Consider the following 46,003-nt stretch of genomic DNA (forward strand, 5'->3'; position numbering starts at 1 on the left):
ACCGTCAAGTGCAGAAACTATCTCACTGCATTTTGCCTCAAAGGTTTTTATGTCGGGAGTATCGTCCTTTATTACCACCTCGTAGCTGAGCTTCGGCAATACAAGGGCATAGTCTCCGCCAAGGTCGAAAAGCTTGCGGTCAAGCTTTTCTTCAAACGGCAGATTATCCGCCGCGAAGGATATAGTGCTTCCCGAATCGCGTACCGCCTGCATCATAAGCCCTGCACCGATTTCAAACATGGCATTTTTGGCATACAGGAAATATCCGTCGTAGTTGTTTTCAAGCACCATTGTTTCTTCGCCGTAATAGCTTCGTTTGGGCTCTTTAAAGGTTATGGCGGTTTCGTAGTAGTGGGTTTTGAAGTTAAAGGCGGTTGACATGGATTCTATTTTCTGAAGCGGATAGTTTTCCTCAAGATATTTTGCCGTTTCGTTATGCCACTTCACCGCGCCGAAAATGTTTCCGCACACCGCGTTGAAGCACAGAAGGTATACAATAACGGCAATTACGGTTTTGACAATACCGCTTTTTGTCTTTTGCAAAATCAGACCTGCAACAAAATATGCCAGAGCTGCCGTCAGTACAAAAAACAGTACCTTGATAAAGGCGTAATTCATGGTGGGATTGTTCTGCGCCACCGAATTGTATCCGGTAGAGTCGGCAAGCGATACCGTCAGCGACAGAAGCACCGTCATGAGAAGCGAATTTTTAAGCTTGCGATAGAAAAGAAACACAGCAACGGCTGTTATGAAGAATATGGGGAAGGTGGATATAAATCCGCGTGACGCGCCGCCGGCATACAGTGCAAGGGTGAAAAGAACGGTCATGGCGGCAAAAAGCAGTGTGTCACGCTTTTTTTCGTCCGCCCACAGTTTTTTGAGCATATTTAGTGCTCCTTTCGTATCAGTATCCAAGCTTTTGGTTGACGAGGACTATTTCGTAATCGCATCCGCCGGGCTTTTTAAGCATAATATTCAGGCTTCTGCAGATGCGTTCGGGACTGTTGCAATCGTGGCATTTGAGTTCCCCGGAAGCACAGGGAGTTTTCTTTCCCAGTCGTCGTGCATTGAGAGGGGAGGCAATGTTACGCGCGCGCCAAACGGCTTTTTCGAGAGTGGGCTCGATTTTGTTTTCGCCGATTATGAAATACACTTTTTTGTGTCCGTAAAGCGTTGCGGAAATGCGGTTGCAGGTGCCGTCGATGTTCACTATCTCGCCCGTCTCGGCAATACCGTTGACGGAGGAAATGTATATTTCGGCATCCCGTGCCTCACTCAGTGCCTCGGCAGGGGTATTTCCGTTTTCGGGAAACCAGTGCCATATAACCTTATTGCTCTGAGAAAGCTCGGGCAGAATATCAAGCTCCTTTACGGTTACCGTACCGCCGATGCCTACGGTTTTGCCCGAAATGCGGGATAAAAGATATTGCTTTGCATCCTCGCGTGTTTCAAAACAGCTCACAGAATAGCCCATTTTTTCAAGATTTTGTTTTATTAGAGTGAAATCCATAAACGCTCCTTAATAAGAGATATGATAAATTGTAAAACCGCATGGCGGTTTTACCGAAATTGCGAATTGTGTATTCAGCATAATATCTGCTGTGCAATAAATACCGCTACAACCGCGCCCAGCGATACCGCTGTAAGACCTCGCTTTAAAAGAGACAGTATTACGGCAACCGCCGCACCGCACAGCGCACATATAAACTGCGGTACAGAAAATGAAGAGCCTGTCTGGGTGAAAAGGAAAATATCAGGGAAAATAAGTGCCGCCAAAACTCCATATGGAGTGTATGTAAGAAAGGAAAAGATGAATTTTCCCGTCAGCTTTTTGCGGAAGAGTACCATGGAAACCGCTCTTAACGAGTAGGTCACAACAATCATGACCGCTATGGCAGTTATAAGGTAGCCGAGTGATATTTCACGCATTTTCACTCACCTCCATGGGGAACAGCACAGCACCCAGAACGGAAGCCGCCACTCCGCTTATGATAACCGACCAACCGCTCGACAAAAATGAGAAAAAGGGCACGAATTTTATTATCGAGCTGAATACCACCGCAAAGGCTATAACGCAGGATACGGATTTTGATTTTGCGGCAGGGGGCAGTATTATAGCCACATACATGGCGTAAAGCGCAATACCCATTGCACTTGTGACAGAGGCGGGGATTATGTCGCCCAGTACGCTTCCGATTATCGTTCCGCCTACCCAGCCTGAGTATGACGAGAAAATCAGCCCCGCAAAATAGCTGAAGGTGATTTTCTTTTCCGGGGACATGGCTATGGCAAAGTTTTCGTCTGTGTTTCCGAAGGCTATTATAAGCCTTTGCCATAATTTTATGTCCGGCGGGAGCTTTTGGGAAAGCGAAATGCTCATGAGAAAATAACGGGCGTTTATAACCAAAAGCGCACTGAATATTTCCGCATAGGAAGCCAGCACCGAAATAAGGTCAACACCCACAAACTGACCCGTGCCGGTAAGACAGGTCATGGATATAAAGGTGGGTGCCCACAGGGGAAGCCCCTTGCCTACGGCAATTACACCGAAGGTGACAGAAACCGAAAGATACCCCAGAAATACAGGCAGGGCATCCTTTGCACCCATAAGAAATTGTTGTTTTTTGTTTTGCATTTTGACACCTGAAAATATAAACGGCATTTATCAGTTTACAATAATATATTATTTGCGGTTTTACTTGGGTCATTATAACATAAAAGATAACAAATGTAAATACAAAAAACCAAAAAAGCAAAACTTTGATATTTCTGCGCATTTTTTTGATGTAAGCGAAAAATCTTACATGACACAAATAGCGGATCGCCGTGCGCTAGCACTTGACAAAGAGCTTTGTTTATGGTAAAATACCGCTCGTGCAAAAATTTACTTAAAAGGAGCTTTTTAATGATGACACCGAGCAGTATAAAAAGATTGAAATACGCCTGTTATACCACTAATGTGGGAATGTCGGTGGTTTCCAATATATCCCCTGTGCTGTTTATCACTTTCCGACATATGTATGGAATATCCTATTCGCTTTTGGGTGCGCTGGTGCTGATAAACTTCTTCACCCAGATGACAATAGACCTGATTCTTTCGTTCTTTTCGCATAAATTCAATATCCCCAAGGTGGTAAAATCCATCCCCGTGCTGACCGCGCTGGGACTTGCGGTATATGCCGTGTGGCCGTTCTTTTTCCCCGAAAATGTGTATTTGGGACTTGTTCTGGGCACATTGATATTTTCGGCATCCGGCGGTTTTACCGAGGTGCTGATAAGCCCCGTTATAGCCGCACTGCCTGCCGATGACCCCGACCGCGAAATGAGTAAATTGCACTCTGTGTATGCCTGGGGCGTTGTGGGTGTCATTACATTCAGCACACTGTTTCTGGGCATTTTGGGTCAGGATAAATGGCAATGGCTGGTGCTTATACTGGCGATAATCCCTGTTTTGTCCATTTTCCTTTTTTCGGGCGCAAGCGTGCCCCATATGGATACACCCGAAAAGGCTTCGGGTGCTCTCAAACTGCTTAAAAACAAGGGCGTGTGGCTGTGCTTTGTAGCCATCTTTTTGGGCGGTGCTTCCGAATTGACTATGGGACAATGGGCATCGGGCTATCTTGAGCAGGCAATGAAAATTCCCAAGGTGTGGGGCGATATTCTGGGCGTTGCACTGTTCTCGCTGTTTCTGGGAATGGGACGTACCATGTATGCAAAATTCGGCAGAAATATGGAAAAAGTATTGCTCCTGGGCGGAATAAGCGCCACGGTGTGCTATTTTACCGCGGCAGTGTCAAATATGGTGTGGCTGGGTCTTGCCGCCTGTGCGCTTACCGGCTTTTGTGTTTCCATGATGTGGCCCGGCATGCTGGTTGTTGCCTCTGAACGTTTCCCGCAGGGCGGTGTGTTTATTTACGCGCTTATGGCGGCAGGCGGAGATATGGGTGCATCGGTGGGACCTCAGCTTGTGGGTATTATCACCGACGCGGTGATAGCAAATCCCGCCTCGGTTGCATTCTCTCAAAGCCTTGCACTTACCCCCGAACAGTTGGGTATGAAGCTGGGTATGCTGGTGGGCATGCTGTTCCCGCTGGTGGCGACGGCGCTGTACATAATAATATATAAAACAAAAAAGCGGTCTTAGACCGCTTTTTTGAGTGATATTGCCTTCGACTTCAAGCCCTATCGTACCTTTATCGATACGCTAAAAAAGCACTTCTTACGAAGTGCTTTTTTCTATTTCGTTTGCTGTTTTGTTCAGCTTGTCGCCCAGTGTATGCATGGCACTGCCTGCCTTGTGGCGCAAGCATTTTTTCAACTTGTGTGCCGCACAATTGCAGTCGCTGTTGCTGATTACCATATCCGCCGCGATGCCTGTTGCCAGTGCTGTCATTGCCGCAATAACGCCGACGGCTGTTGCAGAACATATTTTCATGTTTTTCCCTCCTCAAATAACGGTGCTGTACATATTGTGCCGTTTGAGAAGCGAAAAATTCATGGAAAAATTTAAATTTTCATAAGACCCATGCCTTCCAGAACGGAAGAAATGAGTATGAATAATATGCAGATGGGAGCTATGTACTTTATGATGACGACAAAAAGCGTTTTTGAACGGAATTTTCCGTCGGTAAGCTCCACCTCGTCGGTTATTGCCTTGGGCTTGATGACAAAGCCGATGAAGATGCAGGTGAGTATTGCGACTATCGGCATGATGACGCTGTTGGATAAGAAGTCGAAGAAGGTGAGAAAATCCATGCCAATAAGCTTTATGTGAGCCCATATTCCGTTGCCCAGCGAGGAGGGGATACCCAGAAGCACAGATATCAAAAGGGTTATGAGGCAAGCGGAAACTCTGCCGATTTTAAAGCGGTCGCGTATAATCGAAACCACTGCTTCCATAAGCGAAATGGAGGAGGTGAGTGCCGCAAAAAGCACCAGCACGAAAAATACCGTGCCCAAAAATCCACCGCCGGGCATACTGTCAAACACCTTGGGCAGTGTTACGAACATAAGTCCGGGACCTTTGCCCAGTGCCGCCTGGTCTCCGCCGGAAAATACGAATACTGCGGGGATTATCATAAGTCCCGCAAGAAAGGCTATTCCGGTATCGAAAAGCTCGATGTGACGTACCGAGGACTCCAGATTAACGTCTTTTTTCATATATGAACCGTAGGTTATCATAATGCCCATTGCAAGTGACATGGAGTAGAAAAGCTGACCCATTGCCGCAAGTACGGTTTTGAATGAAAAATGAGAAAAGTCGGGCAGGAGATAGTATTTGATACCATCCATGGCACCCGGCAGGAACATGCAGTAAACCGCTATAAACAGCGACAGCACTATAAGCACGGGCATCATTATCTTGCTGACTTTTTCAATACCTTTTTCGACACCGAGAAGCACGACAACCGCCGTTACACCGAGATAAATCGCAAACCACAAAAGGGGCTCGGCGGGCTTGCCGATGAAAGCGTTGAAAAATCCGTCATTTGCCGAAGCTGTACTTCCGCCTGTAATGAAGGTTACGAAATATTTTGTCACCCAACCGCCGATAACACTGTAATAAGGAAGTATGATAACGGGCACTATGGATTCAAGGTAGCCCAGAAAGGTGAACTTTTTGTTCAATGACCTGAAAGCGCCTATGGCGCTGAGACCTGTTTTGCGTCCCAGTGCTATTTCCGCTACCAGAAGTGCAAAGCCGAAGGTGACTGTAAGTATGAGGTAAGTCAGAAGAAATATACCGCCGCCGTACTGCGCCGCAAGGTAAGGGAAGCGCCAGATGTTGCCCAGACCTACCGCCGAGCCTGCCGCCGCCAGTACAAAGCCCAGCTTACCCGTAAAACTGCTTCGTTGTTTGTTTTCCATAAGTCAAATTCTCCATTAAAATGTATTATCCCCAACAGTATAACATATTTTTCGGAAAAAGTAAATACAAAAGCGGTATTTTATTCATAATATATCCGATATTATGTTTTTTGCTTGACTTTGAATGCAAAAAAAGGTATAATGAAAAATCGGGGGTGTATGAAATGACGACATCAAAAAGAACGGCATTGTGTGCCGTATTGGCGATACTGCTGACGGCATGGACGCTTTTTATATTTTCAAATTCCATGAAAACCAAAGCGGAGTCCGCGTCCTCCAGCAAAAAGGTGTCCCAGGCGGTAAAGAGCGTTGTAGACCCGAAAAATAAAATACCAGAAGAAAAATTCCATAAATCCGTGAGAAAAACTGCCCACGTACTGGAATTCTGTGCTCAGGGCATAATTGCCTCGGCGCTTGCATGGATACTGTACGGCAAAAAAAGAAAGCTGCTTTTGCTTTTTATGCCTGCGGTGGTGTGCATATTTACCGCCGCGGGTGACGAATACCTTCAAAGCCACACCGGCAGAGGGGCCGCCTTTACCGATGTGCTTATCGATACAGGCGGTGCGGTTATCGGAATATTACTGCTTTACGGTGTGTTTTTTGCAGTACAGAAATGGCAAATTGTAAAACAAATGTGAATTTTTTTGTGCGCTATTGACAAAATAGTATTTATATTGTATAATAACAAGGCTGTAAAGAAAAAAACTTTACAGCATGACCCCCAATTCCGGAGGCAACCGTGAAAGATTTGGCGATTACACAGCTTTACGACTGTTACTGGGCTCTTTTGAGCGAAAAACAGCGTACGGTGTTTGAATTTTATTATGACGATGACCTTTCGCTCAGCGAGATTGCAGAGCATACACACACCACACGTCAGGGTGTGCGCGATCTTATCAAACGAAGCGAGGAACAGCTCAGATTTTTTGAGGATAATCTGGGATTGAGCGAAAAAAACGAGAAATTACGTGAAATTGCCGCAAACTGCGGTGATGCAAAAGTAAAAGAAGAAATCGAAAAGCTTCTCTCGAAATAGCTTTCGGGCTTGCAGTTCTTATAAGAAAGGGCGTGTGCTGTTGGGATTTCAGAGTCTTACCGAAAAAATGGCGGAAGCCTTTAAAAAATTCAAGAATAAGGGCAAGCTGACCGAGGCTGATGTCAAGGTCGGCATGCGTGAAATAAAGCTGGCACTGCTTGAAGCGGACGTAAACTTCAAGGTCGTAAAGGACTTTGTGGCAAAGGTGTCCGAAAGGGCGGTGGGTGCGGATGTGCTGGAAAGCCTGATGCCCGCCCAGCAGATAGTTAAAATAGTAAACGAAGAGCTTTGCGAGATAATGGGCAAGGAAAATGAAAAGCTTACTATCTCCCCCAAGCCCCCCACGGTAATTATGATGTGCGGTCTGCAGGGCGCAGGTAAAACCACACACTGTGCAAAGCTTGCGGCTCTTTTTAAAAAGCAGGGTAAAAATCCTTTGCTGGTTGCCTGCGACGTATACCGCCCCGCGGCTATAAAACAGCTTGAGGTGGTGGGCGAAAAGGTGGGTGTCCCCGTGTTTAGCATGGGAGATAAGCTCAGCCCCGTGGATATCGCGGCGGCGGGTGTTGCCCACGCCGAGAAAAACGGCAACGACATGGTGTTTATTGATACCGCGGGACGTCTTCACATCGATGAAGTGCTCATGGACGAGCTTAAAAACATCCGCGAAAAGGTACAGCCTACCGAAATTCTGCTTGTTGTGGATGCCATGACGGGTCAGGACGCGGTTAATGTTGCGGACAGCTTCAACGGTCTTTTGGACATCACGGGTGTTATACTCACCAAAATGGACGGTGATACCCGAGGCGGTGCGGCGCTTTCCGTGCGCCACGTTACGGGCAAGCCCATAAAGTTTATCGGAACGGGCGAAAAGCTTGATAATATCGAGCCCTTCTACCCCGACAGAATGGCTTCCAGAATACTGGGTATGGGCGATGTACTGTCACTTATCGAAAAGGCTCAGGAAAGCTTTGACGAGAAAAAGGCGGCAGAGCTTGAAAAGAAGATGAGGGAATCCACCTTCACTCTGGACGACTACATGGAGCAGTTTGACCAGATAAGAAAAATGGGTCCCATCGACCAGCTGGCAGGCATGATTCCGGGTATGAAGCCGGGCGCACTCAAGGACGCTCAGATAGACGAAAAGAAAATCGACCGTATGCAGGCGATAATCAAGTCTATGACTCCCAAGGAGAGAGCAAAGCCGGATATTATAAACTCCTCCCGTAAAAAGCGCATTGCCGCAGGAAGCGGAAACAGCGTTGAGGAAGTGAATAAGCTCCTCAAGCAATTTGACCAGACCTGCAAGCTCATGAAACAGCTTACGGGCAACGCAGGAAAAATGAAGCTGGGCAAAAAGTTCAAATTACCCTTTTAAATCCGTATATAAATAAAAATTTATATAAATCAAAATTTTTAATTCAGAAAGGTGAATTTATCATGGCAGTTAAAATCAGACTCAGAAGACTGGGCGCAAAGAAAGCTCCCTTTTACCGTGTAGTAGTAGCAGATTCCCGTTATCCCCGCGACGGTCGCTTCATCGAAGAGATCGGTACTTACAATCCTATGAAGAACCCCGCTGAAATCATCATCGACGGCGAAAAGGCTAAGGAATGGATCGCTAAGGGTGCACAGCCTACCGAAACCGTAAGAGCCATCCTCAAAAAGAGCGGAGTTACCGAATAATCATGAAGGATATGCTCGTAGACATCGCCAAGGCTATCGTTGACCACCCCGATGAGGTTGTGGTTGAGGTACGTGACGACGGCGAAATGACTCATCTTGAGCTGTCTGTCGCTCCCTCCGACATGGGTAAGGTAATCGGCAAACAGGGCAAGATAGCCAAGGCTATCCGTACGCTCATTAAGGCGGCTTCCGCCAAGGATACCGACAAGAAGTACGTGGTGGACATAATCGACAAGTAAAAAAAGGGGCTGTCAGCCCCTTTTTCACATGTCAAAAATTATCTCAAAAAACTTTAAACAATGTTAAAAAATGTTACTAACCAATTCATTAATATGGCAGTATAATAATCAAGTCGGGATGTTATCCCTATCATTTATTTACGGAGAGTGACAAAATGAAACTTATTATCAAAGACAATTACGACGGAATGTGTGCATGGGCTGCTCAGCATATAGCCGATGCCATCAATAACCATAAGGAAAACCGCCCCTTTATACTGGGTCTGCCCACCGGTTCTTCTCCTCTGGGTGTATATAAGAGACTCATCGAAATGAATAAGGCGGGCAAGGTTACCTTCAAGAACGTTGTTACCTTCAATATGGACGAATATGTAGGTCTGCCCAGAGAGCACGACCAGAGCTACTGGTACTTCATGCATGACAATTTCTTCAACCATATCGACATTCCTGCAGAGAATGTGAACATACTCAACGGTATGGCTCCCGATCTTGAGGCTGAGTGCCAGAGATATGAGGATAAAATCGCATCTTACGGCGGAATCGACCTGTTCCTGGGCGGAAGCGGTGTTGACGGACATATCGCATTCAACGAACCCTTCACCTCTCTTACCTCCCGCACAGGTGTACGCGCTCTTACTCAGGATACCCTTATCGTAAACTCCCGTTTCTTCGGAAACGACCCCGAAAAGGTACCGAAAACCGCTCTTTCCGTTGGTGTCGGCACTGTTTGCGACTCCAAAGAGGTTCTCCTGCTCATCAGCGGTCACAACAAGGCACGCGCTCTGCGTCACTGCGTTGAGGGCGGCGTTGACCATGCATGGACTATCAGTGCACTTCAGCTCCACAAGAACGGCATTGTTGCCTGCGATGAGGATGCTTGCGGCGAACTGAAGGTTGATACCTACAAGTACTTCAAGGAAATCTATAAGAACGAGAAATAATAATTGCAAATAAGACAAAAAATCACGGACTTTGCCCAAGTGTTCTCAAGGACACTTGGGCAGTTTTATTCGCCTTACGGCGAGTTTTATTGCTTCGCAGTGATGATATTGCCTCCGGCAGTTTATGGCGAATAAAATAACACTGAAATCGCAAGATTTCAATATCACTTCCCGAATGGGAAATATCACTCTGTGCGAAAGGCACAGAATATCACGATATAAAAAAATACTACCCGGAAAAGAGCTTTGTTTTCTCTTCTTCGGGTAGTTTTGTCGTATACTGTTGCAAGCAGGAAATTTGTGTGCCAAATTTCGTTTATATTAAAGATAACTGTCCTTAGCAACCCTGCTCTTTGTCCGTGATTTTTTTAGCAGTGGCGGATGAGGGCATCCGCCCGTTATTTTTCGGGTCGGTGGAGGCAAAGACCCCTGCAATTTGTAATTATACAAAAAATCTGTTTATTGAGACCGCCCTTTTTATTCGTCTGCCTCCAGAACCTCCCAGTCAGACGGAGGGTTTCCGAGGTCGGGAATATCTATGGGTGCGCCGCCGTTTAAAGCTGACCTGTGGGCTAGAAGCCCGGGAATGTTGAAGCGCGCCACCTGCCATATGTTGGTGGGGGACAGCTTTCCGCTGTCGTAGGCACGGCAGAAATCGTCAACCAAAAACTGATGTGTGCCGTTGTGACCGTTTTTCATGCCGTCAAATTCCGCAGGCATTTTGCGTTTAAGCTGAATCGGTGAGGACAGCGTAAATCCCGCCGTATCGGCAAGCTGCTGGATTGCGGTTTTGTAGTCGGAATTTATAAGTTCATATATTTCCCCAGGCTGAAGCTCCTCGGTCACATCCTTCATTTCAGCACAGCCCGGTCGGTCGGGATCCCACACACTCAGACTGTGACGCGCCACGGAAAATTCGTAGCATCCGTCGGTGCCGTAAAACTGGGAAATGTAGGTCTCGGGCGACTTCCAGCCTACACAGCGGTTTTCGCTGATGCGGGCGATACCGCCGTTTGAAAGCTCCAGAAGCATGGCGGTGTTAGAAAAGGGATTATCGTAAAGATTCTGACCCTTTGTGCCGTAAATATCGGTGCGGGGGCTTTCTTTATACCCCATTGCCACAACCCTTTTCGCATAAACACCCGGCATTGAGCCCAGAATCATGGCTGTGGAATGGGTGGGGTAGAACATCGGCGGAATACCTGCGTATTTCTTCCATTCATCGCCTGCGGAGCTTTTGAAGCTTTCCTCCATGTTGCGTATGTCATGGTTGTATTGCGCTTCGCCGTAGGTGAATTTACCGAAGGTGCCCGATTTGAATTCCCGACGGCAGAATATTGTGGGCGCACGGTAAAACCCCGTCTCGCCCATGGAGTAGGTAAGGCGCGTTTTGCGCACAAGACTTTCGATTTCCATTATGTCCTCAACATCGATGGCACAGGGCACAGCACTGTAAACATGCTTTCCCGCCTTGAGTGCCTCGATTACCATGGGGCCGTGCTTGAAGCGCTGGGTGAAAATTGCAATGCAGTTTATGTTGTCACTTGCCACCGCCTTTTCAAAGCTGTCGATGATTTCAACGCCGAACATTGAGGCGTAATTCTCGGCGCGCTCTCTTATCAGGTCACACACATATACCTTTTCAACCGAAGGGTGTGCCTTGAAAAGCGGAACGAAGTTTATGCAGAAGCGTCCGCAGCCGATTATGGCTATTTTTATTTTTTCTTTCATGTTATTTTCCTCCCTCGGGCTTTTTTCCGAATTCCCATTCTTTTTCGCGTTTGCCTGTTTCAAACTGGGTCAGCGACAGCTTCCAGTCTGGTTTTTCGCGGAATTTGTACTTGAATTTTTTGTTCAGCACACCTTTTTCCTCAAGATGTATGTAGCAGGCGCGGTCACATGCTCTTCCGCAGATGCAGGTGCGGTAAAAATGCTTTGCGGGAGGATAAAAGTAGGTTGCATCCATTATTCTTTTCGCCTTTTCGGTGTCTATCTTTGCAATGCCCTTTATAATGTCCGTTCTGTCCTCAAAATCGGGATAGGCATCGGGCGGCATAAAGGGATTTTTTTCACCGCTTGCACCGTTGTAGTAAACCGCACAGCGCCACTCGTCCACTTTGCCGTTGTCCGCTATGGCATTGCCTGCACAGGCTTTGATGCACTCGCCGCAACCGTCGCACAGACCATCAACACAAAGAGGGGTTTCTTCAATTTCGGCATCCGTCAGAATGAAGCAGTAACGTATAAACGGCCCGTAGTCCCTGTTTAAAACCGTGCCTCTTATGCTCATCTCGCCAAGTCCGCATTTGACGGCACAATCTTCAAAATCAAGCTGATTTTCCGCCGTTATTCCGCGATATATGTCGGTGTAGTCCATTTCTGGATTTGTGCCGTCGTAACGGTTCATAATAAGCTGATTTTTGCGCTGGGGGATAGCTTCAAACCCCTCGTCCTCTATTAGATTTGACACATTGATAAGAGCCAGAGGCATGACGGTTTCTTCGAGGTTTTCGACCCCCATTGTGGTGTACTGGTAGTAGGTGCTGCCCTCCTCCACACCGCGGTAAATTCCGCGCAAAACACGAAATCCCAGACCAATTACCGTTTTTACCTGCGGAAAAATCCTGAAAATCGCATCATTTTCGTCAAAACGCTTTGCGCAAGCAAACCCTATAATGTCCGCATCAAAACGCTTTGCACACTGTATTATGCTTTCTCTCACAGCTTTCCCTCCTCCTTAAGATGCTCATAGCACACCGTTTCACAGCTTTTCCCGCACAGACAGGGCACATAGCCGAAGTGGGTGTTGGGCAGAAATCTGAGCTTGGGATAAATATCGTTGGCACTCCCGCTGTCAAAGCGCTTTTCACCGTTTATTATAGCTTCTTTTTCGGGATTGTCTGCCAGAAAATCCTCTGCCATAAAGGGGTTTGATTTGTGTGCACCGCGGTAATATACACTGCACTGCCAGCTGTCAACACCATTTTCGCCGATGGCGTTTCCCGGGCAGGCTGTTTTGCATTTTCCGCAACCGTCGCACAGGCTTTTCCCGAAGGGCTTGTCGTATTCCAGCGGCATATCCGTAATAATGTACACAAACCGCATAAAGGTTCCGTATTTCGGGACTATCACCTTGCCGTGAAGCCCTGCCTTGCCCAGTCCGCACACCTCGGCAGCTTTGTTATAGTCAATTATAACATCAGGCGCGGGCTTACCGGGTGCTACGGGCGAGGAAAACTGTAACTCGTATATGCGCGCAACCTCGGGATTTGTGGATTTGTCGCCCTTAACGCGAAAACCGGGTATACTGCGTTGCAAACAGGCATCATAGCCCTCGTTTTCGATGACAGCGCCCATTTTTAAGAGAAAAATTTCCGCAAAGGTCTCGTCTATGTACTTTACACCAAGGTTTGTGTAGTTGTAAAACTGGCTTTTATGCTTCATGGCATTAAAAAGCCCGCGCGGAATTTTTATTCCGAAGCCTATAATACATTTGGCATTCGGAAGTATCTGAAAGGGGTCGTGACGCAGGTCGGGATTTTTCATCAGAGAAATATCACCTATACCGCACACCGCCGCGCCCAGCTCCTTTGCCTTTTGCTTTATAAATTCAGCAGTCATTTTTTCACTCCTATCTGTCCATTTTCCAGGGCTTTGAGGTTCTCAGCGGTTGCTTGAAGCGGTCTGCCATGCATCCGCCCTTCTTTTCCAGCATACTCACACAGCCTCGTATGCATCCGCCGCATTTAGCCATGTTGTAGCCTACCCAGCTTGGGAAATACTTTTCAAGTGTGCCGTAAACCTTCATTATTTCTTTTTCGTCGGCAACGTCGGTGGCACCCTCCAGTAAATCCAACATACCGTTTTCGTTTTTGTCAAATACCTCTTTGGGCACAAAGGGGTTGTAATATCTTCCGCCGTGGGTGTAAAAAGCGTAACAGCGCCACATGTCGATGTCGCCCCATTCGCATTTTTTGCCCGCAAGGTTCACTGTTACGGTTTTACCCGATTTTATGTCGGGAATACATCCCCCCGGGCACTCGCGCACACACGCTCCGCATTTACGGCAAAGAGGCTCTCCGCTGTACATTTCGTCGTATTCCAGCTCTGCGTCGGTGAAGATGAACGCCACCCGCTGTAACGGACCGAATTCGGGAGTGAGAAGCATCTTGCTCCAGCCGATTTCACCCAGTCCGCATGCCACAGCCGCCAGCCTGAACTGAAACTGCAGGTCGGGCGGAACTTTTCCTTCGCCTGTCTCTCGGGTGAACTGAACACTTCTGTGATGTGCGGTTTTTCCTTTGGCGTGCTTGCTGACCTCTATTTGCTCCTCGGGCGAGAGGGTGTTTCCCGGACTTCCGTCCATGTCGGAAACGATTCCGCGCGCGCCGGTGTTGCGGTATACCACCGCTTCATAGCCCTCGTCCTCGATAACCTTTCCTACGTGGTACAACACTGCGGGAGCAAAAATTTCATTTATTCCGCCGTATGCCATGGAGGGGTACTGGTAAAACTGGGTGCCCTCCTCAATTCCGCGCTGAACTCCGCGGGGTATGCGGAATGCAAAGGCTATACAGCTTTTTGCCCTTGGGAACAGGTATCTCGGGTCCATTTCGGGCGGTGCACCCTCAAAACGCGACATAGGTCCGATTCCGCATTTGTCGGCACCTGCTTCCAGTGCCGCCTGCTTTATCATACTGCTTGTCAACATATCTTTTTCCTTTCTTTATTTCAATTCCGCAACGGCATTTTCAATGTCGTCATATATGAGTACGCTGTTTGAAATACGACTGTTTAACTTGGTGTTTTCAATAATATACGGGTACAGTACGCCGCTGTGGTCAGGCTCGCACAGCTCGGCAACATTACCCACATATTTTTCGTTTATGTAAGCGTTAAGTGTTCGCACGGGACGGCGACTTGCCCGTGTGGCAAGCTTGAGCATGGGGAATATGCCTTCATAATACTTCACGTCCTCGGGACGTATAAAGGATGTGTGGGAAATAAAGGCGGCGGCTCCTTTTTTCTCGAGAAAATCACGGCACACACCGCGGAATTCATAGCCGTTGTCCATGGCGGCTATTTCCTCCTCATGCGCTACAAGGCTGTCATGAAAAAAGTGGGCAGAGCAGTTGTTGAGGCATCCGCTGTTGGCGAGGGCGTAAAGCGTTTTGCCGTTTTCATCACACCATTTTTTGAGCTTTTCAATGGTTTTAAAATCATGGTTTAATTCTCTTTTCAGATAAAATCCGTCAAAGTGTTCGCTTATGTACTCCATGCCCTCGGTGCTTCCTATGCACATGTTGACAGAGGCGCGGGTCTCGATACCGTTGAAATTTTCCTTGACAAAGCGTGCAATAAGCGGAGATGTGGTGGTAACACCGGACACACCGTAATTTTGTATGAGGTGCTCCAGCGTATTTCCGATTTTTTCAAAAAATGCCCGTGAAAGGCTGTATTTTCCGTAGCACACGGCGTTAAAAAGCACGTTCAGCTTTATGCCGTTTCGGCTTAGTGCTTCAAGGTCGCTTTCCTGCTTCAGACGTGCGGTGAAGTCGGACATTCCCTCTGCCTTTACTATGCTTCTGCCGTTGGCAAAGTCGCCGTAAGAAAAATAAACCTCAAAAATGCTGTTCTTATTTCTGATTATTGCATCCACCAATTCCGTGTCGGCACACGGCTTGAGACCTATCGAAAATTTCAAAATATCACTTCTTTCCCAAATTTGAAAAACTTTTTTATTTGCTATTGATTATACAGGAAATTTGTGATACAATGTATAACAAAGCCAATGAGAAATATAAAAAAACAAATATGGTGGATTTTATGAAGCTGTCGGATATAAACCCGCATATACGCTATGCGCGCATACATCATACTCTCAACACACGGAATGAATACAGCGTTTGCTATGATTGCCGTTTGTTTTTTATCAATAATGGAAATGGAATTATAGACATACAGGGAGAAAAACAAGGCTTTTCGGATAACACCGTAATATATCTGCCTCCCGGAACGAAATATAAATTTTCAAAAAACAATGAAAATGCTATAAGTATAATTGTTTTTGATTTTGACCCCTCGTGGGAATACTCGCACCTTGCTGATTCCCTGGGCACGGTTACCGAGTCGGAATTTGACAAAAGCCGTGTTATGACATATGAACTGCCGTGTGAATTTTCCGAGCCGTTTGTGATGAGCTGTCCCGACATATACGGCCATCTGACACAGGCGGTACAGGAATTTCTGGAGTGCACACTGTATTACAGGGAAATGGCGGGCGTACTTCTTAAAATGTCCCTGACAAGAATCCTGCGTGAAAAACATGCTTGCACGGGCACCGAAAGCAAAACTGTCTCTGCGGTTATGGAATATATACACAAAAATTACGATGACGCCGAGCTGTCAAACGAAGATATAGCGCATAAATTCGGCTATCATCCATATTATCTCGGCAACATTGTCAGCCGTGCGGCAGGAATGTCGCTGAGGCAGTATCTCACCCGATATCGCCTGAAGATGGCACAGAATTTTCTCATAACAACAGAACTGGACATAAATGTTATTGCTTGGCGGTGCGGCTTTAATTCCACTGCGTATTTCATACGGCTTTTCAGAGAGTTTTTCGGCATCACTCCCGGAGCTTACCGCAAAAGTGTAAGCCGCGGAGCAATATAAAATATGTCCAAATTATTAATTCCGATATAGAATATAATATGAAAGTTTCAGGTATTGTTTAACAAATTGTTCAAATGTATTGACTTTTCATATTATATATGGTAAAATATATGGAGACATATAATTGGGTGTAAAATGCCTTTTTTGTGGCGTAATATACTCATACACCGAGAGGAACGTAATGGAGAAGTTTGAAAAGAAGGTATGGCTCGCCACCCCTACAATGCACGGCGAGGAAATGGAATACATACGACAGGCATACGAAACCAACTGGATGAGCACAGTGGGCGAAAATATTAACGAGGTTGAAAGAATTGCCGCTCAGCAGGCGCAAATGAAGCATGCTGTGGCGCTTTCCTGTTGCACCGCGGCACTTCATCTGGCTGTCAAGCATGCCGGCGAAGCTCTTTACGGTAAGCCCGCCATAAGTCACGGTGCGTTGGAGGAAAAACGGGTTTTCTGCTCGGATATGACCTTTGACGCTACCCTTAATCCCGTGGTTTACGAGGGCGGTATTCCCGTGTTCATCGACACAGAAGCGAAATCATGGAATATGGACCCCGCGGCACTGGAAAAAGCATTTGAAATGTATCCCGAGGTCAGACTTGTGGTTTATGCCGAGCTGTACGGCTTCCCGGGACGCATTGACGAAATAAAGAGAATTTGCGAAAAGCACGGTGCGCTTCTTATCGAGGATGCCGCCGAGGCTATGGGTGCAACGGTGGACGGCAGAATGTGCGGATCCTTCGGCGATTACTCCGCCGTAAGCTACAACGGAAACAAGATTATTACAGGTTCCGCGGGCGGATGCCTTCTGACCAATGATATTGAAATTGCCAACAAGGCACGCAAATGGTCCACTCAGGCGAGAGAAAATGCCCCCTGGTATCAGCACGAGGAGGTGGGCTACAACTACCGCATGAGCAATGTCGTTGCAGGTGTAGTGCGCGGTCAGTATCCGTATCTTGAGGAGCATATAGCTCAGAAAAAGGCAATTTACGAAAGATACCGCGACGGCTTAAAAGGACTTCCCGTCAAGATGAATCCCATCACCGACGGAACACAGCCCAACTACTGGCTGTCGGCTATGATTATTGACGGCGATTATATGTGCAGACAGGTCAGAGACGACTCCAATGCTCTGTACATCAAAGAAGTCGGAAAGACCTGCCCGACAGAGATTTTAGAAACCCTTGCAAACCACAATGCCGAGGGCAGACCAATTTGGAAGCCCATGCACATGCAGCCCATGTACAGAATGCATGAATTTGTGACCCGTGAAGGTAGCGGACGTTGCAGAACCAATGCTTATATTGCAGGCGGTTGCATGGACGTTGGCGCGGATATTTTCCACCGCGGTCTGTGCCTGCCCAGCGATAACAAAATGACCGCTGACGAGCAGAACAAGGTAATTGAAATAATAAAAAGCTGTTTTAACTGATGAGGTTTACATATGTACGCAAAGTTTTTTAAGCGTGTGATGGATTTTGTACTGTCACTGATGGCTCTCATTGTACTGTCCCCCGTTCTTTTGGTGCTGATAATCGTGGGTGCTTTTGCCATGAAAGGTAACCCGTTCTTCACCCAGCTCCGCCCGGGTAAAATCGACAAAAATACAGGTAAAGAAAAGATATTCAAGCTGATAAAATTCCGCACAATGTCCAACGCCAGAGACAAGGACGGAAATCTTCTGCCGGACGATGTCCGCCTGAACAAATACGGCAGAATTCTCCGCAGCACCTCGCTGGACGAGCTGCCCGAGCTGATAAACATCCTCAAGGGCGACATGTCCATCGTCGGGGATGGATGTATAATAGAGACAACCAGGAAAAGCATTGATTTTTCAAGGGTTGTCACGGTCTAAGTCAACTGAAATTATTTATTTTGTATGGGGTTGAAAAATGATAAGACAACCAAGAACAAGTCAATAGTGGCTCTTGATTGCTTATTTTGACCCAATCTGATAAGCGTACAAAATACAATAAGGAGGTTACTTAGCCGGGCAGTGATAATCACGCTCGGCTATTCGTCGTTGATAGAGAAAAAAGCATACATTATGTGGAGATATATAGGATATGGATATTAAGCGTTTTGAAGATAAGATATGGCTCGCTACGCCTAAAATGCATGGCGAAGAACTGAAATATGTAAAAGAAGCACATGAAACCAACTGGATGTCCACGGTTGGAGAAAATATAAATGAAGTCGAGAAAATCGCCGCAGAAAAGGCGCAGATGAAATATGCAGTTGGTTTGTCTTGTTGTACTGCTGCACTTCATTTGGCAGTAAAGCACGCAGGCGAAACACTTTATGGGAAGCCTGCGGTTAGTCACGGAGCATTAGAGGGAAAACGGGTTTTCTGTAGTGATATGACTTTCGATGCCACACTTAATCCTGTGGTTTATGAGGGCGGCATCCCCGTTTTTATTGACACGGAAGCGGAATCATGGAATATGGACCCTGTGGCTCTTGAAAAAGCCTTTGAAATATATCCGGATGTGAAGCTGGTTGTTTCTGCGGAGCTGTATGGCTTTCCCGGACGTATGGATTTAATTAAAGAAATCTGCGAGAAGCACGGAGCGTTGCTTGTTGAGGATGCCGCAGAAGCTATGGGTGCAACCATTCATGGCAAACAATGTGGTTCTTTCGGAGACTATTCTGCGATCAGCTACAACGGCAATAAGATCATTACTGGTTCTTCGGGCGGTTGTCTGTTGACAAACGATATTGAAGTTGCAAACAAAGTTCGGAAGTGGTCAACGCAAGCGAGAGAAAACGCCCCTTGGTATCAGCATGAGGAAGTTGGCTATAACTACCGTATGAGCAATGTGATAGCAGGTGTTGTCCGTGGTCAGTATCCGTATTTGGAAGAACATATTGCAAGGAAAAAGGCGATTTACGAAAGATACAAGCAAGGCTTCAAGGATTTGCCTGTTCAGATGAATCCGATCTTGGACGGCACAGAACCTAACTATTGGTTGTCCGGCATGATCATTGACGAGAACGCCATGTGCAAGCAGGTCAGAAGTGATTGCGAAGCTCTTTATATCTCTGAACCCGGCAAGACTTGTCCGACAGAAATTTTGGAAACCCTCGCAAAGTACAATGCCGAGGGCAGACCGATCTGGAAGCCGATGCACGCTCAACCGCTTTACCGTTTGCACGGCTTTGTTACCCGTGAGGGAGACGGCAGAGCTAAAACAAATGCCTACATAAAGGGCGGGACACTTGGCAAAGATGGCAAGCCGCTTGATATTGGCATGGATATTTTCCATCGTGGCTTGTGTTTGCCGAGTGATATTAACATGACAGCGGAGCAGCAAGATATTGTGATTGAGATTATTAAGTCTTGTTTTGCGTGAGGTGTGGCATGAAACATAAAAAGGGATTCTACGAAAAATTCATAAAGGTTCCGCAAGATGTTATATTAGCATCCGTTGCCCTTATCATTTTAAGTCCGATTCTTCTTATTTTGGCAATCTTGGTTCGGACAAAGCTGGGTAGTCCGGTTATCTTCAAGCAAGAGAGAGCAGGAAAAGACGGAAAGCCGTTCTACATGTACAAGTTCCGTTCTATGTCAGATGCAAGAGACGAAAACGGAGAATTGCTTCCAGATGAGCAGCGATTGGGGAAGTTTGGCAAAATTCTCAGAAGCACATCTTTGGATGAGCTGCCTTCACTTTGGAATGTGGTCAATACAAGCTGTTCACTATGCGGACCGAGAGCATTGTACTTGAAATATATACCTCGGTATTCTGAACATCAAGCAAGACGCCTTGAAGTTCGTCCCGGAATTACCGGTCTTGCGCAGGTTAGCGGACGAAATGCGATCAGTTGGGAAGATAAGTTCAACTATGATGTTCAGTATGTCGATAACATTACATTTCTTGGGGATTGGAAGATCATGTTTCGTACCGTAGGAAAGGTGTTGAAACGTGAGGGCATCTCCTCTGCTACATCAGTTACAATGGAAGAATTTATGGGGTGCGAGCAGGAGATGGTAAGCCATGAGTAAACAGCTTGTAATCATTGGGGCAAGCGGTCATGGGAAAGTGATTGCTGATATTGCAGAAAAAAACGGATATACGGAAATTCAATTTTTGGATGATAACAAAGAGGTTAAGACTTGCGGCAAGTACCCTGTGGTTGGAACAAGCGATGATGTTATGAAATACTTCAGCGATGATTTTATTGTGGGAATAGGAAACGCAGAGATTCGCAAAAGAATACAAGAGAAACTGATTGCGAATGGACTTCATGTTGTTACGCTGATTCATCCTAAAGCGGTAGTTGCACCCGATGTCTCTTTAGGAGCAGGCTCGGTTGTGATGGCTGGTGCTGTTATCAATCCCGGAACTTCGATTGGATACGGCTGTATCATCAATACAAGTGCAACTGTTGACCATGATAATATCATCTCTGATTACGTTCATGTGTCGGTGGGAAGTCATCTTGCTGGAACAGTGAGTGTTGGAACAGGTACTTGGATAGGAGCCGGGGCAATCGTTAGCAATAATATCAGCATTTGCGAAAACTGTATGGTTGGAGCAGGTGCGGTAGTAGTCGATAATTTAACGGAACCCGATACATACATCGGTGTTCCCGCAAGGAGAATGTGTATGAAAAATAAATTGAAAAATTCGGGGGGGGGTACTCCTCCTAACAGATAAAAATATTTTAGGTATGCTATGCCCTGTTGCAACTGATCATTTGGTATGGAGGGCGGCATGACGAAGATATTGTTTACAAGTGTCGGACGGCGTGTGGAACTGATCCAGGCTTTTCGCAAATCTGCCGATGAATTGCAAATTGAATTGGTGATTATCGGGGCGGACATTACGGCTGATGCTCCTGCGTTGTATTTCTGCGATGAAACACAGATCGTTTGCAGAATTAAAGATAGTAACTATATTCCACAACTTCTTGCTATTTGCGAGAGTGAAAAAGTGGATTGCTTAATACCAACCATTGATACAGACCTTTTGTTGCTTGCGGAGAATAAGAAACGATTTGAAGCAGTTGGCACAAAGGTGCTGGTTTCTGCGGTGGATAAGGTACAACTGTGTAGAGATAAGAACTATACGGCGGACTACTTTGTTTCCCTTGGGTTGAAATCTCCTCTGCCTATGAACAACGTAGAAAAATATGAGGAAGCAATGGCGAAGGGTGAGGTATCTTTCCCTGCCTTCATTAAACCGAAGGATGGTAGCTCCAGCATAAATGCCTATAAGGTTGAAAACCTTGATGATTTGAAACTCTATGCGGAAAAGATTGAAGATTATATCATTCAGCCGTTCATTAGCGGAAGAGAATATACCATTGACATTTTCTGCGATTATGAGGGCAATCCCGTGTATATTACGCCAAGAGAAAGGCTTGCGGTTCGTTCCGGAGAGGTTCTAAAAACTAGAATCACGCAGGATGAAACAATGATTGCCGAAATGTCGAAGCTGATAGCAGATTACAAACCTTGCGGTCAGATCACGGTGCAGCTCATCCAGGATGAAAAGACGGGTGATAACTATTACATAGAGATCAATCCTCGTTTTGGTGGTGGTGCGCCATTGAGCATAAAAGCAGGTGCGGATAGTGCTAAAGCGGTACTCAAAATGCTGAATGGTGAGAAACTGACATATCAAGATAAAGCGGCGAGAGACGGTGCTGTTTACAGTAGATTTGACCAAAGTGTGAGGATTAAGTAATGAAGCACGCTTATCTTATTACAGCCAACGCCAATTGGAATATTATTCGAATGTGCCTACAGATGCTCGATCAAAACGGAACGGACTTCTTCTTGCTCATTGATCGTAAAATCAAATCTCCTTTGAAGGAATTGATGAATATAAAACTTTCTAAATCCCAACTGATTGAATTACCACGCATGGAGATAAATTGGGGGGGGTACAGTCAAATACAGGCAGAAATAAATCTATTGCGAACTGCTATTAAGGGGAACTATGATTATTATCACTTTCTGCAAGGCAGTGATTTACCGATCAAAAGCAAAGAAGAGATAAATTGTTTTTTTGAGAAGAATCGTGGAACGGAATTCATTCAATTTACTCCTAGTCAGTACGAATTTGCTAAATGGAAATGCTGTTATTATCATATTCTGGTTGAAAATCGTTTTTACAGAAATTGCAAATTAATGAGAGGCATCAACCATGTTGCAGTGGCGATTCAGCGGAAATTGAATTTGCAAAGAAAACAGCCGAAATTATTTCATGGTTCTGCATTATTTTCGATTACACATGACTGTGCAACATACATTCTGCAGGAAGAAGCTGTGATTAAAGGAACATTTTCAAGAACGTGTGCGGCTGATGAAGTATTTCTTCAAACAATGATTATGCAATCTCCGTTTGCAGATAAAATTTTTCATTTTGAATCTGCTGATGGACATGCTCGTTACATAGATTGGGAACACAGAAATGGTAATTCACCTAAAACTTTAACTGAAGATGATTTTCAGTTGTTAATGGAATTGCCGGAACAATATTGCTTTGCGAGAAAAATAACAGATTCCAATATCGGGCTTGCAGAAAAAATTGCAAACGAGCTAAAGGATAGAGAGGTATAAACAATGATTACAGTAACATCCATAACCGAAGTGAGTAATCATCTGCAAGGCTTGAAAGCCGTAATTTTCGATTTGGATGATACTTTATATAGCGAAAAAGAATATGTCAGAAGCGGCTACCGTGCTATTGCGGCGATCCTTCCACAAGTAGAACGAATGGAAGAAAAACTGTGGCAGGCATTTGAGCAAAAGAAATCTGCCATAGATGAGGTGTTAAGAGCAGAAGGATTATACACTGAAGAATTGAAGCAACAATGTCTCTCTGTGTATCGCTTCCATCAGCCGAATATTCATTTCTACAATGGAACAAAGGAACTTCTTATTCAACTTCGTTCCGACGGTTACAAGCTGGGAATTATCACAGATGGCAGACCCGAAGGACAGAGGGCAAAAATTAAAGCTCTTGGACTTGATGAACTTGTTGATTGCATCATTGTTACGGATGAACTTGGCGGTATTGAATTCAGAAAACCGTGCATTATGGCGTTTGAACAGATGCAGAGAACAATGGATGTACCATTTAAAAAAATGGTTTATGTAGGCGATAACACGAAGAAAGACTTCATGGCTCCGGAAAAACTGGGAATGAGAAGTCTATGGTTTAATAATGATAATGGTATCTATTGCGAATAAGAAAATAGATATATCCCAATATTGAGGTATTATGGTGTACCTCCGTTGAGTGAGAAAGGGTAATGAAAATGAATGTTCTGTTCTTAACTTTATTGAGTTTTGATTCGCTTCAAGAGCGATCAATATACACCGATCTGCTTCGGGAGTTCGTGAAGAACGGACATTATGTTTATGCGATCTCTCCGACAGAAAAAAGACACAACCGAGAAACACATTTGATTAAAGAGGATAATGCAACAATTCTTCGCCTTCAAATCGGCAACACACAGAAGACTAATATCATCGAGAAAGGCGTTTCGACGGTGATGATAGAGCCGACTTTTAAGAAAGCAATAAAAAAGTATTTTTCAAATGTGAGATTTGATTTGGTTTTATACTCTACTCCCCCAATTACACTTGTGTCAGCGATTGAGTACGTGAAAAAAAGGGATGGTGCAAAAACATACTTGTTGCTGAAAGACATTTTTCCTCAAAATGCGGTCGATATGTGTATGCTGAGCAAGACTGGTATAAAAGGATTGTTATACAAACATTTTAGAAAGCAAGAAAAAAAGTTGTATTCAATTTCAGATCGCATTGGCTGTATGAGCCAAGCGAATGTTGATTATGTAATAAACCATAATTCGGAAGTTGATCCTAAAATTGTGGAGATTTGTCCGAATTGTGTTGAGCCGCTTGATATGAGTGCTATGACGGAAATTAGAAATGGGATGCGTCAGAAATATGGATTGCCGCTTGACAAAAAAATATATGTATATGGAGGTAATCTTGGAAAGCCGCAAGGAATTTCTTTCGTCATTGATTGCTTGAGGAGTCAGATGAACAATACTGATGCCTACTTCCTAATCGTGGGTGATGGTACGGAGTTTAACAAGTTGGAAGGCTTTATCAATGATGAGAAGCCTAAAAATATGAAACTCATGAAGAGATTGCCCAAAGAAGATTATGATCGTATGGTAGCTGCGTGTGATATTGGATTGATTTTTCTGGATCACCGATTTACGATTCCAAATTTCCCAAGCAGACTGCTTTCCTATATGCAGGCAAAGCTGCCTGTCTTGTGTGTAACGGATTCAAGTACCGATATAGGAAAGGTTGTTGTTGAAAATAATTTCGGATGGTACTGTAGGAGCGATGATATTGATGCGTTTAATAGAGCAATCATTGATTCTAGTGAATCGAATCTCGATGAAATGGGTTGTCAATCATGGAGTTGTCTAAATAACCTGTATAGTGTTTCAAGGGGTTATAAAATAATCGAAAGTGTTTGGGAGAAATGAAATGAAAATATTGATGATAATGGCTGGCTTCTTTCCAGGGAAAAAATATGGAGGTCCTCCAGTCAGCGTAGATAATTTTTGCACTTTAATGAGTGATTGTGAGTGTTATATTGTAACCACAAACCATGATCTTGGAGAAAATTCAACTTACAAAAATATTCATAGCGGGTGGAACGATAGAGGAAATTGTAAAGTTTGTTATCTGTCAGATTCGGAATACCAAAAAGAATCTTTTGATAGGATTATATCGGAAGTTCAACCGGACTTCATGTATTTGCAGGGGTTGTTTCAGCAGTGTATCATTCCGTGCTTGGCATTAGCAAAAAAACACCGAATCAGAGTTTTACTTGCTCCACGGGGGGAGTTGTGCGCTGGTGCATTTAGAAAGAAATATAAAAAAGTTCCGTATATTTTTTGTCTGAGAATATTGGGTTTAGTGGATAACATTGTGTTTCAGTCAACGAGTGATGAAGAGACAGAATCTATTCAAAAGTGGTTAAATGTGCCGAGCGATAGGATATTCCAAATATCTAATGTACCTTCAATACCCAAGTGTTCTTATCCGGCAACGAACAAAGAAACAGGTCGTGCAAGATTTGTTTTTCTATCAAGGATTGTAGAAAAAAAGAATCTACTTGTTGCCTTATCAGCACTTAAGAATGTAAGTGGTGACGTTGTATTTGATATTTATGGTCCGATAGAGGATGAAAAATACTGGGCGAGTTGTCAGCGGATAATAGCAGAAATGCCAATAAACATTAAAGTAAAATACTGCGGATTAGTAGAACACGATAATGTACACGAGGTATTTAGCCAATATGATGCCTTTGTGTTCCCAACACACAGTGAAAACTTTGGTCATGTAATAGCCGAAGCACTTTCGGTGGGGACATATGCGATCATCAGTGACCAGACTCCATTTACGGATGTTGAAAATTATGCTTGCGGAAAAGCTATATCGTTGGAACGGCTTGGTGACTTTTCTGTTGCAATGCAAGCTGTGATAGATTGGGATCAGAGACAAGGTTGTTCACAAAGAGAAAATGCAAAGCAATATATGCAGAACAAATTGAATTTGCAGCAGTTAAAGGGGCAGTACAGCAATATTTTTAACTGAGTAGGAGTAAGCAATGGAAAGTATAAAATATATTGTTTCATATGATGTGCAAAGCAATCATGAAGAAAATAGAGTGAATGTTTTAGCATCATCAAACAAAATAGACTATATAGTTACCGTGTTAAATGATCTTGGGTATAAAGTTGATTTGATATCAACAAGCCAAACATTAAACAAAAAATGTTACCTAGGCAAAGAGATACAAATAGGTGAAAATATATTGCATTTATTTCCTACAACATGGAGAGGTGGGTTGTTGTTCAAGTGCCTTAATGCGGTAATAATGCGATTGAACATATGGTGGTATCTGAGGAATAATGTTTCTTATGGTGAAAAAGTCATCATTTATCACTCTGCAGGAAACATGTGGATTATGAAATACCTAAAGAAACGCAAAAAGGCATATGTGATCGAAGAAGTTGAAGAAATTTACGGTGAAATATTTCAAAACAAAAAACTGGCAGAAAAGGAAAAAAGAAGCCTACAGATTGCTGATGCGTATATTTATCCAACAATGTTGTTGGATCGGATTGTAAATAGTGGCAAAAAACCGAGTTTAGTTGTTCATGGAGCTTATGTCAATACAGAATATAATCGACAAGCACAAGAGGGACGAGTAACTGAAAATGATGAAGCTATTTTTGAGAATGGTAAATATCATATTGGTTATACCGGTATACTCGACCCCCAGAAAGGTTGTCTGTCGATTATAAAGGCAGCTGAGTATTTGAGCAAAGACTATCACGTGCATATTTTGGGGTTCGGCTCTGAAAATGATGTTAACCTTTTGAACGATTGTATCATAGAAACAAGTAAAAAGACAAAGTGTACTATTACTTTCGATGGAATACGGAGAGGAGCTGCGTATGAACATTATTTGAGCAAGCTAGACATCGGGATATGTCCCGTTGATTCACAAAAAGATTTCATATTAACGCAATTTCCGTCAAAAGTGATTTCTTATATGGTGAATGGACTTCCGGTGCTTTGTTCGGATATTGAGACTGTCAAGACATCAGATGTGGCTGAGGCTGTTAGATTTTATTCTGGAGATAATCCGCAAGATATTGCTAAAGCCATTGTTGATGCAAGAACCCAAATGGAGCATGTAGATGCTTACAAGATTATAGAAGACTGCCATGATAAATTTGTAAAAGAAATCGGAGTGTTACTCCAAGGAGGAAATCAATAATATGAAAATGGAAAATATTTTGATAATAGGTGCTCACTACGATGATGCAGAGTTAGGAGCTGGTGCTACTGCAGCTAAATTTGCAGCAGAGGGAAAAAATGTTTACAAACTGACTTTGACGGATAACAAAACCGATTTTGTTCAGATGGGTATTCATGTAGATACAGAATCAAGTAAGATCAGTAGTGCGAATGCCTGTGAAATTTTGGGTATTAACGAAATTACTGAGTTTCAGACTGAACCTTGTAATGAACTGGCATATTCCAAAGAAGTTATGCAACGAATTGAAGAAGTAATTTATAAATACAAGATAGACACGGTATTTATGCATTTCCGATATGATATGAATCAGGATCATATTGCAGCAGCACAATTGTGTTTAACCGCATCAAGACATTGCAGGAATGTTTTGGCTTATCAGAGCAATAATTATATCTGTGAACAGGTGTATAATCCTGTGTATTTCGTTGACATAAGCGACTACTATAGGTTAAAAATCAAAGCATTAGAAGCATATGGTAAGGAACACAACCGTTTTGACAGATTGTTCCAAACAAAGCTAGAAATGAACCATGTTTGGGGAGCACAAAACAAGGTTGAATATGCAGAGGGATTTCACATTATTAAAATGATGGAGTAAAAACGTGATGAATGGATTAGTTTACGAAGAAAACAAAAATATAGATAGCTTCGATAAGTTTTGTTTTTGGGCAATTCTAATTGACATTTTCTTTTTACCCTATCTTTCGATAATATCGACGAGTTATTCGATTCCTCTAATCGTTTTTTGGTTTTTTCTGCGTGGGAGACGAACTCATGATATTAAAGAATATAAGTATTTTCCGTTAGTAGTTATTTTGATGCTGATGGCAGTTGTAATGTGTTTGGTATATACGGGAGAAACATTATACGAAACAACATTTATGACCTCGATAAAAAGATTTGTCCAATATTTGACCTCATTTTGGTATTTTTTCTTTTTTGCATATTACATCAGGCGATATAAACCGGACTTAAGCAAAATTGTATTTTGGGCAATTATCTATATTGCGGCATTAGCACTCCTATACTTTCTGTTCAAAGATAATTATGCAACGATTAAGGCAGCTTTGCACCCTGCTGATAATCATACAAGAAGATGGCTTTCAGGAGCACTATACGAATATAGATACAATTTTTTGTGGTCAGATCCCAATAATATTGCCTATGCCACGATTGCTATGACAATATTTTATTTTGCAGAGGATAAACAAGGAAAAACTCAGAATAAGGCAATTCTTCTGATTTTACTGGCATTTGTTTTGTTTTGCACCATGAGTATTGGTGGAATAGCAGTCGGAGTGTTGTCGATTTCCCTTTTTGTTATAGCTTCTGCATTAGAAAATCATACTCTTACGATTAAAGCAAAAACATTGCTAAGTTTACCTATAGTTTTGCTTATAGGTGTTATTGTAGCCTTTGTTTTTTGGGATAAAATAGTAAGCTTCTTCTCTTCTGATGTTATAGAAAGTTTGCTTCGACGCATTTCCTTTTATGACGATGCATCTGATATAACAGGGGGAAGATTTAACGATTTGGAAAGAGCGATTAACTTGTTGAATCCTTTGTTCATTTTTATTGGCTCTGGAAAAGAAGGTTTTTCTGCAGAGAACGGACATATTTATCTAATTGCGATGTATGGCTTACCAGTCTATATATATTTTATGTATGTTATTTTTGGCAGAAAACAAATGAGAATGAAAAGGTTTATTATTTTTCTGCCTTTGTTCGTTGGATTTACAATGAACATTGCTATAATTGAGCAAAAGTATTTATTGATAGCCTTGTTGTTTGCGGCATATTTTTCAGCTCAGCGTTCTTGCAATGAACATGACAGAATTACATCAAATCGGAGAGCATGAGAATGGCACTGAGTGAAAAGAAAAACTTCTATGTAAATACAGTTATTTATTTTATAGGAACTGCATTATCAAAGGTTTTGATGCTTGTTGTTCTTCCTATTATTACAAGATTTGTTACAACAGAACAGTATGGTACATATGACCTGATTATAACGGTATCATCGTTATTTGTTCCGTTGTTTACGTTTCAAATGATTGAGACGGCGTACCGGTTTATATATGATGCAAAAGGAACGGAATTGAAAACGATAATTACTAATGTAGCTGCATCTGTAGTTACAACATCAGTGTTTTTCCTTCTCGTTACGTTTGCCGTAGGACAAATTTGGTTCTCGTTAGACAACATAACCTATATCGCATTATATTATGTTGGAACCGTTATATTAAACTTTTATCAAAGAATTGCTCGAAGTTTGAGCATGAACAAGGAATACGCTATTTCAGGCTTTATAAGTACGGTTACACTCTTAGCTTTCCAATTACTTATTGTTACGTGTACGATGATGCGAGTAGATGGGTTAATATATTCATATTTCGCTTCATGTGTAATAAGTTCAATTTATTTGGAATTAAAGGTCAAGGCAACAAGATATATCGAGCCTACATCAATTAAGCTATCCAAAATCAAGGAATATCTAAGATTTTCTATGCCATTAGTGCCGAATAGCTTGCTGTGGTGGGGAACATCTGCCGTCAATAGATTGATAACCATTGCTTTTTTAGGTGCTTCAGCAAATGGAATATTTTCTATGAGCAACAAGTTTTCATCTATTGTCACTATGGTATCATCTGTAATTGTTATGTCATGGCAGGAAACATGTATAAGGGAAGAAAAGAATCCTGAACGAGAAAAGCTTTTTGGAGATATATACAAATTCTTCATAGAAATAATTTTGGTTGGAACGGCTGGTGCAATTCTGGTTCAGAAGTATTATTTTATAAGATTTGTCGATCCTTCCTACGTTGAAGTAGTCAATTATGTACCCATTGTCATGCTGAGCACGGTGTTCTCCTCTTTTAGTTCTTTCTGGGGAGCGGGGTACTTGGCTTTCAAGAAGACTAAGGATTCTTTCAAGACTACGCTTTTAGGAGCAATTATAAATATTGCCCTTTGTTTTATAGGAGCCAAAGTTTTCGGATTATATGGAGTTGCCATGAGTTCAGTTATAGGTTACTTGATTATGTGGGTTGTTAGAGTGGTGACAATGAAGAAGTATTTTACAATGTCTGTAAAGCATAGCACATGGATAATAACTGCTTGTGTTTTATTGCTTTCCTGTTGTATATACTACTTCTGCAACGAAATTGTTTGTTTAGTATTATCCATTATTATGCTTGGAACATTTGGCTTTTATGTTTTGAAAAAAACTAAGAAGGACATGAAAGAAGGTTTTGGTAAATGAAAGCACTACATTATTTTAATAAAGTAATACGTGCTGTTGGATATACAACGGCTACCTCTTTTTGCAAAAAGAATAAACAGTTATGGGTTTTTGGAGCTTGGAAAGGAACAGCATATAACGATAATGCCAAATATTTGTTTGAACACGTTACAAAAAACGAGCCAGATATTGAAGCAATTTGGATCACAAAAAACGAAGAGGTTTACAATTATCTTAAAAGTATTGGTCAAAAAGTGGAATTATGGCCTAGTAAAAAAGCCAAATACTTTGTTAGACATGCTGGTGTAATCTTTCAGACCGAGGGAAATCGTGACACAGGAGAATATAGAGTAGGCAGAACAAACATTATACAACTGTGGCATGGCATTGCTATTAAGCGGTTAGATTGGTACAAGAACTATTCTTGGCTAAAAAAGAATCTGGTTAGATTGTATGCAGATGACCACACAAAAAGTATTTGGTGTTCACCTTCAGACTTTTACTCTAGAATCAACCATGAAATGATGAATATTCCGTTGGAACAGTTTTTAATGACAGGCTGTCCTAGAAATGATTCATTTGTTACTAAACCAGTGAATACTGATTTTGCTAAAGAAATTTATAATGGAAAAAATGTACCTGTTATTTACTTGCCAACACACCGAAATTTCGGCAAGGACTTCGATGCAAATTTTACCTTAAAGGGATTGGCAGAACTTGAAAAATCCTTCAGCAATTATAATATTATGCTCTACTATAAGCCCCATCCAAATGAAGCTAAAATGGTCGCAGCCGCAATGAGAGAACAAGGTATTTCGTTTCAAAATATAAAAATGCTCGTTGGAAGTCAGTATGATGATTTGTATAGTTACTTACATTTGTTCAAGTGTCTTATTACTGATTATTCCAGTGTGGCATATGACTATCTGTGCACAGGGAATCCAATAGTGTATTTTAATTATGATTTACAGCAGTATATCGATTCGGATGCTGGGATAGTGGATGTGTATTTTAACCATCAGTCTGGTCCGTTTTGTAAAACATGGGATGAAGTCGCAAAGAAAACCACAGAATTGTTATTTACCGAGGATATATGGAAAGATCAACGCGAGATTTGTAGAAAAATTGTGAATCCCTATAATGACGGGCGAAATTGTGAAAGAGTTGTTGAAACTATAAAAAATATGCTCTAACGGTTAGTTGCCAATGATATTTTTATTTGATTATGCTAAAGTGAAGCGAAAGGAATATTCAAACTATGAACATAGCAATTTTACTCGCAGGAGGCGTTGGAAGACGATTAGGTGCTGACAAACCTAAGCAGTTTGTCGAACTCCTTGGTAAGCCAATGATCCTGTACGCAATGGAGATTTACGAAAAGTCTCCGTCAATTGATGCTCTCGAAGTTGTTTGTGTACGCGAGTACATGGATTACATTTGGCAGCTGGCAAAAGAAAACAACATCACCAAATTGAAATGGGTTTGTGAGGGTGGTGCTTCCTGTCAGGAATCCACACGAAATGGTATCTTCAATCTGGAGGGGGTTTGCAAACCGGATGATATGTTGTCTGTTAACATGAGTTCCAGTCTTTTTGTGAGTGAAGAGATTCTGGTCGATTCTTTCAGAGTAGCGAAGGAATATGGCAGCGCATTTGCTTGTCTGCAGTGTGTGTACAATAACGCAGAGACCGAAGACGGTATTTCTTCCACGAAGATTAACTTCAAAGAGAAGAACCGGACGATCAATATGCCTTGGACTGCTTCCTTTGGTAAGCTCGATGCGATGTATCACAAGGCATATGAAGAAGGCATTGAGACCGGCGAAACCGCCTATATGCCCACGCTGTTCTTGGCTCTTGGTGAGCCGATTTACTTCTCTATGGATGATGGATTAAACAAGATCCACATTCAGAGACCCGCTGATATTGAAATCGCAGAAGCAATTCTTGAATACAGACAGAACCATAAGAAAGATTGAGGAGGATACATAAAATGTTTTATTTGATGGGTGTTGATGAGGGTACTACTGGCTGTAAGGCTATTTTGTTTGACCAGGAGGGGCATCAGATCGCCGCTACCGGTAGAGAGTATCCTTCTTATTATCCGCATCCCGGCTGGGTTGAGCAGGATATTGATGAAATTAAGGGCTCAGTTTATGCGTGTATCCGTGAGACTATTGTGAAGTCCAAGGTTGATCCAGCTGACATCGTTGGTATCAGCCATTCCAACCAAGGCATCACCATGGTGTTGCTGGACGAAAATGAGAAGCCTGTTTTCGATCACACGATTGGCTGGCAGGATCTTCGTTATATCGAAATGCTTCCCGAACTGAAGGCAGAAGTTGATCTTGATGAATACTGGAAGATTTCTGGTATGCAGTATGGTACTTATAACATTCCTGTACTTCGCTGGCTCCAGAAGAATGAGCCTGAGAAGTGGGCGAAGGTAAAGCGTATCTGCTCTCATCAGGACTACTTCCTCCGTCAGTATGGTGCGGATGGATACTATATTGATGAGGGTTGCGTGAACTTCCTTTCTATGGCTCGTATGAGTGATAACGAGTGGGATGAGCGTCTCATGAAGCTCTTCAATGTAACCGTTGATATGCTGCCGACTGTATGTCACACTCCCGGAACTGTGGTGGGTCAGGTTACTGAAGAAGTTTCTAAGGCGACTGGTCTTCCCACAACTTGTAAGGTTTGCTTGGGCAACCTTGACACCAACTGCTGTGCTATTGGTGGTGGTGCTGCGGAAGTTGGAACGCAGTTGCTCATTATGGGTACTGCCGGTGTGTCGATCTTTGTCACTGATAAGGACAAGCTGGATCCTAAGGGACGTATTACCGTTCGGACTAATCCCGGCTTTGGCAACTACCAGAACTACATTATGACTAACACGGGTGCATCTGCTTTCCGTTGGTTCCGGGATGCTCTGGCTTCCATGGAAGTCACAACTGCAAAGCTTATGGGCGTTGATCCTTATGATATCATTACCCAAACTGCATCCCACTCCAAGCCCGGTGCAAATGGCGTAACTTCTCTGACTTGTATTCAGGGTTCTCATACTAGAGTGAAGAACGAAAAAGCTCGCGGTGGTTTCTTTGGTATCACGCTCGGAACTACCAAGGCTGATATGGCAGAAGCGATTCTTGAAGGTATCTGCTTTGAAATGAAGGACATCATGGCGATGAACCAGGAACTGTCCGGAGAAGTCAAGCATGTTCGTCTGTGCGGTGGAGTATCGAAGAGTCCGATGTGGTGCCAGATGTTCGCTGATATTCTGAATCGTCCCGTCGAACTTACTGAAGTGGCAGAACTTGGTGCTTTGGGCGCTGCTATGTGTGCAGGTATTGGCGCTGGATTATTCAAGGATTGCATCGATGCGGTTGAGAAGTGCGTGAAGGTTACTAAGGTATATAAGCCTGATGCCAAGAAAGTTCAAGATTATGAGATTGCTTTCAAGACGTGGGAGCGTTGCTATAATGTGAGCAACGAACAAATTTATATTTGAGTGACCAAACCATGGAACAGTGCAGATGATATAATGCAAGATTAACACAATATAACATAAGAATAAAAGAATACATGATTGCGAGGTAAAAGTATGTCACTTTTTACAAATAAAACACTCTTGATCACCGGTGGTACCGGTTCTTTCGGCAATGCGGTTCTCAACCGTTTCCTTACCACCGACATTGGAGAAATCCGTATTTTCTCCCGTGACGAAAAGAAACAAGACGATATGCGCCATGAATATCAGGCAAAATACCCCGAATATGCGGAGAAAATCAAATTTTATATCGGAGATGTCCGTAACATCGATTCCATCCGTCCTGCAATGGTAGGAGTTGACTACATATTCCATGCGGCAGCGCTCAAGCAGGTTCCGTCCTGCGAGTTCTTCCCCATGGAAGCAGTCCGCACCAATGTCATCGGAACAGAGAATGTTCTGACCGCCGCTATCGATGCAGGTGTTAAGAATGTTGTTTGTCTTTCTACGGATAAGGCAGCATACCCTGTAAACGCTATGGGTACATCTAAAGCTATGATGGAAAAGGTCATTGTTGCCAAGTCCCGTACTGTTGACCCTGCAAAGACAAAGATTTGCTGTACTCGTTATGGTAATGTTATGTGTAGCCGTGGCTCGGTTATTCCGCTTTGGATTGATCAGATCCGTGCCGGTAAGCCGATCACCATTACCGATCCGTCTATGACAAGATTTATTATGTCTCTGGATGAAGCGGTTGATCTTGTGTTGTTTGCATTTGAACATGGCACAAGCGGAGATATTCTTGTTCAGAAAGCTCCTGCTTGCACCATCGAAACCCAGGCAAAGGCTGTTATTGATTTGTTCGATCCAGAACAGAAAACGGAAATCAAAATCATCGGTATCCGTCACGGTGAGAAAATGTACGAAACTCTGCTCACAAACGAAGAATGTGCAAACGCCATTGATATGGGCAATTTCTATCGTGTGCCTTGTGACAAGCGTGGTTTGAACTACGATAAGTATTTCAAGGATGGCGATACCGAGCGTAACACATTAACTGAGTTTAACTCTAACAATACGCAACTTTTGACGGTAGAAGAAACAAAAGCAAAAATTGCTTCTCTTTCCTATATCCAAGACGAGCTTGCCAAAGGGACAAAGTAATGATGAATATACTCGTGACCGGAGCAAAAGGCTTCGTTGGAAAAAATCTTTGTGAGAATCTGAAAAATATCCGAGACGGAAAGGATAGAACACATCCTAAGCTTTCTATCAAAGAGATATTTGAGTATGACCTTGACACCGATCCTGCGCTTCTTGACGAATACTGTGCAAAGGCAGATTTTGTCTTCAACCTTGCAGGTGTGAACCGCCCACAGAACACTAATGAGTTTATGCAGGGCAATTTCGGCTTTGCATCCACACTTCTTGATACTCTCAAAAAGCACGGAAACAAATGCCCTGTGATGATCTCATCCTCTATTCAAGCAACCTGTATCGGTCGCTATGACAGCGATTACGGCAGAAGCAAAAAAGCGGGAGAAGATTTGGTTTTCGCCTACGGTGAGAAAACCGGTGCAAAGGTTCTTGTTTACCGTTTCCCGAATCTGTTCGGCAAGTGGTGCAGACCAAATTACAATAGTGCCGTAGCTACCTTCTGCAATAACATAGCAAACGATTTGCCCATTACAGTCAACGATCCATCCGTTCAACTTGAACTGCTTTACATCGACGATCTGGTGGATGAAATGATTGCTGCACTTAAAGGCAAAGAGCATCACTGCACCTTTGATGGCATTGATACCGTTCTGTGTGATGACGGGAAATACTGTGCTGCTCCTATTACCCACAAGGTAACACTTGGCGAGATCGTGGAGCTACTTGAAAGCTTCAAAGCACAGACAAGCACTCTTGTGATACCGGAAATTCCATATAATAGTTTTGCAAAGAAGCTCTATAGCACCTACCTTTCCTATTTACCCAAAAACAAAGTGTCTTTCCCCTTGAAGATGAACGTGGATGCAAGAGGCAGCTTTACCGAGCTTCTGAAAACCGAGAAGTGCGGACAGTTCAGCGTAAACATCTCAAAGCCGGGCATCACCAAAGGACAGCATTGGCATAACACCAAGTGGGAGTTTTTTATTGTAGTAAGCGGCAAGGGACTGATTCAGATGCGTAAGATCGGCTCTGATGAGGTGCTGAACTTTGAGGTTTCGGGGGAGAAGATCGAAGCGGTTCATATGCTCCCCGGCTATACGCACAATATCATCAATCTGTCCGAAATAGACAATCTCGTGACGGTGATGTGGGCAAACGAGCAGTTTGATCCCAATAAACCCGATACGTTCTTTGAGGAGGTAGAGTAATGTTTGAAAATGTAAAATGGCAGGAAAACGGAAAATTAAAATTATTGATTATTGTCGGCACACGCCCCGAAATTATTCGTCTTGCGGCAGTCATTAACAAATGCCGTACCTATTTTGATACCATCCTCGCTCATACGGGTCAGAATTATGACTATAACCTTAACGGTGTATTTTTCAAGGACCTGAAACTTGCCGATCCCGAAGTATATTTGGATGCCGTTGGTTCCGACCTTGGAGAGACTTGCGGTAATATTATCGCAAAATCCTATAAGCTGATGGCAGAAATTAAACCCGATGCTGTGCTTGTCCTTGGGGATACCAACTCCTGCTTGTCTGTTATCGGTGCAAAGCGTTTGCATATTCCGATTTTCCATATGGAAGCAGGCAACAGATGTAAGGATGAGTGTCTGCCGGAAGAAACCAACAGAAGAATTGTTGACATCATTTCCGACGTCAATATGGCGTACTCGGAACACGCGAGAAGATACCTTGCTGATTGCGGTTTGCCAAAGGAACGCACTTATGTAACAGGCTCTCCGATGGCAGAGGTTCTGCATAACAATCTTGCCGAGATTGAAGCCAGCAATATTCACGCTCGTCTCGGACTTGAAAAGGGCAAGTATATTCTTCTCTCTGCACACCGAGAGGAAAACATCGACACCGAAAAGAATTTCAACAGTTTGTTCGGTGCTATTAACAAAATGGCAGAAAAGTATAATATGCCCATTCTGTATTCCTGCCATCCGAGAAGCAGAAACAGACTTGCATCAAGCGGATTTAAGCTTGATCCCCGTGTTATTCAGCACGAACCTCTTGGCTTCCACGATTACAACTGCTTGCAGATGAACGCTTTTGCAGTAGTTTCGGACAGCGGAACGCTCCCCGAAGAAAGCAGTTTCTTCACAAGCATCGGTCATCCGTTCCCGGCAATCTGCATCCGCACCTCTACCGAGCGCCCCGAAGCGCTGGATAAGGCGTGCTTTATACTTTCTGGAATTGATGAAAAAGGACTACTCCAATCGGTTGATACTGCTGTTGAAATGAACAAGAACGGTGATTACGGTATTCCTGTGCCGGATTATATTGAGAAAAATGTTTCTACCAAGGTGGTTAAGATTATTCAGTCTTACACTGGTGTGGTGGATAAGATGGTTTGGAGAAAATTCTAAGGTGGTGATAGAGTGAAAATTGCAGTAGCAGGAACCGGCTATGTCGGTTTATCAATAGCCACATTGTTGGCACAACATCATAAAGTCATGGCGGTTGACATTATCCCCGAAAAGGTGGAAATGATCAACAACCGCAAATCTCCGATCCAGGATGACTATATCGAAAAATATCTCGCAGAAAAGAAACTGGATTTGACAGCAACTTTAGAAGCAAAAGCTGCATATGCGAATGCAGATTTTGTTGTGATTGCAGCTCCGACAAACTATGACAGCGTTAAGAATTTCTTTGATACCTCTGCCGTTGAAACGGTTATTGAAACCGTATTGTCCGTCAATCCTAATGCAATTATGGTCATAAAGTCCACCATTCCGGTTGGCTATACAGCATTCGTCAGAGAGAAATTTCATACAGACAACATTATGTTCAGTCCGGAATTTTTGAGAGAATCCAAGGCTTTATATGATAACCTTTATCCAAGCCGCATTATCGTGGGAACGGACATGGAAAACCCCCGTCTTGTGGAAGCGGCGCATACCTTTGCAGCTCTCCTGCAGGAAGGAGCAATCAAAGAGGATATTGATACTCTGTTCATGGGACATACAGAAGCAGAGGCAGTCAAGCTTTTTGCTAACACATACCTTGCCCTTCGTGTTTCCTATTTCAATGAGTTGGACACCTATGCTGAGTTGAAAGGCTTGAATACACAGCAGATTATTGAGGGTGTATGTCTTGATCCTCGTATCGGTAGCCATTATAACAATCCTTCCTTTGGGTACGGCGGTTATTGTTTGCCAAAAGATACAAAACAGCTTCTTGCCAATTATGCAGATGTTCCTCAAAATATGATGAGTGCTATCGTGGAAAGCAACAAAACCAGAAAAGATTTTATTGCAGACCAGGTGCTTAAAATGGCTGGATACTATGATTATTATAATCGTGGTGACTATAATGCCGATAGTGAAAAGTCTTGCGTAATTGGTGTGTACCGTTTGACGATGAAATCTAACTCAGATAACTTTCGCCAGAGCAGTATCCAGGGTGTGATGAAGCGTATCAAGGCAAAAGGCGCCACAGTAGTGGTCTATGAGCCTACGTTGGAGAATGGTAGTACATTCTTTGGAAGCAAAGTAATAAATGATTTAGACGAGTTCAAAGAGATTTCACAAGCTATCATAGCAAATCGTTATGATAGCTGCTTGGATGATGTAATAGAAAAAGTTTATACAAGAGATTTGTTTAGACGAGATTAAGGAGTAATGATTGCTATGTGTAAGGATACAAATTACTTGCTTTTTTCAATGTTACGCTCCCTGTTTTGTAACAAGGAACTAGATGATATAGAAAAAGCGCTTGTTACAGAGGAAACGATTGAGCAAGTAATAAAATTAGCTTCCAAACATGACATAGCACATCTTATTGCACTTAGTATTCTAAATAATGGCTTGTCAAATGAAAGTAAATCTAAGTTGCAGGAATATGCTTTACGTGCGTTTCATCGCTATGCAGTTCAGAACAATGAATTTGTTCAAATATGTGAAGTGCTTGAAAAGGAACAAATTCCGTTCATTCCGCTGAAAGGATCGGTGTTGAGAAATCATTACCCAGAGCCTTGGTGGAGAACTAGTTGTGACATTGATGTTTTGGTGGAAGAACACAATTTACAAAAAGCAATTTCCTGTTTGATCGAGAACTTGGAGTATACAGAACAAAAACATAACTCACACGATGTAACCCTTTCTTCAAAAAGTAGAATTTGTTTAGAATTACATTTTTACCTAGGAGAGGAAGGGCGAGCTAATTTTGCGGTTGACACATTAAAAGATGTTTGGAATTATTCCCAGCCTAAAGATGGTTGTAAGTTTTGCTTAGAAATGAGTGATGATATGTTTTATTATTATCACATAGCACATATGGCAGAACATTTTGAAACTGGAGGGTGTGGAATAAGACCGTTTGTTGATTTGTGGATTTTGGATAATATGGAATCTGTGGATGTCGGGAAACGTGATAGGCTGCTAAAAGAGGGAAACTTGCTAAAATTTGCGAATAAGGTGCGAAAATTAAGTAGGGTCTGGTTTGGCGGCGATTGCCACGATGATGTAACCTTAAAATTAGAGAATTATATTGTAAGTGGCGGTGTATATGGAAGCATCGAAAACAATGTTAAGGTGCAGCAAATAAAACAAGGCAGTAAATTTCGTTTTGTTATGTCAAAAATTTTTCTTCCTACAAGATATATAGAACAAATTTATCCATTAGTTAAGAAAAGAAAATGGCTCATACCGTTTATGCAGATCCGCAGATGGATAACTATAGCAGTTAGAGGCATTTCACCTAGGACAAAAAACGAATTAAAAAGCAATCGTGAAGTTTCTTCAACGCAAGCGGAGCAGATGCGGATTTTTTTGGATGAAGTTGGTTTGTAACTTTTTTTGCAATATTCATAGAACGTACAATTATTTTCGATTTGTGTGGTATAATAGTAGATACAAAGACTTATAGACCAATTTCTCTGAGCATCAAGGAAATCGAAAGGCGAACACAGTATGGCAAACTATCCAACCTCAAAAGAAATAAAACTTTGGACAGCTTCTGCGATTGACGTATTCCAATCCGTCATGCCGCCGATCAATATGCCGTATCCCTGTGTTTATATTGCCACGGCGCAAACTTTTCCGAAGATGAGAGCAGAGCTGGTGGAGCAAACGGGATGTACGCATACCGAAGCCAATATGGACGAAGCTGCCATTATGGAATACATACACGGAGATAAGGGATATGCGATCTTAATTCGTCAGAACCTTCTCCCGGATAACAACGAAGATCATTTCTGCGAAATGCTTTGGCATGAATTGGGACATTTCTATGCTATCAATTCCGAAAGCACACCGTTTTATCATTATGGCGATCCCGGTGTTGTGGACAGCAGCCGTATTATGGAGTTTACGGAAGCGGGTCCCGTTCTCGGCATGAGTGATGAACGTCTGAAGCAAGAGGGGTATTGGTTTTGGCAGGAATTTATTGCAGAATCAATTTCCAAGCACGTCAGCTATAAGAACAGATCCACCAGAGATAGCTACCGACCGGAGCTGATTGACTGGAAGCCAATGTTCTATAGTGGTATCGTGGATAAGCTGCAGTATTTGCTCAACAGCACACTGTATCAGTATCAGCACACCATTGATGAATACGGACTTGCACATTATTTTGCCAATCTGCTGATGGACGATTTCATCAAACTGTATGTGCAGGCGGCAGCCGATGGAAAGCTGAAAATTTATGACGAGGATATTGGTGGCGTTGTATATCCGGACGAGCCGATAGAACCAACCTGTATTTCGGATATTAAATCTACGGAATTACAGAAGCCTTTCTGGAAGATGAAGCAGATATTAGAACAACAACTTACAAAAGAACAATTCTGGCTGATTGACGAAGAATTTTTACTGGCTGTTGGCTCCTGCATCGGAGAGATGATGTTCCGCAAGATCGTAGAGCGAAGCCGAGGATTTTGACCAATAGATAAGGCAGGGGTTACTCTGCCTTAATATCAGCCACATGGAATTGAATTGAAACGAAAATATATTGGAGAGATAGAATGGCAAGACCGAAAAAGAAGCCGGAATACAATTCCGCAGAGATCGCAAAGCAGATTGTAGAAGCCGTGACGGATGCGTACCTCAACCCGACAGAGGACAGTGCAGACGAGCAAGGGCATACCTATCTCAATCTGCTTGCCGAAGAATTTTCCATGACCCCTATTAAAGTTCGCAAGCTGCTTATTACTTCGGGAGCATATGAAACGCCTACCAGCATTGCCGTAAACAAGTTGTATAAGGACGGGAAAACTGTCAAGGAGATACAGCAGATTATGGGACTCAGTTCCGCATCGGTCAACGGTTATCTTCCCTATAATAAGACTGTATATAAGATGGAGGAAGCCACACTGACCGCCGAGCGACTTCGCAAATTTCGTCAGCGCAAAGCCGCTACAGAGAAGTTGTGTGCCGATATGAAACTTAAAAATGCAGATGAAGTCAGCGAAATGCTGTGGGAAACGCTTCTTCTGTTTGAGGGGTATCCGTTTGTAACAGCAAAGGGACTTAGGTATTATTACACAATTAAAGGCAATGAGGTGTTTTTCACAAGAAAAGAAAAATCAGTTACAAGAGCAACGGTGAATATGGCATTCCAAACGGCGTTGAAATTACAGAAAGATGGTATTCAGATAACCGGACCGAAAATGCTGGGATGTTTTGGCGCAAGCTATTTGTACCCGATTTACAAAAGAATCGGAGTGATAAGCATAAGTGACGGAGAACAAAAGAAATAAATGCAGAGATCAAAAAAATGGCACAGGATGGGGTCGGGCAAAATTGTCCGGCTCTATTTTTTTAGCATTTATGTTTTATCCGTTATGGTTATTACCCACGCTCCCCTTTCGGTGCAGATGCCCACCGGCACACTTTACGCATAAGGTTAGCCGACTCTAATTGATGTGCTACATACAAACTTTCGTGCTTATTCAAATTTTTTCGACAAAAGTTGATGTATTACATCATAATGTGAGTTCCCACAATATAACAAAATGAGAGGTAATCAAGTATAATATATGTGTAAAGAAATCGGAAAAGATGGGAGGGTTATTCGGGTGCTTACGCAAGAAGAATTGGATAGCGGTACGCTTGATACAAAGCTGATTGGCGAGAGAATAAAGGCGGCGAGAAAGCTCCGTGGCATTACACAAGAGCAGCTTGCAGAAGCAGCGAATTGTACTCATACCCATATCTGTAATATCGAGAACGGGAAAATTGGCATTTCCCTTGAATTGTTGTTTCGTATCAGTGTGGTTCTGCAAAAGAGCATGGATTACTTTGTTATGGATAATATCCACGCAAATCCACAGACCAAGATCGATGACAGCATTGCACCGAAACTCAGCCAATGCGATGCCCATATGCTGACGGTCATTGACGGGCTTCTGGACAATTTGCTTACATACCAAGACAGAAAAGAAAAACAGATAAAAAAGGAATTGCAGGAACTGAAATAAGGTGTTCTTTCATTGGAGTAATAAATGCAGGGTTGTCGGGAACTCCTGGCAATCCTGTGTTTTCATATAAATATTATAACGAGGAGGATTAGCTGTAATGGCTCATTTAATGAATCAGCAACGAACCGTTGCAAATCTGACCCGCCCCGTAACAGAAATGGATAACGATATATCCAGCGGTGATGGGAAAGAAACAAGGATGGCGTTCTCGTATGAATTTGAATGCTGTCTGATAGAACTTGCCGATGAGGTATATGGACTTTCCAAACCGAAAGAGATTGCCCAAAAGGTACTCCGCAAAGCCTGCGAGTTTTACGATGCCGATTGGTGCGGTATCTTTGATGCGGATATGATGCTCAAACTATGGATGCCATTTTGGTGGTACAACCGGGTAACCGGCGGTATGACCAAGACGAGAACCGATATGGATCAATACGGTATATCCGGAGAGTTGCCCAGATGGAGAAATGCTATTGAGCAGAATACGCCAATCATTATTGAAAATGTGGAGACGTTAAAGGAAACATTGCCGGAGGAATATGATATTTTCATTCGCCAAGAGGTAAAGTCCATTCTTGCCGTTCCCTTTAACAAGCGAGAAAAGGGCGTTTTGCTTTTGCGGAATCCCAAGCGATATGCAGATAATCCAAATTTCCTTCGTATCATGGCAAATATCGTCATACAGGAGATTAACGAACAGAAACTTCTTGACCGTATGAAATCGGAAACGTGTGCCGATTGTATGAATAGTCCAAATGAGGTAATTATCAATCTGTTCGGAGGTCTTTCTGTTTGTGCCGAGCGTGGCAAGCTGACGGAAGCGGAGATCAAATCTCCCTTGTGCTGCAAAATCCTTGTCCTTTTGCTGATGAACCGTAAACGTGGCATGAGCGCAAGAGAGCTTTCGGAGCATTTATGGGCAGATCGGGAATACGATAACCCGACGAGAAATCTTCGGTCATTATTATTCAGACTCCGTGCGACACTTCGCATGATTACCGATGTGGATTTGATTGTAACCACAGCCACCGGCTATCGCATCAATCCCGATGTTATCATCAAAACGGATTTTGAGGAATTTGAGAAAATCTGCGAGAGCAGGAACAGCATTACCGATGCAACGGAGAAAATCAGGCTTTTGGAAAAGGCAGTAAAGTTGTATCAAGGAAAATTGTTCCCCACGGGCGAATGTGAGCATTGGATCATACCTCTCAGTTCCAAATGTCATATTCTGTACTTGCCTTTGGTAAACGAGCTGATGGAGCTGCTACATACCGAAAAGAAGTATGATAAATTGTATGAGTACGCTATGTTAGCGGTTAGTATAGACCCGGAAAGTCCCATTACAATTTATTGGCTGATCGTTGCGCTGCGTAAGCACGGTGCGGCAGATATGGCGAAAAGGCATCTGGAGTCTGCCAAGCTTCGGTTGCTTGAAGAAGAATATCGAGACTTGGAAGCACGGCTGATCTTGGAATAAAAGACCGCCATATAACCCCCTATATAACACAAACTCATATATTTTACAAAAAAATCCGTATATAACGGATCATATAACCTCTCATATAACCCCTGCGGAGTATAATTGGTTTTGTAATCATCAAAATCATATGCTCCGGCAGGGGTTTTCGTATTTTGAGGATAAGGAATATATTTATACGGAGGTCAGATTGTGAGCGAACCACAGCAGATGGAAGTACGAACCAAGGACAATCGCCTGTTCTGTCGGGCGAAACTGATTCACGGGGACATACTTCTCATTGTAAAATCAGCAGGCAAGGAAATTGAGGTGCCTTATACAGAAATTCCGAAATTGATTTCGTCGGCTCGGAATCAATTGAAACGAAGCAAAAGTTATTAGCCGCACCGGAGGAAACAACCGAAGCGTATGTTTCCCCGTGAAAAATATAAAACGGTCTGCCGAAACGAGCTTTACCGATAGACTGAGTAACGCCGGGGTGGATATGACAATCGCAGAGTAATTCTGCGTTGTTGTGTCTGCCCCGGTTTTTTATTTTACCGATAACATTCAAATTAAAAATATATCAATTCTCCGAGTTGCAATAGGAGCAAAGGATACGCATACGGCACAGACAACCATTTATGGTGCGTTTGTGTCCGAGCAAGTCCCATGCTTTGTTGCGCTCTCTTTTTGTGCTTCCGTGGGGTTTGCCCTGCGGGAGTTTTTTCGTTTGGTCATGCGTTTCTATGCTCCGATTGCGGTTTGGAAACCGAAAGGAGCAGAAATTATGACCTTAAAAGAATTACAGAAACGAATCGAAAGAACCGGTGGCAAAGATCTTCCCACAGCAGCATGGCTTCGTGCCGGGAACTCCCCTTTAGCGATTAGCCGTGAAATTGCAAAAAGCGGAAAGCTCTCTGTGTTTGTAAATGGCTTCGCACTTTATGAAACCGAGGATGGCAGTACCGTGTTCCGTGTGGACTATTGCGGCGGTTATACCTATTTCGGAGCAAATACGGAAGATACCCTGTCCGAAGAATTTTTCGCAGATACCGATTGGTGGGTTCGCCTTGTTATGGAGGGTGAGGACAGATTGACCCATAATCGAAAAATCTTTGTGGGAAACCATGAAAGTTTTTATGGATATGACGATGCCGTACTTTCATCCGTTTGCACGGAATCGGCACAAGATCATGTGTTACTCCAAGAGCTTTTAGACTTGGCATTTTCGATGATGACACAAAGACAACAAGAAATAATTCGCCTTCATTATATTGAAGGATTGGGTGTCGAGGAAATCGCAGGTATTTACGGTGTTACACACCAAGCCGTTTCCGCTACACTTTCTGATGTTAGAAAAAAATTGCAAAAAAATCGAAAAAATTTTATGTAACTACCTTGCAAAACGGCTCTCCACGATGGGTTAGGTGTAGGACGCAGTTCCTAACACTTACAAAATCGGAGGATATGGAGATGCCCGGTAAAGCACCCAAAGAAAGAGAAAACTATTTTATTCGCCTGGATAACGGCGAGGTATGCGAGGTTAACCGTGAGGTGTACCTGTGTTGGTATGCAGCAGAAAGACAAGACCGCTATCAGAGAGAACGTGATATGAAGCACGGTCTGGTCAGCTTGGAAGAAATGGCTGAGCGCAGATATGAAGATGGCAGAGGTTGCGTGTGCGATCTGCTTGCATCCCCGGAGGACAGCATCGAAGAACAGTACATTCAGAAATTACTGGTTGAGCGTTTATATGAATCGCTCGGAAAGCTGACCAAAGCCGAAAGACAGCTTATTCATGATCTGTTCTTCCGCAACATTGGCGTAAGAGAGTACGCAAGACAAATGGGAGTAACCCACCATTCGGTTCAAAAGCGTCGTGACCGCATTTTAGAAAAAATGCGAATTTTGATGAATTGGGACTGAT

Annotated in this window: 47 protein-coding genes (1 of these 47 running past the window's edge); 36 read left to right on the forward strand and 11 right to left on the reverse strand. The window is 43.2% G+C overall.

The genetic code is table 11. The features are described from left to right. The 4 genes from E7588_06650 to E7588_06665 form a co-directional block, all read right to left on the reverse strand. A protein-coding gene (locus tag E7588_06650) for an ECF transporter S component (protein ID MBE6688941.1) crosses the window boundary here: on the reverse strand, positions 1–885 show its 5' portion. 147 nt of this gene lie to the left of the window's left edge; the window shows 885 of its 1,032 coding nt (coding positions 1–885); its start codon is at positions 883–885; the stop codon falls past the left edge of the window. A gap of 19 nt (positions 886–904) precedes the next feature. Next, the gene (locus E7588_06655) at positions 905–1,510 is read right to left on the reverse strand and encodes a lactate utilization protein (protein ID MBE6688942.1); all 606 of its coding nucleotides are present in this window, start codon (positions 1,508–1,510) and stop codon (positions 905–907) included. A gap of 74 nt (positions 1,511–1,584) precedes the next feature. Then, positions 1,585–1,929: an AzlD domain-containing protein gene (locus E7588_06660; protein ID MBE6688943.1), complete on the reverse strand. Its 345-nt coding sequence runs from the start codon at positions 1,927–1,929 to the stop codon at positions 1,585–1,587. After that, positions 1,922–2,662 carry an AzlC family ABC transporter permease gene (locus E7588_06665; protein MBE6688944.1) on the reverse strand — a complete coding sequence of 247 codons (741 nt, stop codon included), beginning with the start codon at positions 2,660–2,662 and terminating at the stop codon, positions 1,922–1,924. The genes E7588_06660 and E7588_06665 overlap by 8 nt, the downstream gene beginning before the upstream one ends. A gap of 195 nt (positions 2,663–2,857) precedes the next feature. Between E7588_06665 and E7588_06670 the strand changes: the two genes are divergently transcribed. Further along, entirely contained in the window at positions 2,858–4,144 is a 1,287-nt protein-coding gene (locus E7588_06670; GenBank protein MBE6688945.1) for an MFS transporter, read from the forward strand. Between the two features lie 75 nt (positions 4,145–4,219). Here the strand turns inward: E7588_06670 and E7588_06675 are convergent, their stop codons facing one another. Both E7588_06675 and E7588_06680 read right to left on the reverse strand, forming a co-directional pair. Beyond that, the gene (locus E7588_06675) at positions 4,220–4,435 is read right to left on the reverse strand and encodes a hypothetical protein (GenBank protein ID MBE6688946.1); all 216 of its coding nucleotides are present in this window, start codon (positions 4,433–4,435) and stop codon (positions 4,220–4,222) included. Positions 4,436–4,506: 71 nt separating this feature from the next. Continuing rightward, positions 4,507–5,868 carry a sodium-dependent transporter gene (locus E7588_06680; GenBank protein ID MBE6688947.1) on the reverse strand — a complete coding sequence of 454 codons (1,362 nt, stop codon included), beginning with the start codon at positions 5,866–5,868 and terminating at the stop codon, positions 4,507–4,509. Between the two features lie 20 nt (positions 5,869–5,888). On the opposite strand from E7588_06680, the gene E7588_06685 reads away from it, so the two are divergent. From E7588_06685 to E7588_06710, 6 genes are all read left to right on the forward strand, one after another. After that, complete coding sequence (locus tag E7588_06685; GenBank protein MBE6688948.1) at positions 5,889–6,509, forward strand: VanZ family protein; 621 nt, start codon at positions 5,889–5,891, stop codon at positions 6,507–6,509. 86 nt (positions 6,510–6,595) lie between these two features. Next, positions 6,596–6,907, forward strand: coding sequence for a DNA-binding protein (locus tag E7588_06690; protein ID MBE6688949.1), 312 nt, complete (start codon positions 6,596–6,598; stop codon positions 6,905–6,907). A 40-nt stretch (positions 6,908–6,947) separates the two neighbouring features. Continuing rightward, entirely contained in the window at positions 6,948–8,285 is a 1,338-nt protein-coding gene (locus E7588_06695) for a signal recognition particle protein (GenBank protein ID MBE6688950.1), read from the forward strand. A 62-nt stretch (positions 8,286–8,347) separates the two neighbouring features. Next, complete coding sequence (rpsP, locus tag E7588_06700; protein MBE6688951.1) at positions 8,348–8,593, forward strand: 30S ribosomal protein S16; 246 nt, start codon at positions 8,348–8,350, stop codon at positions 8,591–8,593. A 2-nt stretch (positions 8,594–8,595) separates the two neighbouring features. Further along, positions 8,596–8,832, forward strand: a complete 237-nt coding sequence (locus E7588_06705) for a KH domain-containing protein (GenBank protein MBE6688952.1) — start codon at positions 8,596–8,598, stop codon at positions 8,830–8,832. A 155-nt stretch (positions 8,833–8,987) separates the two neighbouring features. Beyond that, entirely contained in the window at positions 8,988–9,773 is a 786-nt protein-coding gene (locus E7588_06710; GenBank protein MBE6688953.1) for a glucosamine-6-phosphate deaminase, read from the forward strand. A gap of 477 nt (positions 9,774–10,250) precedes the next feature. Here E7588_06710 and E7588_06715 read toward each other — a convergent pair whose 3' ends face one another. Genes E7588_06715 through E7588_06735 form a run of 5 tightly spaced genes read right to left on the reverse strand, consistent with a single transcriptional unit; the run spans position 10,251 to position 15,477 of the window. Next, the gene (locus E7588_06715; protein MBE6688954.1) at positions 10,251–11,504 is read right to left on the reverse strand and encodes a Gfo/Idh/MocA family oxidoreductase; all 1,254 of its coding nucleotides are present in this window, start codon (positions 11,502–11,504) and stop codon (positions 10,251–10,253) included. Between the two features lies 1 nt (position 11,505). Continuing rightward, entirely contained in the window at positions 11,506–12,495 is a 990-nt protein-coding gene (locus tag E7588_06720) for a hypothetical protein (protein MBE6688955.1), read from the reverse strand. Beyond that, entirely contained in the window at positions 12,492–13,394 is a 903-nt protein-coding gene (locus E7588_06725; GenBank protein MBE6688956.1) for a hypothetical protein, read from the reverse strand. Before E7588_06725 ends, E7588_06720 begins: the two co-directional genes overlap by 4 nt. A gap of 10 nt (positions 13,395–13,404) precedes the next feature. Further along, on the reverse strand, positions 13,405–14,484 hold the full coding sequence (locus tag E7588_06730) for a hypothetical protein (GenBank protein MBE6688957.1): 1,080 nt from the start codon (positions 14,482–14,484) through the stop codon (positions 13,405–13,407). Between the two features lie 15 nt (positions 14,485–14,499). Further along, a complete protein-coding gene (locus E7588_06735) occupies positions 14,500–15,477 on the reverse strand; it encodes a hypothetical protein (GenBank protein MBE6688958.1) in 978 nt (325 codons plus the stop codon). Between the two features lie 71 nt (positions 15,478–15,548). On the opposite strand from E7588_06735, the gene E7588_06740 reads away from it, so the two are divergent. The 29 genes from E7588_06740 (at position 15,549) to E7588_06880 (ending at position 46,002) form a co-directional block, all read left to right on the forward strand. Continuing rightward, positions 15,549–16,451 carry a helix-turn-helix transcriptional regulator gene (locus E7588_06740; GenBank protein ID MBE6688959.1) on the forward strand — a complete coding sequence of 301 codons (903 nt, stop codon included), beginning with the start codon at positions 15,549–15,551 and terminating at the stop codon, positions 16,449–16,451. Between the two features lie 181 nt (positions 16,452–16,632). Further along, positions 16,633–17,892, forward strand: a complete 1,260-nt coding sequence (locus E7588_06745) for an aminotransferase DegT (GenBank protein ID MBE6688960.1) — start codon at positions 16,633–16,635, stop codon at positions 17,890–17,892. Between the two features lie 12 nt (positions 17,893–17,904). Next, a complete protein-coding gene (locus E7588_06750) occupies positions 17,905–18,315 on the forward strand; it encodes a sugar transferase (protein MBE6688961.1) in 411 nt (136 codons plus the stop codon). 211 nt (positions 18,316–18,526) lie between these two features. Next, a complete protein-coding gene (locus E7588_06755; protein MBE6688962.1) occupies positions 18,527–19,813 on the forward strand; it encodes an aminotransferase DegT in 1,287 nt (428 codons plus the stop codon). Between the two features lie 8 nt (positions 19,814–19,821). Then, positions 19,822–20,466 carry a sugar transferase gene (locus E7588_06760; protein MBE6688963.1) on the forward strand — a complete coding sequence of 215 codons (645 nt, stop codon included), beginning with the start codon at positions 19,822–19,824 and terminating at the stop codon, positions 20,464–20,466. Then, positions 20,459–21,121, forward strand: coding sequence for an acetyltransferase (locus tag E7588_06765; protein ID MBE6688964.1), 663 nt, complete (start codon positions 20,459–20,461; stop codon positions 21,119–21,121). The genes E7588_06760 and E7588_06765 overlap by 8 nt, the downstream gene beginning before the upstream one ends. Positions 21,122–21,178: 57 nt before the next feature. Next, the gene (locus E7588_06770; GenBank protein ID MBE6688965.1) at positions 21,179–22,153 is read left to right on the forward strand and encodes an ATP-grasp domain-containing protein; all 975 of its coding nucleotides are present in this window, start codon (positions 21,179–21,181) and stop codon (positions 22,151–22,153) included. Next, entirely contained in the window at positions 22,153–23,031 is an 879-nt protein-coding gene (locus tag E7588_06775) for a hypothetical protein (protein MBE6688966.1), read from the forward strand. Before E7588_06770 ends, E7588_06775 begins: the two co-directional genes overlap by 1 nt. Positions 23,032–23,034: 3 nt before the next feature. Continuing rightward, positions 23,035–23,664, forward strand: coding sequence for an HAD family hydrolase (locus E7588_06780; GenBank protein ID MBE6688967.1), 630 nt, complete (start codon positions 23,035–23,037; stop codon positions 23,662–23,664). A gap of 68 nt (positions 23,665–23,732) precedes the next feature. Beyond that, positions 23,733–24,944 carry a glycosyltransferase family 4 protein gene (locus E7588_06785; protein ID MBE6688968.1) on the forward strand — a complete coding sequence of 404 codons (1,212 nt, stop codon included), beginning with the start codon at positions 23,733–23,735 and terminating at the stop codon, positions 24,942–24,944. Between the two features lies 1 nt (position 24,945). Then, the gene (locus E7588_06790) at positions 24,946–26,061 is read left to right on the forward strand and encodes a glycosyltransferase (protein ID MBE6688969.1); all 1,116 of its coding nucleotides are present in this window, start codon (positions 24,946–24,948) and stop codon (positions 26,059–26,061) included. 13 nt (positions 26,062–26,074) lie between these two features. Further along, entirely contained in the window at positions 26,075–27,253 is a 1,179-nt protein-coding gene (locus E7588_06795) for a glycosyltransferase family 4 protein (protein MBE6688970.1), read from the forward strand. Position 27,254: 1 nt separating this feature from the next. Next, positions 27,255–27,893, forward strand: a complete 639-nt coding sequence (locus tag E7588_06800; protein MBE6688971.1) for a GlcNAc-PI de-N-acetylase — start codon at positions 27,255–27,257, stop codon at positions 27,891–27,893. Positions 27,894–27,900: 7 nt separating this feature from the next. Then, complete coding sequence (locus tag E7588_06805; protein MBE6688972.1) at positions 27,901–29,154, forward strand: hypothetical protein; 1,254 nt, start codon at positions 27,901–27,903, stop codon at positions 29,152–29,154. Then, entirely contained in the window at positions 29,151–30,557 is a 1,407-nt protein-coding gene (locus tag E7588_06810) for a hypothetical protein (GenBank protein MBE6688973.1), read from the forward strand. Before E7588_06805 ends, E7588_06810 begins: the two co-directional genes overlap by 4 nt. After that, complete coding sequence (locus E7588_06815) at positions 30,554–31,729, forward strand: hypothetical protein (protein ID MBE6688974.1); 1,176 nt, start codon at positions 30,554–30,556, stop codon at positions 31,727–31,729. Before E7588_06810 ends, E7588_06815 begins: the two co-directional genes overlap by 4 nt. A gap of 65 nt (positions 31,730–31,794) precedes the next feature. Further along, positions 31,795–32,514: a hypothetical protein gene (locus E7588_06820; protein ID MBE6688975.1), complete on the forward strand. Its 720-nt coding sequence runs from the start codon at positions 31,795–31,797 to the stop codon at positions 32,512–32,514. A gap of 14 nt (positions 32,515–32,528) precedes the next feature. Then, positions 32,529–34,046 carry a carbohydrate kinase gene (locus tag E7588_06825; protein MBE6688976.1) on the forward strand — a complete coding sequence of 506 codons (1,518 nt, stop codon included), beginning with the start codon at positions 32,529–32,531 and terminating at the stop codon, positions 34,044–34,046. 93 nt (positions 34,047–34,139) lie between these two features. Next, a complete protein-coding gene (locus tag E7588_06830) occupies positions 34,140–35,189 on the forward strand; it encodes an NAD-dependent epimerase/dehydratase family protein (GenBank protein ID MBE6688977.1) in 1,050 nt (349 codons plus the stop codon). A gap of 2 nt (positions 35,190–35,191) precedes the next feature. After that, a complete protein-coding gene (locus tag E7588_06835; GenBank protein ID MBE6688978.1) occupies positions 35,192–36,391 on the forward strand; it encodes a capsular polysaccharide biosynthesis protein CapF in 1,200 nt (399 codons plus the stop codon). Next, a complete protein-coding gene (locus tag E7588_06840; GenBank protein ID MBE6688979.1) occupies positions 36,391–37,560 on the forward strand; it encodes a UDP-N-acetyl glucosamine 2-epimerase in 1,170 nt (389 codons plus the stop codon). The genes E7588_06835 and E7588_06840 overlap by 1 nt, the downstream gene beginning before the upstream one ends. Before the next feature lie 12 nt (positions 37,561–37,572). Then, the gene (locus E7588_06845) at positions 37,573–38,811 is read left to right on the forward strand and encodes a nucleotide sugar dehydrogenase (GenBank protein ID MBE6688980.1); all 1,239 of its coding nucleotides are present in this window, start codon (positions 37,573–37,575) and stop codon (positions 38,809–38,811) included. 6 nt (positions 38,812–38,817) lie between these two features. Next, entirely contained in the window at positions 38,818–39,987 is a 1,170-nt protein-coding gene (locus E7588_06850) for a hypothetical protein (GenBank protein MBE6688981.1), read from the forward strand. A gap of 120 nt (positions 39,988–40,107) precedes the next feature. Further along, the gene (locus E7588_06855; GenBank protein MBE6688982.1) at positions 40,108–41,076 is read left to right on the forward strand and encodes a hypothetical protein; all 969 of its coding nucleotides are present in this window, start codon (positions 40,108–40,110) and stop codon (positions 41,074–41,076) included. A gap of 83 nt (positions 41,077–41,159) precedes the next feature. Beyond that, positions 41,160–41,894, forward strand: a complete 735-nt coding sequence (locus E7588_06860; GenBank protein ID MBE6688983.1) for a hypothetical protein — start codon at positions 41,160–41,162, stop codon at positions 41,892–41,894. A 279-nt stretch (positions 41,895–42,173) separates the two neighbouring features. Further along, positions 42,174–42,614, forward strand: coding sequence for a helix-turn-helix domain-containing protein (locus E7588_06865; protein ID MBE6688984.1), 441 nt, complete (start codon positions 42,174–42,176; stop codon positions 42,612–42,614). 97 nt (positions 42,615–42,711) lie between these two features. Beyond that, positions 42,712–44,094 carry a hypothetical protein gene (locus E7588_06870; GenBank protein MBE6688985.1) on the forward strand — a complete coding sequence of 461 codons (1,383 nt, stop codon included), beginning with the start codon at positions 42,712–42,714 and terminating at the stop codon, positions 44,092–44,094. A gap of 514 nt (positions 44,095–44,608) precedes the next feature. Beyond that, positions 44,609–45,469, forward strand: coding sequence for a sigma-70 family RNA polymerase sigma factor (locus E7588_06875; protein ID MBE6688986.1), 861 nt, complete (start codon positions 44,609–44,611; stop codon positions 45,467–45,469). 80 nt (positions 45,470–45,549) lie between these two features. Further along, a complete protein-coding gene (locus tag E7588_06880) occupies positions 45,550–46,002 on the forward strand; it encodes a sigma-70 family RNA polymerase sigma factor (GenBank protein MBE6688987.1) in 453 nt (150 codons plus the stop codon). Position 46,003: the final 1 nt, after the last annotated feature.

Source organism: Oscillospiraceae bacterium (assembly GCA_015065085.1).
GTDB lineage: Bacteria > Bacillota > Clostridia > Oscillospirales > SIG627 > SIG627.

Excerpts from the sequence above, each read along its gene's own strand:
- E7588_06655 (MBE6688942.1), bottom strand. The coding sequence starts at position 1,510 with ATGGATTTCACTCTAATAAAACAAAATCTTGAAAAAATGGGCTATTCT.
- E7588_06660 (MBE6688943.1), bottom strand. The coding sequence starts at position 1,929 with ATGCGTGAAATATCACTCGGCTACCTTATAACTGCCATAGCGGTCATG.
- E7588_06665 (MBE6688944.1), bottom strand. The coding sequence starts at position 2,662 with ATGCCGTTTATATTTTCAGGTGTCAAAATGCAAAACAAAAAACAACAA.
- E7588_06670 (MBE6688945.1), top strand. The coding sequence starts at position 2,858 with ATGGTAAAATACCGCTCGTGCAAAAATTTACTTAAAAGGAGCTTTTTA.
- E7588_06675 (MBE6688946.1), bottom strand. The coding sequence starts at position 4,435 with ATGAAAATATGTTCTGCAACAGCCGTCGGCGTTATTGCGGCAATGACA.
- E7588_06680 (MBE6688947.1), bottom strand. The coding sequence starts at position 5,868 with ATGGAAAACAAACAACGAAGCAGTTTTACGGGTAAGCTGGGCTTTGTA.
- E7588_06685 (MBE6688948.1), top strand. The coding sequence starts at position 5,889 with ATGTATTATCCCCAACAGTATAACATATTTTTCGGAAAAAGTAAATAC.
- rpsP (MBE6688951.1), top strand. The coding sequence starts at position 8,348 with ATGGCAGTTAAAATCAGACTCAGAAGACTGGGCGCAAAGAAAGCTCCC.
- E7588_06705 (MBE6688952.1), top strand. The coding sequence starts at position 8,596 with ATGAAGGATATGCTCGTAGACATCGCCAAGGCTATCGTTGACCACCCC.
- E7588_06710 (MBE6688953.1), top strand. The coding sequence starts at position 8,988 with ATGAAACTTATTATCAAAGACAATTACGACGGAATGTGTGCATGGGCT.
- E7588_06715 (MBE6688954.1), bottom strand. The coding sequence starts at position 11,504 with ATGAAAGAAAAAATAAAAATAGCCATAATCGGCTGCGGACGCTTCTGC.
- E7588_06725 (MBE6688956.1), bottom strand. The coding sequence starts at position 13,394 with ATGACTGCTGAATTTATAAAGCAAAAGGCAAAGGAGCTGGGCGCGGCG.
- E7588_06730 (MBE6688957.1), bottom strand. The coding sequence starts at position 14,484 with ATGTTGACAAGCAGTATGATAAAGCAGGCGGCACTGGAAGCAGGTGCC.
- E7588_06740 (MBE6688959.1), top strand. The coding sequence starts at position 15,549 with ATGTATAACAAAGCCAATGAGAAATATAAAAAAACAAATATGGTGGAT.
- E7588_06745 (MBE6688960.1), top strand. The coding sequence starts at position 16,633 with ATGGAGAAGTTTGAAAAGAAGGTATGGCTCGCCACCCCTACAATGCAC.
- E7588_06750 (MBE6688961.1), top strand. The coding sequence starts at position 17,905 with ATGTACGCAAAGTTTTTTAAGCGTGTGATGGATTTTGTACTGTCACTG.
- E7588_06755 (MBE6688962.1), top strand. The coding sequence starts at position 18,527 with ATGGATATTAAGCGTTTTGAAGATAAGATATGGCTCGCTACGCCTAAA.
- E7588_06760 (MBE6688963.1), top strand. The coding sequence starts at position 19,822 with ATGAAACATAAAAAGGGATTCTACGAAAAATTCATAAAGGTTCCGCAA.
- E7588_06765 (MBE6688964.1), top strand. The coding sequence starts at position 20,459 with ATGAGTAAACAGCTTGTAATCATTGGGGCAAGCGGTCATGGGAAAGTG.
- E7588_06770 (MBE6688965.1), top strand. The coding sequence starts at position 21,179 with ATGACGAAGATATTGTTTACAAGTGTCGGACGGCGTGTGGAACTGATC.
- E7588_06775 (MBE6688966.1), top strand. The coding sequence starts at position 22,153 with ATGAAGCACGCTTATCTTATTACAGCCAACGCCAATTGGAATATTATT.
- E7588_06780 (MBE6688967.1), top strand. The coding sequence starts at position 23,035 with ATGATTACAGTAACATCCATAACCGAAGTGAGTAATCATCTGCAAGGC.
- E7588_06785 (MBE6688968.1), top strand. The coding sequence starts at position 23,733 with ATGAATGTTCTGTTCTTAACTTTATTGAGTTTTGATTCGCTTCAAGAG.
- E7588_06790 (MBE6688969.1), top strand. The coding sequence starts at position 24,946 with ATGAAAATATTGATGATAATGGCTGGCTTCTTTCCAGGGAAAAAATAT.
- E7588_06795 (MBE6688970.1), top strand. The coding sequence starts at position 26,075 with ATGGAAAGTATAAAATATATTGTTTCATATGATGTGCAAAGCAATCAT.
- E7588_06800 (MBE6688971.1), top strand. The coding sequence starts at position 27,255 with ATGAAAATGGAAAATATTTTGATAATAGGTGCTCACTACGATGATGCA.
- E7588_06805 (MBE6688972.1), top strand. The coding sequence starts at position 27,901 with ATGAATGGATTAGTTTACGAAGAAAACAAAAATATAGATAGCTTCGAT.
- E7588_06810 (MBE6688973.1), top strand. The coding sequence starts at position 29,151 with ATGAGAATGGCACTGAGTGAAAAGAAAAACTTCTATGTAAATACAGTT.
- E7588_06815 (MBE6688974.1), top strand. The coding sequence starts at position 30,554 with ATGAAAGCACTACATTATTTTAATAAAGTAATACGTGCTGTTGGATAT.
- E7588_06820 (MBE6688975.1), top strand. The coding sequence starts at position 31,795 with ATGAACATAGCAATTTTACTCGCAGGAGGCGTTGGAAGACGATTAGGT.
- E7588_06825 (MBE6688976.1), top strand. The coding sequence starts at position 32,529 with ATGTTTTATTTGATGGGTGTTGATGAGGGTACTACTGGCTGTAAGGCT.
- E7588_06830 (MBE6688977.1), top strand. The coding sequence starts at position 34,140 with ATGTCACTTTTTACAAATAAAACACTCTTGATCACCGGTGGTACCGGT.
- E7588_06835 (MBE6688978.1), top strand. The coding sequence starts at position 35,192 with ATGAATATACTCGTGACCGGAGCAAAAGGCTTCGTTGGAAAAAATCTT.
- E7588_06840 (MBE6688979.1), top strand. The coding sequence starts at position 36,391 with ATGTTTGAAAATGTAAAATGGCAGGAAAACGGAAAATTAAAATTATTG.
- E7588_06850 (MBE6688981.1), top strand. The coding sequence starts at position 38,818 with ATGATTGCTATGTGTAAGGATACAAATTACTTGCTTTTTTCAATGTTA.
- E7588_06855 (MBE6688982.1), top strand. The coding sequence starts at position 40,108 with ATGGCAAACTATCCAACCTCAAAAGAAATAAAACTTTGGACAGCTTCT.
- E7588_06860 (MBE6688983.1), top strand. The coding sequence starts at position 41,160 with ATGGCAAGACCGAAAAAGAAGCCGGAATACAATTCCGCAGAGATCGCA.
- E7588_06865 (MBE6688984.1), top strand. The coding sequence starts at position 42,174 with ATGTGTAAAGAAATCGGAAAAGATGGGAGGGTTATTCGGGTGCTTACG.
- E7588_06870 (MBE6688985.1), top strand. The coding sequence starts at position 42,712 with ATGGCTCATTTAATGAATCAGCAACGAACCGTTGCAAATCTGACCCGC.
- E7588_06880 (MBE6688987.1), top strand. The coding sequence starts at position 45,550 with ATGCCCGGTAAAGCACCCAAAGAAAGAGAAAACTATTTTATTCGCCTG.